General features: G+C 64.3%; 47 protein-coding genes, 1 rRNA gene and 2 pseudogenes (2 of these 50 running past the window's edge). 25 read left to right on the top strand and 25 right to left on the bottom strand.

The window, feature by feature from the left end; translation table 11 throughout:
• A protein-coding gene (locus AB688_RS24815; RefSeq protein WP_063546298.1) for an MATE family efflux transporter crosses the window boundary here: on the bottom strand, positions 1-951 show its 5' portion. Its footprint begins 387 nt before the window's first position; only the first 951 of its 1,338 coding nucleotides appear in the window; the start codon lies at positions 949-951; its stop codon lies off the left edge, out of view.
• Between the two features lie 204 nt (positions 952-1,155).
• Between AB688_RS24815 and AB688_RS24810 the strand changes: the two genes are divergently transcribed.
• Entirely contained in the window at positions 1,156-6,057 is a 4,902-nt protein-coding gene (locus tag AB688_RS24810) for an alpha-2-macroglobulin family protein (protein WP_063546296.1), read from the top strand.
• A 58-nt stretch (positions 6,058-6,115) separates the two neighbouring features.
• On the opposite strand, the gene AB688_RS24805 is transcribed toward AB688_RS24810, so the two are convergent.
• Positions 6,116-6,409, bottom strand: a complete 294-nt coding sequence (locus tag AB688_RS24805) for a hypothetical protein (protein ID WP_063546294.1) — start codon at positions 6,407-6,409, stop codon at positions 6,116-6,118.
• Positions 6,410-6,468: 59 nt separating this feature from the next.
• Here AB688_RS24805 and pbpC point away from each other — a divergent pair, with 59 nt between their 5' ends.
• From pbpC to AB688_RS24780, 5 genes are all read left to right on the top strand, one after another.
• Entirely contained in the window at positions 6,469-8,829 is a 2,361-nt protein-coding gene (gene pbpC, locus AB688_RS24800) for a peptidoglycan glycosyltransferase PbpC (protein WP_063546292.1), read from the top strand.
• Between the two features lie 252 nt (positions 8,830-9,081).
• Positions 9,082-10,668, top strand: a complete 1,587-nt coding sequence (locus AB688_RS24795) for a collagen-like triple helix repeat-containing protein (protein WP_063546290.1) — start codon at positions 9,082-9,084, stop codon at positions 10,666-10,668.
• Between the two features lie 135 nt (positions 10,669-10,803).
• Positions 10,804-12,474, top strand: a complete 1,671-nt coding sequence (locus tag AB688_RS24790; RefSeq protein WP_063546288.1) for a ShlB/FhaC/HecB family hemolysin secretion/activation protein — start codon at positions 10,804-10,806, stop codon at positions 12,472-12,474.
• Positions 12,475-12,652: 178 nt separating this feature from the next.
• Positions 12,653-13,111 (top strand): excisionase family DNA-binding protein, encoded by a 459-nt coding sequence (locus tag AB688_RS24785; RefSeq protein ID WP_063546286.1) that lies wholly within the window; start codon positions 12,653-12,655, stop codon positions 13,109-13,111.
• Positions 13,111-13,686 (top strand): PIN domain-containing protein, encoded by a 576-nt coding sequence (locus AB688_RS24780; protein WP_063546284.1) that lies wholly within the window; start codon positions 13,111-13,113, stop codon positions 13,684-13,686. Before AB688_RS24785 ends, AB688_RS24780 begins: the two co-directional genes overlap by 1 nt.
• A 10-nt stretch (positions 13,687-13,696) precedes the next feature.
• Here AB688_RS24780 and AB688_RS24775 read toward each other — a convergent pair whose 3' ends face one another.
• Positions 13,697-14,107 carry a response regulator gene (locus AB688_RS24775; RefSeq protein ID WP_054894187.1) on the bottom strand — a complete coding sequence of 137 codons (411 nt, stop codon included), beginning with the start codon at positions 14,105-14,107 and terminating at the stop codon, positions 13,697-13,699.
• Between the two features lie 48 nt (positions 14,108-14,155).
• Entirely contained in the window at positions 14,156-14,332 is a 177-nt protein-coding gene (locus AB688_RS24770) for a Flp family type IVb pilin (RefSeq protein ID WP_063546282.1), read from the bottom strand.
• 283 nt (positions 14,333-14,615) lie between these two features.
• On the opposite strand from AB688_RS24770, the gene cpaB reads away from it, so the two are divergent.
• From cpaB to AB688_RS24730, 8 genes are read left to right on the top strand one after another with little or no spacing between them, the layout of a single operon-like run.
• Positions 14,616-15,563 (top strand): Flp pilus assembly protein CpaB, encoded by a 948-nt coding sequence (cpaB, locus tag AB688_RS24765; RefSeq protein WP_063546280.1) that lies wholly within the window; start codon positions 14,616-14,618, stop codon positions 15,561-15,563.
• A gap of 18 nt (positions 15,564-15,581) precedes the next feature.
• Complete coding sequence (locus tag AB688_RS24760; RefSeq protein ID WP_063546278.1) at positions 15,582-16,826, top strand: type II and III secretion system protein family protein; 1,245 nt, start codon at positions 15,582-15,584, stop codon at positions 16,824-16,826.
• Positions 16,823-18,013 (top strand): pilus assembly protein, encoded by a 1,191-nt coding sequence (locus AB688_RS24755; RefSeq protein ID WP_063546276.1) that lies wholly within the window; start codon positions 16,823-16,825, stop codon positions 18,011-18,013. Before AB688_RS24760 ends, AB688_RS24755 begins: the two co-directional genes overlap by 4 nt.
• Positions 18,010-19,266, top strand: coding sequence for a CpaF family protein (locus AB688_RS24750; protein WP_054894182.1), 1,257 nt, complete (start codon positions 18,010-18,012; stop codon positions 19,264-19,266). Before AB688_RS24755 ends, AB688_RS24750 begins: the two co-directional genes overlap by 4 nt.
• A complete protein-coding gene (locus AB688_RS24745; protein WP_063546274.1) occupies positions 19,263-20,144 on the top strand; it encodes a type II secretion system F family protein in 882 nt (293 codons plus the stop codon). Before AB688_RS24750 ends, AB688_RS24745 begins: the two co-directional genes overlap by 4 nt.
• A 1-nt stretch (position 20,145) precedes the next feature.
• Positions 20,146-21,033: a type II secretion system F family protein gene (locus AB688_RS24740; RefSeq protein ID WP_063546272.1), complete on the top strand. Its 888-nt coding sequence runs from the start codon at positions 20,146-20,148 to the stop codon at positions 21,031-21,033.
• Between the two features lie 23 nt (positions 21,034-21,056).
• Positions 21,057-21,758, top strand: a complete 702-nt coding sequence (locus AB688_RS24735) for a tetratricopeptide repeat protein (protein ID WP_063546270.1) — start codon at positions 21,057-21,059, stop codon at positions 21,756-21,758.
• Positions 21,759-21,775: 17 nt separating this feature from the next.
• Positions 21,776-22,036, top strand: coding sequence for a DUF3613 domain-containing protein (locus AB688_RS24730; RefSeq protein WP_063546268.1), 261 nt, complete (start codon positions 21,776-21,778; stop codon positions 22,034-22,036).
• 106 nt (positions 22,037-22,142) lie between these two features.
• Here AB688_RS24730 and AB688_RS24725 read toward each other — a convergent pair whose 3' ends face one another.
• Together AB688_RS24725 and AB688_RS24720 are read right to left on the bottom strand one after the other, a co-directional pair.
• On the bottom strand, positions 22,143-22,919 hold the full coding sequence (locus tag AB688_RS24725) for a response regulator transcription factor (RefSeq protein ID WP_054895205.1): 777 nt from the start codon (positions 22,917-22,919) through the stop codon (positions 22,143-22,145).
• A 122-nt stretch (positions 22,920-23,041) separates the two neighbouring features.
• Positions 23,042-23,512: an A24 family peptidase gene (locus tag AB688_RS24720; protein ID WP_063546266.1), complete on the bottom strand. Its 471-nt coding sequence runs from the start codon at positions 23,510-23,512 to the stop codon at positions 23,042-23,044.
• 76 nt (positions 23,513-23,588) lie between these two features.
• Here AB688_RS24720 and AB688_RS24715 point away from each other — a divergent pair, with 76 nt between their 5' ends.
• Positions 23,589-24,032, top strand: a complete 444-nt coding sequence (locus AB688_RS24715) for a TadE/TadG family type IV pilus assembly protein (protein ID WP_063546264.1) — start codon at positions 23,589-23,591, stop codon at positions 24,030-24,032.
• Positions 24,029-26,668, top strand: coding sequence for a PAS domain-containing sensor histidine kinase (locus AB688_RS24710; RefSeq protein ID WP_063546262.1), 2,640 nt, complete (start codon positions 24,029-24,031; stop codon positions 26,666-26,668). The genes AB688_RS24715 and AB688_RS24710 overlap by 4 nt, the downstream gene beginning before the upstream one ends.
• Here AB688_RS24710 and AB688_RS24705 read toward each other — a convergent pair.
• The 7 genes from AB688_RS24705 to AB688_RS24675 form a co-directional block, all read right to left on the bottom strand.
• A complete protein-coding gene (locus AB688_RS24705; protein WP_231100277.1) occupies positions 26,653-28,617 on the bottom strand; it encodes a pilus assembly protein TadG-related protein in 1,965 nt (654 codons plus the stop codon). The two genes, AB688_RS24710 and AB688_RS24705, sit on opposite strands and share 16 nt — an antisense overlap.
• A gap of 253 nt (positions 28,618-28,870) precedes the next feature.
• The gene (locus tag AB688_RS24700) at positions 28,871-29,431 is read right to left on the bottom strand and encodes a DUF4136 domain-containing protein (protein ID WP_054895201.1); all 561 of its coding nucleotides are present in this window, start codon (positions 29,429-29,431) and stop codon (positions 28,871-28,873) included.
• Between the two features lie 18 nt (positions 29,432-29,449).
• A complete protein-coding gene (locus tag AB688_RS24695) occupies positions 29,450-30,082 on the bottom strand; it encodes a DUF4136 domain-containing protein (RefSeq protein ID WP_063546260.1) in 633 nt (210 codons plus the stop codon).
• A gap of 22 nt (positions 30,083-30,104) precedes the next feature.
• Positions 30,105-30,854, bottom strand: a complete 750-nt coding sequence (locus AB688_RS24690; protein WP_063546258.1) for a methyltransferase domain-containing protein — start codon at positions 30,852-30,854, stop codon at positions 30,105-30,107.
• Positions 30,851-31,156 carry a MazG-like family protein gene (locus AB688_RS24685; RefSeq protein ID WP_054895198.1) on the bottom strand — a complete coding sequence of 102 codons (306 nt, stop codon included), beginning with the start codon at positions 31,154-31,156 and terminating at the stop codon, positions 30,851-30,853. Before AB688_RS24685 ends, AB688_RS24690 begins: the two co-directional genes overlap by 4 nt.
• 109 nt (positions 31,157-31,265) lie before the next feature.
• On the bottom strand, positions 31,266-32,117 hold the full coding sequence (locus tag AB688_RS24680; RefSeq protein WP_063546894.1) for a MaoC family dehydratase: 852 nt from the start codon (positions 32,115-32,117) through the stop codon (positions 31,266-31,268).
• 2 nt (positions 32,118-32,119) lie between these two features.
• Complete coding sequence (locus tag AB688_RS24675; RefSeq protein ID WP_063546256.1) at positions 32,120-33,472, bottom strand: 3-oxoacyl-ACP reductase; 1,353 nt, start codon at positions 33,470-33,472, stop codon at positions 32,120-32,122.
• Positions 33,473-33,634: 162 nt separating this feature from the next.
• Between AB688_RS24675 and AB688_RS24670 the strand changes: the two genes are divergently transcribed.
• The 3 genes from AB688_RS24670 (at position 33,635) to AB688_RS24660 (ending at position 38,026) form a co-directional block, all read left to right on the top strand.
• Positions 33,635-34,912, top strand: coding sequence for an acetyl-CoA C-acetyltransferase (locus AB688_RS24670; protein ID WP_063546254.1), 1,278 nt, complete (start codon positions 33,635-33,637; stop codon positions 34,910-34,912).
• 39 nt (positions 34,913-34,951) lie between these two features.
• Complete coding sequence (locus AB688_RS24665; RefSeq protein WP_054895195.1) at positions 34,952-35,740, top strand: AraC family transcriptional regulator; 789 nt, start codon at positions 34,952-34,954, stop codon at positions 35,738-35,740.
• Between the two features lie 150 nt (positions 35,741-35,890).
• A complete protein-coding gene (locus AB688_RS24660; RefSeq protein ID WP_063546252.1) occupies positions 35,891-38,026 on the top strand; it encodes an autotransporter outer membrane beta-barrel domain-containing protein in 2,136 nt (711 codons plus the stop codon).
• A 43-nt stretch (positions 38,027-38,069) separates the two neighbouring features.
• Here AB688_RS24660 and AB688_RS27630 read toward each other — a convergent pair.
• The 5 genes and pseudogenes from AB688_RS27630 to AB688_RS24640 all read right to left on the bottom strand — a co-directional run.
• A pseudogene (locus tag AB688_RS27630) lies at positions 38,070-38,666 on the bottom strand (methyl-accepting chemotaxis protein); the annotation flags it as partial.
• A gap of 309 nt (positions 38,667-38,975) precedes the next feature.
• Positions 38,976-39,860 (bottom strand): annotated as a pseudogene (locus tag AB688_RS27625) (cache domain-containing protein); the annotation flags it as partial.
• Positions 39,861-40,206: 346 nt separating this feature from the next.
• On the bottom strand, positions 40,207-40,611 hold the full coding sequence (gene cueR, locus AB688_RS24650) for a Cu(I)-responsive transcriptional regulator (protein WP_054895192.1): 405 nt from the start codon (positions 40,609-40,611) through the stop codon (positions 40,207-40,209).
• On the bottom strand, positions 40,608-43,010 hold the full coding sequence (locus AB688_RS24645) for a heavy metal translocating P-type ATPase (protein WP_063546248.1): 2,403 nt from the start codon (positions 43,008-43,010) through the stop codon (positions 40,608-40,610). The genes cueR and AB688_RS24645 overlap by 4 nt, the downstream gene beginning before the upstream one ends.
• 53 nt (positions 43,011-43,063) lie before the next feature.
• Positions 43,064-43,450 carry a hypothetical protein gene (locus AB688_RS24640; RefSeq protein ID WP_054895190.1) on the bottom strand — a complete coding sequence of 129 codons (387 nt, stop codon included), beginning with the start codon at positions 43,448-43,450 and terminating at the stop codon, positions 43,064-43,066.
• Between the two features lie 147 nt (positions 43,451-43,597).
• Here AB688_RS24640 and AB688_RS24635 point away from each other — a divergent pair, with 147 nt between their 5' ends.
• Both AB688_RS24635 and AB688_RS24630 read left to right on the top strand, forming a co-directional pair.
• A complete protein-coding gene (locus AB688_RS24635) occupies positions 43,598-43,795 on the top strand; it encodes a heavy-metal-associated domain-containing protein (protein WP_063546246.1) in 198 nt (65 codons plus the stop codon).
• A 129-nt stretch (positions 43,796-43,924) separates the two neighbouring features.
• Positions 43,925-45,106, top strand: a complete 1,182-nt coding sequence (locus AB688_RS24630) for a multidrug effflux MFS transporter (protein WP_054895188.1) — start codon at positions 43,925-43,927, stop codon at positions 45,104-45,106.
• Here AB688_RS24630 and AB688_RS27315 read toward each other — a convergent pair.
• On the bottom strand, positions 45,057-45,254 hold the full coding sequence (locus AB688_RS27315; protein ID WP_081255318.1) for a hypothetical protein: 198 nt from the start codon (positions 45,252-45,254) through the stop codon (positions 45,057-45,059). The genes AB688_RS24630 and AB688_RS27315 overlap by 50 nt on opposite strands.
• 510 nt (positions 45,255-45,764) lie before the next feature.
• On the opposite strand from AB688_RS27315, the gene AB688_RS24625 reads away from it, so the two are divergent.
• The gene (locus AB688_RS24625) at positions 45,765-46,478 is read left to right on the top strand and encodes an ArsR/SmtB family transcription factor (protein ID WP_063546244.1); all 714 of its coding nucleotides are present in this window, start codon (positions 45,765-45,767) and stop codon (positions 46,476-46,478) included.
• A 33-nt stretch (positions 46,479-46,511) separates the two neighbouring features.
• Here AB688_RS24625 and AB688_RS24620 read toward each other — a convergent pair whose 3' ends face one another.
• The 6 genes from AB688_RS24620 to AB688_RS24595 all read right to left on the bottom strand — a co-directional run bounded on the left by AB688_RS24620 (position 46,512) and on the right by AB688_RS24595 (position 52,328).
• Complete coding sequence (locus tag AB688_RS24620) at positions 46,512-47,459, bottom strand: adenosine deaminase (RefSeq protein ID WP_063546242.1); 948 nt, start codon at positions 47,457-47,459, stop codon at positions 46,512-46,514.
• Between the two features lie 94 nt (positions 47,460-47,553).
• Positions 47,554-48,909: an 8-oxoguanine deaminase gene (locus AB688_RS24615; protein WP_063546240.1), complete on the bottom strand. Its 1,356-nt coding sequence runs from the start codon at positions 48,907-48,909 to the stop codon at positions 47,554-47,556.
• Positions 48,910-49,029: 120 nt separating this feature from the next.
• Entirely contained in the window at positions 49,030-49,716 is a 687-nt protein-coding gene (locus AB688_RS24610) for an SDR family oxidoreductase (RefSeq protein ID WP_063546238.1), read from the bottom strand.
• A 365-nt stretch (positions 49,717-50,081) separates the two neighbouring features.
• Positions 50,082-50,666 carry an IMPACT family protein gene (locus tag AB688_RS24605; protein ID WP_063546236.1) on the bottom strand — a complete coding sequence of 195 codons (585 nt, stop codon included), beginning with the start codon at positions 50,664-50,666 and terminating at the stop codon, positions 50,082-50,084.
• Between the two features lie 9 nt (positions 50,667-50,675).
• Positions 50,676-51,338, bottom strand: a complete 663-nt coding sequence (locus AB688_RS24600) for a TetR/AcrR family transcriptional regulator (protein ID WP_054895183.1) — start codon at positions 51,336-51,338, stop codon at positions 50,676-50,678.
• A gap of 72 nt (positions 51,339-51,410) precedes the next feature.
• Entirely contained in the window at positions 51,411-52,328 is a 918-nt protein-coding gene (locus tag AB688_RS24595; RefSeq protein WP_063546234.1) for a LysR family transcriptional regulator, read from the bottom strand.
• A gap of 118 nt (positions 52,329-52,446) precedes the next feature.
• Between AB688_RS24595 and AB688_RS24590 the strand changes: the two genes are divergently transcribed.
• The 3 genes from AB688_RS24590 to AB688_RS24580 all read left to right on the top strand — a co-directional run.
• On the top strand, positions 52,447-53,793 hold the full coding sequence (locus AB688_RS24590) for an aspartate aminotransferase family protein (protein ID WP_063546232.1): 1,347 nt from the start codon (positions 52,447-52,449) through the stop codon (positions 53,791-53,793).
• A 66-nt stretch (positions 53,794-53,859) separates the two neighbouring features.
• Positions 53,860-55,353: a CoA-acylating methylmalonate-semialdehyde dehydrogenase gene (locus AB688_RS24585; RefSeq protein ID WP_063546230.1), complete on the top strand. Its 1,494-nt coding sequence runs from the start codon at positions 53,860-53,862 to the stop codon at positions 55,351-55,353.
• Positions 55,354-56,285: 932 nt separating this feature from the next.
• Positions 56,286-56,969 (top strand): 16S ribosomal RNA (locus tag AB688_RS24580) (it continues 853 nt past the right edge of the window).

Genomic DNA, 56,969 nt, shown 5'->3' with positions numbered 1-56,969 from the left:
CAGCGAGCGGCGCAGGGTGTCGCGCTCACGTGCGCCGATGGCGTGGCCGCACAGGGCCTCGACCGCATGCGCCAGGCCGTCCAGGGCATAGGCAGTCAGCAGCAGGCCATTGAGCAGCAGCGCGTTGGCCGCGACCGTCGCCTCGCCCAGGCGCGCGCCCTGCACGGTGATCAGCAGGAACACCAGCTGCAAGGCCAGGCTGCGCAGAAAGATATCGCGGTTGACCGCCAGTAGCGGGCGCCAGGCCTGCCAGCGTTTCAGCGCGGCCCAGGCGATGCGCCCAGGATAGGCGCGCAGCGCCGGGCGGGTCAGGGCGAGGCCCAGCAGCGCCCCGCTCCATTCGGCGATCACCGAGGCCCGCGCCGAACCGAGTACGCCCCAGTCCAGTCCGAGCACGAACCACAGGTTGAGGACGATGTTCAGCAGGTTGGTGGTCAGCAGGATCGCCAGCGGTGCGCGGGCGTTCTGGGTGCCGAGGAACCAGCCGACCAGGGCATAGCTGGCCAGTGCCGCTGGCAGGCCGAGCAGGCGGGTATGGAAGAAGTCTTCGGTGGCGCTGTGCAATGCTTCGCCGGGTTGCATCATGTGCAGCGCGAACTGGCTGAACGGCAGGGCAAGCAGGCCGATCAGCACGGCGAACGCCAGCGCCAGCAGCAACCCTTGTACCAGCACCTGGCGCAGCGCGGCGCCGTCGGCGCGACCGGCGGCCTGGGCGGCAAAGCCGGTCGAACCCATGCGCAGGAACCCCATCAGGCCGACCATGAAGGTGAACAGTGTGGCGCCGACGGCGACGGCACCGAGCTGGTGGGCGTGGGGCAGATGGCCGATGACCGTGCTGTCGACCAGTGCCACCAGCGGCACCGAGATGTTCGAAAGGATCATCGGCGCGGCCAGGGCCCAGACCTTGCGGTGGGTGAGGCGGTGCTGCCAGTCGGTGAGCAGTGAGGGCATGCGGGAGCGCTTATCCTGTGGGAGCGGGCTTGCCCGCGAAGGGGCGCACGGCGGCCCCGGTTTTCGGCTGGTGGCCATTGTACCGGCCAGGCAACCAATCCGTGCGAACGCGGTCTCATTTGCCACTGCAGCGCAGGTAGCCTGCCTTAGGTTGCGCTATAGTTCCTGCCCTCACCACCCTGCTGCCGAAGAGTCCTCTCTCCCATGTTCAACAAAGGATTGTTGCTGGCCTGCGCGCTGGCCCTGCTCAGTGCCTGTGATTCCTCCTCCAAGGACGCCCCCGCGCCGGCGGAAAAGCCCGCGGCCAGCGCGCCAGCCGAAGCCAAGCCCGCCAAGCGCGAGGACCCGGCAGCGCTCGCCAAGCGCTACGCCGACCGTGAGCTCAACGTGCTGGACGTCTCGGAGGTCCAGCTCGACGGTGCCAGTACCCTGTCGATCAGCTTCTCGGTGCCGCTCGATGCCAATCAGGACTTCGCCGCCAAGGTGCACCTGGTCGATACCGTCAAGGGCAAGCTCGACGGCGCCTGGGAGTTGTCCGACAATCAGATGGAGTTGCGCCTGCGCCACCTCGAGCCGCAGCGCAAGCTGGTGCTGACCGTCGACAAGGGCCTGCTCGCGGTCAACGGCAAGACGCTTCAGGGCGAGTCGGTCAGCCGCCTGGAAACCCGCGACATGCAGCCGACCGTCGGCTTTGCCAGCCGTGGCTCTCTGTTGCCTACCCGCCTGGCCGAAGGTTTGCCGGTCATCGCCTTGAACGTCGACAAGGTCGATGTCGAGTTCTTCCGGGTCAAACCGGAAATGCTCTCGACCTTCCTGGTCAACTGGGGCCGTAACAGCAGCCTGTACTACTACCAGTCCAAGGAAACCCTGGACATGGCCGAGCTGGTCTACAGCGGCCGCTTCGACCTGAACCCTGCACGCAACACCCGCGAAACCGTGCTGCTGCCGATCGCCGGGATCAAGCCGTTGCAGGAACCGGGCGTATACCTGGCGGTGATGCGCGCCTCCGGTACCTACGACTATTCGCAACCGGCGACCCTGTTCACCCTCAGTGATATCGGCGTGTCCGCCCACCGCTACCGCGACCGCCTCGACGTGTTCGCCCAGGCCCTCGAAGGCGGCAAGGCCCTGAGTGACGTGACCCTCGAACTGCACGACGACAAGGGCAAGCTGCTGGCCCAGGCCAAGACCGATGGCAAGGGCCATGCCGAGCTGCCGATCACGGCCAAGGCCGACACCCTGATCGCCACCCAGGGCGTGCACACCACGCTGCTTCGCCTGAACACCGCCGCACTGGACCTGGCCGAGTTCGACATCACCGGCCCCCAGGCCAACCCGCTGCAGTTCTTCATCTTTGGCCCGCGCGACCTGTATCGCCCCGGCGAAACCGTGCTGCTCAACGGCTTGCTGCGCGACCAGGACGGCAAGCCGGTCAAGGCCCAGCCAGTGACGGTCGAAGTGCGTCGCCCTGATGAGCAGGTCAGCCGCAAGTTCGTCTGGGAGGCTGACCAGAACGGCCTGTTCCAGTACCAGTTGCAACTGGCCAGCGAAGCGCCCACCGGGCGTTGGCAGCTGCTGCTCGACCTGGGCGGCGGCCGCAAGCAGGTTTACGAGTTCCTCGTCGAAGATTTCCTGCCCGAGCGCCTGGCGCTGGAGCTCAAGGGCAGCAAGACACCGCTCAGCCCCGAACAAACCGCGCGCATCCAGGTCAATGGTCGCTACCTCTATGGCGCGCCTGCCGCCGGCAATCGCCTGAGTGGCCAGGCCTACATCCGCCCGCTGCGTGAAGCCGTGCCGGCGCTGCCGGGTTATCAGTTCGGCTCGGTCACCGAGAGCGAGCTGACCCAGGACCTGGAACTCGATGAAGTCACCCTCGACCAGGCCGGCAAGGCCACTGTCGATATCGAGAGCCGCTGGGCCGAGGCCCGCTCGCCGCTACAACTGACTGTGCAGGCCAGCCTGCAGGAGTCTGGCGGTCGACCGATCACCCGCCGCCTGGAGCAGCCGATCTGGCCGGCCGATCGCTTGCCGGGCTTGCGCGGCCTGTTCGATGGCGAAGAGACCGACAGCGATGCCCCGGTGCAGTTCGAGGTGCTGGTCGCCGACCGCGACGGCAACAAGCTCGCCGCCGACGACCTCAAGGTGCGGTTGATCCGTGAGCGGCGCGACTACTACTGGAACTACTCGCAGAGCGATGGCTGGAGCTACAACTACAACGAGAAATTCCTCACCCAGAGCGAAGAAACCGTCAGCATCAAGGCCGGTTCCACCGCCAAGCTGACCTTCCCGGTGGAATGGGGCCCATACCGCGTCGAGGTCGAAGACCCCGAGACTGGGCTGGTATCCAGCGAGCGCTTCTGGGCCGGCTACCGCGCCCAGGACAACGCCGAAGGCGGCGCGGTACGCCCGGACCAGGTCAAGCTGGCATTGGACAAACCGTCCTACGCCGACGGTGCTACCGCCAAGGTCACCGTCACGCCGCCTGCCGCGGGTAGCGGCTACCTGATGATCGAGTCGAGCGACGGCCCGCTGTGGTGGCAGGAAATCGACGTACCTGCCGAGGGCAAGACCTTCGAGGTCGAGCTGGACAAGAAATGGGCCCGTCACGACCTCTATATCAGCGCCCTGGTGATTCGTCCGGGCGAGCGCAAGGTCAATGCCACGCCCAAGCGCGCCGTCGGTGTGCTGCACCTGCCGCTGGACCGTGCCGAGCGCAAGCTGGCGGTCAGCCTGCAGGCGCCGGAGAAGATGCGTCCCAAGCAGCCCCTGACCGTCAAGCTCAAGGCCGTCAATGCTGATGGCAGCGTGCCGAAACAGGTGCATGTGCTGTTGTCTGCGGTGGATGTGGGCATCCTCAACATCACCGACTTCAAGACCCCCGACCCCTTCGCCAGCCTGTTCGGCCGCAAGGCCTACGGCGCCGACCAGTTGGACATCTACGGCCAACTGATCGAAGCCGGCCAGGGGCGTCTGGCGAGCCTGGCCTTTGGTGGCGACGCCGCCATGGCCAAGGGCGGCAAGCGCCCGAATACCACGGTCACCATCGTCGCCCAGCAGAGCCTGCCGGTAACGCTCGATGAGAAAGGCGAAGGCCAGGCCACGGTCGATATTCCTGACTTCAACGGCGAACTGCGCCTGATGGCGCAAGCCTGGACCGACGAGCACTTCGGCATGGCCGAAGGCAAGACGGTCGTAGCGGCACCGCTGATTGCCGAGCTGTCGGCGCCGCGCTTCCTTGCCGGTGGCGACCAGACCCGCCTGGCCCTGGACCTGGCCAACCTGTCTGGCCGCGCCCAGCAGCTCAACGTGCAGGTGACCACCGACGGGCAGCTCGACCTCGCTGGGGCTGCCCAACAGAACATCAACCTCGCCGAGGGCCAGCGCAGCACGTTGATGATCCCGGTCCAGGCCCGTGGTGGCCTGGGGCAGGGCAAGGTACACGTGCGTGTCGATGGCCTGCAGTTGCCGGGCGAGACGGCCACCGGCTTCGAGCGCGAATGGACCCTGGGTGTGCGCCCGGCGTATCCGGCCATGCTCAAGCACTACCGCGTGGCGCTGAAGGACCAGCCTTGGACCCTGCCAGAGAATGAGCTGGCCGAGTTCGAATCGGCAGGCCTTGAAGCCAGCCTGGCGCTGTCGAGTCGCCCGCCGCTGAACCTGGCCGAACAGATCCGCGCTCTGGAAGCCTACCCTTACGGATGCCTGGAGCAGACCACCAGCGGCCTGTACCCCTCGCTCTATGCCGATGCCGACAGTCTCAAGCGCCTGGGTATCAAGGGCGAACCGGCCGATGTGCGCAAGCGCAAGATCGAAATGGGCATCGAGCACCTGCTGGGCATGCAGCGCTACAACGGCAGCTTCGGCCTGTGGAGTTCGGACAGCGAGGAAGAGTACTGGCTGACCGCCTACGTCACCGACTTCCTCCTGCGTGCGCGTGAGCAAGGCTACGGCGTGCCTGCCGATGCCTTGAAGAAGGCCAACGAGCGGCTGCTGCGCTACCTGCAGGAACGCAACCTGATCGAGGTCGACTACAGCCAGGACGCCGAGCACACCCGCTTTGCCGTGCAGGCCTACGCCGCCCTGGTGCTCGCCCGCAGCCAGCAGGCGCCGCTGGGTGCGCTGCGCAGCCTGTTCGAACGCCGCAGCGACGCCCGCTCCGGCCTGCCGCTCGTGCAACTGGCGGTGGCACTGGACAAGATGGGCGACAAGCCGCGTTCGCAGCAGGCGTTGCAGGCCGGTCTTTCCATCGGCCGTGGCAAGGGTTGGCTGGCCGACTACGGCAGCGCGGTGCGTGACCAGGCACTGATCCTGGCCCTGCTGCAGGAGAACAACCTGGCCAGCAACCAGGTCGATCAGCGGCTGTTTGCGCTGTCCGACGAACTGGCCTCCAACCGCTGGCTGTCGACCCAGGAGCGCAACGCGCTGTTCCTCGCCGGTCGTGGCCTGCTGGGCAAGCCCGAAGGCAACTGGCAGGCGCGCCTGGACAGCGCCGGCGAGGTTCGCGAGTTCAACAACGCCGAATCGGGCATGAAGCTCGAAGGCCCGTTGCTGGCATCGCCGCTGAGCATCCAGAACCAGGGCAGCGAGACCCTCTACCAGCAACTGACCCTGTCCGGTTATCCGCGCCAGGCACCTGCGGCCAGCAGCAATGGCATGGAGATCCGTCGCGAATACCTGGGCATGAACGGCCAGGCCCTGGACCTGCGCAACCTGCGCAGTGGCGACCTGGTGCTGGTGCACCTGGCGCTCAAGGCCCAGAGCCAGGTGCCAGATGCGCTGGTGGTCGACCTGCTGCCGGCGGGCCTGGAGCTGGAAAACCAGAACCTGGCGCAGAGCGCGGCCAGCCTCGACAACGCCAGCAGTGCGGTCAAGCAATGGCGCGAATCGATGCAGAACGCCAGCGTGGTTCACCAGGAGTACCGCGACGACCGTTATGTGGCCGCCCTCAAGCTCGACAGCTATGGCACCACGCACCTGTTGTACCTGGCGCGTGCGGTAACGCCGGGCAGCTATCGCATTCCGCCGCCGCAGGTGGAGTCGATGTACCGGCCGAACCTGCAGGCAGTGGGGGATAGCCAGGGCGAGATGGTGGTGCGTAGCCGTTGATGCGACTGTGGGAGCGGGTGAATCCGCTCCCACAGGTTCATGGATGGCGGGCCTTGGGTCAGTGAATGATCCAGCTCAACACCCACAAGCCCAGCACCAGCCAGATGATGCCCATCACGATCGACGCCCGCATGAACGCCCGGATCGCCGAGTACAGCAGCATCAGCCCGACGATCAGCGCAAGGATGCTGACCAGCGAGGTGTCCATGCCCAAGGTGCGCGCCAGCCCGTCGATGAAATTGCCGCCGGCATTGGCCAGCAGATTGAACAGCCCGCTCATGACATCGACGATGAACTTGATCACCGCGCCCAGCGCCTGGCCCAACCACTCGAAAAACCCTTCTACATGCATAGCTGCTTCCTGATGATCATCCCAAGCCTTTGGCCATCGTTCGATGGGGTCGGTTCCCGATGCCAGGCGCAAGCATAGTTCGCCCGCGTACGCGCAGCGCAAGGATCTTGCGTGGTATCGGCATTACTGTGTTGTCGAGCGTCGTCTTGCTGTGGCTGGCGGATCGCCTGTGGCCGTTGCCGATGCCGGGCGACGACCTGGCGCGGGTGGTGCTCGCCGAGGACGGCACGCCGCTGTGGCGCTTCGCCGATGCCGACGGCGTGTGGCGCTATCCGGTCAGCCCCGAGGAGGTATCGCCCTTGTATCTGGAGGCGCTGCTCACCTACGAGGATCGCTGGTTCTACGACCATCCCGGGGTCAACCCGCTGGCCCTGGCGCGCGCGGCCTGGCTGAACCTGCGTGGCGGACGCGTGGTGTCCGGCGGCAGCACGCTGTCGATGCAGGTGGCACGTTTGCTCGACCCCCATGATCGCACCCTGGCCGGCAAGCTGCGTCAGCTGTGGCGTACGGCGCAACTTGAATGGCACCTGTCCAAGCGCGAGATCCTGCAGATCTACCTCGATCGCGCGCCCTTCGGCGGCACCCTGCAGGGCGTCGCTGCCGCCAGTTGGGCCTACCTGGGCAAGTCGCCCAAGCACCTCACGCCTGCCGAGGCGGCATTGCTCGCCGTACTGCCCCAGGCGCCCAGCCGCCTGCGCCCGGATCGCCATCCCGAGCGTGCGCAGCGTGCCCGCGACAAGGTGCTGCAACGCCTGGCCGATTACCAGGTGTGGCCTGAGCAGCGGATTGCCGAGGCGCGCGAGGAGCCTTTGCTGCTCGCCCCACGCCAGGAGCCGGCGCTGGCGCCACTGCTGGCTCGGCGGCTGAACACGGCGGACAGCCCGACGCTGATCCGCACCACGCTCGATGCATCGTTGCAGCGTCGTCTCGAAGACCTGCTGCTCGGTTGGCGTGCACGCTTGCCCGAGCGCACCTCGGCGGCAATCCTGGTGGTCGAGGCGCAGACCATGGCGGTGCGTGCCTACCTGGGCTCCATCGACCTGGGCGATGAGCGCCGCTTCGGCCATGTCGACATGGTGCATGCCCTGCGCTCGCCAGGCTCGACCCTCAAGCCGTTTCTCTATGGCATGGCCCTGGACGATGGACTGATCCACTCCGAATCGCTGTTGCAGGATGTGCCGCGTCGCTATGGCGACTATCGTCCGGGCAACTTCTCGATGGGCTTCAGTGGGCCGGTGTCGGCCAGTTCGGCGCTGGCGTTGTCGCTCAACCTGCCAGCGGTTCAGTTGCTCGAGGCCTATGGGCCCAAACGCTTTGCCGCGCAGATGCGTATCGGTGGGGTGCCGCTGATACTGCCGCCACTGGCCGAGCCGAACCTGTCGCTGATTCTCGGCGGCGCGGGCAGCCGCCTGGAGGACCTGGTGGGTGGCTATGCCGCGCTGGCGCGTGAAGGCAAGAGCGCGAAGATCCGCCTGCAGCCCCAGGACCCGCTGCTGGAGCGGCGCCTGTTGTCGCCGGGTTCGGCGTGGATCGTGCGGCGTATTCTCAGCGGCCAGGCACGTCCGGACCGCGACCCGCACGCCGAGCTGGTGCAGCGCCCGCAACTGGCCTGGAAGACTGGCACCAGCTATGGCTTTCGCGATGCCTGGTCGGTCGGGGTCGGCCCGCGGTACATCATTGGCGTTTGGATAGGCAGGCCCGATGGCACGCCAGTGCCGGGCCAGTTCGGCCTGGCTTCGGCAGCGCCGCTGATGCTGCAGGTGCACGACCTGCTGAGCAATCGCGACAGCCAGCGCGGTGTTGCCGTGCCCGTGGAGAACGTGCCGGGCAGTGTCGGCGTGGCAGCGATCTGCTGGCCGCTGGGGCAGCCGATGAATCGTCAGGACCCGCAATGCCGCCGCCAGCGTTTTGCCTGGACCCTCGACGGCACCACGCCGCCGACCTTGCAGGCTGCCGACCAGCCGCTGGGGTTGGGCCTGCGGGAAACGGTATGGGTCAATGAGCGCGGCTTGCGGGTCGATGCCAGCTGTCCTGGGGCGAAAGCACTGGAAATTGCCCTCTGGCCTGCGCCTCTGGAACCTTGGCTGCCACGGGTAGAGCGGCGTAGTGCGCGGCTGCCGATGGTCGATCCTGCCTGTCCACCGCAGGTGCCGCCCAGCGCGCCGCCGCTGTCGATCGTCGGTGTGCGCGCAGGCGACAACTTGCGCCGGCCGCTCACCAGTCACGAGCCACTGCAACTGCACGTATCGGCACTGGGTGGGGCTGGGCGGCGCTGGTGGTTCCTCAATGGCCGGCCGCTGGGCGAGACCGAAGGGCAGGACAGCCTGCTGGTGCGTTTCGAGCAGTCAGGACGCATCGAGTTGAGTGCGTTGGATGAGAGCGGCGAGACGGCACGGGTCGAGTTCCAGGTGGCGGAGTAGCCGCTCTCAGCCAGCGCTTCCTTGTACTAATGACATGGTATTAAACCTTTCGGTCAGCCATTCGGGCTGCCCTCACAACTCACTGAATTTCATAGGCTTTCCAGCGCCGTCAGCGCCTTATTCCCCCGTATTAATACCAACTTACGACCTACCGCCGGCGAACCGCCAGAGCTTCACTGCTGACTGAAGGCATAACGCTGGCCAGCCTGGCCAGCGCGCCTATCCAACAACAAAGCAGTGCGGGAGTCGCCCATGAAAACTCAGGTTTGGATGAAAGCGAGTACGGCATTGGCGCTGGTCATGGCCCTTGGGCTTGCCGGGTGCAGCAGCGGTGGTGGTGGTCATCACAGCGAGGTTGATGGCTCGTCCACCGATGGTGGCGCTGGTGCAGGTGCAGGCGGCGGCTCCGACGGATCGGGCGGCAGCGGTGGTGATGGCGGCGGTATGGCGGGTGGTGGCAACGGCGCAGGCAACGGTGGCACTGGTGGTGGCACCGGTGGTGGAGGAGATGGTACGGGAGGCGGCGGTACCAATCCTGGTAACGGTGGCGGAACGCCAGGCGGTGGTGATGGTGGTACGGGCGGCGGTAATACGCCGACCCCGCTGGTCACCGGTCAGGTCGTCGGCCAGGTCGGCAATACTGTTTCCGGCTTGGGCGATGGTGTCAGCAACCTGGGTGAGATGATCGGCTCGCTGCCGGTGGCGGGGAACACTTCGCTGACCGGCGGCGTAGGTTCGTTGGTGTCGTCCACGGGTGATGCCGTCAGTAGTGTCGGCTCCGGCTTGAGCGAGGGGCTTGGGCAACTGGGCACCGGAAACAATGCCGTTGGTACGACACTCGGCGTGGTGGGGGCAGCCACCTCCGACCTCGGGACCGGCGTATCCGGCCTGGGACAGGGCATAGGGGCGCTGGCAACGAGCTCACCGGTCGAGCAGGTTCCATTGGTCAACCAAGTGGTGGCAGGCGCCGGGCAAGGCGTCGACCGTGTCGGTCAGGCGGTCACCATGCTGGGCAACACGCTGACCCCTGTCGGTACCAGCGGCCCGCTGGCGGGCGCCACGCAGGGGGTAAGCAATGCGTTGGTGCCGGTGGTGTCGCTGGTGGAAAACACCACTGCCAATGTCACCCGGCAAACCGGGCTCGCTGGCCCGCTGAACCAGACCCTCAACCAGGTCGGCGGGGCGCTCGACCAGGCCGGGCAACAGGTTGCAGGCACCGGCAACGGCAATCCATTGACCAGTACGCTCGGGCAGGTGGTGAGCAATGTGGGTAGCACCGTCAGCACCACCAGCGGTCTGGCCCCGACAACCGGCGGCGCACGCACTGGCCTGCTGGAAACCGTTGGCGGCGTGGTTGCTGGCGCTGGCAGCGGGCTGGCGGCGGGCACTGGTAATCCGGCGGTAGCGTCGGTAGGTGGCAGCACGGGCCAGGTTGGCAACACCGTCGCTGCGCTCGGCACGGTGCTCGGTGGCAATGGCGTCACCAATACGGCAGCAGGTGCTCCGGTGGCCGCGGTGACGCAACAGGTGAGCGCCGGTGTGACGCCGGTCGTCAGTGGCGTGGCCAGTGTCACCCAGCAGGTTGGTGCTGCGACGGGCGTCGGTGCGCCGGTCGCCGGGTTGCTCAATCAGGTGGGCGGTGCGGTGGCCAGTGCAGGCAGCCAGCTTGGCGCGGCCACCGGCAACCCGGTCGTCAGCCAGGTGGGGGCGACGGTCAGCGCAGTCGGTGGCACCGTTGGCCAGGCTGGCACGCTGGTCAATGGCAGCGGTGGCCAGAGTGGCGGGCTCGGCGGCGTACTGGGTGGTGTGACCGGTGCCTTGGGCGGCGCGCAGCGCTGATAAAGTGCCCGGCGGATCTTTTTCGCTGATCCGCCGGGCGCTCGGTTAGACGACAGCGCGCTCAACACCTACGCTTGCATGACAAGGGCGTCCCTACCGGGCGCCCCTGGTTCCACAGGATCATGGAGTGTCCGAATGCGTCCACTGCTGGTGACGATGCTGGCGCTGTCCTGGGCCTGCGTGGCCCGCGCCGAACCCCTCCCGAGTTTTCTCAACAGCAACGAAACCGAACGCCGCCTGCCCACGCCGAATCTACCGGTGGACGCCTATCGTCCGGGCAAGCCTGGGCTGAATGTACCGGCACCAGCGGCACCCCAACAAACGCCATTGCAGATGAACACCCAGGTCCTGGTGCGCAAGGTGCGCTTCGAGGGTGGGACCGTCTACCCCTTGGCAGATCTGCGCGAGCATTACCAACCGATACTCAATCGCAGCGTGACCCTCGCTGAACTGATCGAGGTCACCCGACGCCTGACCCAGCGCTATCAGCAGGACGGCTATCTGTTGTCGTACGCCTATCTTCCGCCGCAAGACTTCGCCGATGGCCGCGTGCGGGTGGTGCTGGTGGAAGGTTATATCCGCGACTACGAGGTTCAGGGCGATATCGGCTCCGCATCGGGCTATGTCGAGCGTCTGGTGAACAAGCTCAAGGCCGAACGGCCGCTGACGCGCAAGACCTTCGAGCGCTACACCAGCCTGATCAGCCGTATCCCCGGTGTCACCTTCCAGGCCCAGGTGCCGCCACCAGGCACCACCGACGGTGCCACGCGCCTGATTGCCCAGGCTTCGCGCAAGCCCTTCACCACCACGCTCAACCTCAGCGACGGCAACCGTGACGACCTGCAAGCGCTGCTGGGCGCCAGCAGCAATGCCCAGACTCGCTTCGCCGAGCAGTTGAGCGCCAGCGTGCTGGTGCCACCGGGCGAGGACAAGGAACACTATTACCGCGTCGACTACAGCCAGTTCCTGGATGACGAGGGTACGCAACTGCTGTTGTCGGCATCGCGCTATCGCAGCGACCCGAAGGCGCGCATTCGCCTGGACAACGGTATCGACCTGACCCAGCACCGCGAGAACGAGCGTTACTCGATCGGGCTCAGCCAGGCGTTGATCGCCTCGCCGACCGAATGGCTGGATGTGGTCGGGCGCTTCTATGCGGTCAATGACCAGATCGACTACCAGGTCGTGGGCTTCCCGCTGAAGCTCGACAGCCACACCGACATTCGCGCGCTGTCGTTCGAGGGTGATTGGCGCAAGGCCGAGGCCAAGCGCCTGCGCATCCTCAGCGCCGGGGTTTACCAGGGCCTCGACCATTTTGGCGCACGCACCAATGCAGGCTACGACCTGGACTTCCTGCGCCTGCGCCTGTCCGGGGTGCAGAGCGACAATTTCCTCGAACACTGGCAAGGGGTCGTGTCCGCTGCCGGTTACTGGAGCAACGACAGTTTGCCCGACAGCGAACGGGCGGTGTTCGGCGGGCAGAACTTCGGTCGTGGCTACCCCAGCGACCAGGCCTCCGGCGACAAGGGTTGGGGCCTGGCCTACGAGCTGAACTACAGCATCCAGCGTGAGGGCCAGTGGCTGAAGGTGCTGCAGCCCTATGTGGTGCTCGATAGCGCGCGGGCCTGGTTCAACGAACTGGAGGTGCAGAAGGCGAAGATGTCGTCGGCGGCGGTAGGGCTGCGGTTTGGCGATGCGCGCTATTACAACATCGCGCTGGAGGTGGCCAAGCCCATGTCGGACATCGCCCTCGACAGCCTGAACCGGCGGCCGCGGTTCACGGTGAGCTTCAGTTATCAACTGTAGGGGGGATGGATCTTCCTAGGAACTGTCTGACCTGATCTGTCGAATAGCGTCTGATTGCCGCTCATGGGGGGCCTGTCTAGTCTTTGCGAGGACGTCAGGGAAGGGAAGTTGGTGATACTTGATTTTTCGTTTATTTCGAATATGTTGAAGTGAACAGAAGTCTTCAGCGAGAAAGTTCATGACTGTGCCTATCCGTACCGAGTTTCCCGAGGCCCGTGAAGTAGCAGCCGCTGTGCAGGGGCAACGAGACCTGGCAGCCGTGCTATGCACCCAGGCTGACATGCAGCGCATCGAGATCTACGACGCCGATAACAAGGCGCATGCCGTCGAACTGCCAACCAGTGCGCTGCGGTTGCTCCTGGATATACTGGGAGAGTTGGCACAGGGCAACTCTGTGCGGGTAGTGCCGGTCCACGCGGAGCTGACCACGCAGGAGGCCGCGGATCTGCTGAGCGTTTCGCGCCCTCATCTGGTGAAACTGCTCGAGGAAGGAGCATTGCCCCATCACACGGCCGGTCGACATCGTCGTGTTCTCTTCTCTGACCTGATGATCTACAAACAGCAGCGGGATCAGGCCAGCCGCAAGGCGATGGACGACTTGACCGCGCTATCGGAAGAGCTTGACCTGGGGTATTGATGCGTCACTCACCGTTCACCACGATTTACGACGCATGCGTTCTTTATCCCGCCCCTTTGCGCGACTTGTTGGTCAGGCTCGCTGGCAAGGGCCTTTACAGAGCCAGATGGAGCGCCCAGATCGATGATGAATGGAAAAGGAATCTATTGCTGAAACGGCGGGATCTTACCCGGGGGCAATTGGACCGTATTTCCACACTGATGGAAGCGGCGATTCCCGATGCACTGGTTGTCGGTCATGAATCCTTGTACCCGGCTCTGAATCTGCCCGACCCCGATGACGTACATGTTCTTGCCGCCGCGATCAGAAGCAACGCGGAAGTCATCGTGACGTTCAACCTGAAAGACTTTCCCCCATCCGCATTGCGCTGTTTCGGTGTAGAGGCACAGCACCCTGACGAATTCATCATGGACTTGTGGGACCTCGATCAGGCTGCCGTTCTGGAGGCTGTGGCTGAAATGCGGCGCAGCTTGGTTCGTATGCCTTACACCGCCGAAGCCCTGCTGGAGTGCTATTCGAGGCAAGGCCTACCGCAGACGGCAGGGGTTTTGCGCGACTTTGCCTTGTTGATCTGAACGCATTGGCCTACCGCCCCACCACCTGCATCACCGACTTGGGAAACAGATTGTCGAGTGTCTCCAGCAAGCGGGCGTGGTAGATCGGTTTGCGGAACAGGTCGAGCACATGCAGGCGCAGCAGGTCGCTGACGTCGTCCATATCGGCATGGCCGGACATGACGATCACCGGCAGATGCTGGCGGGCGGTGTGGTCGCGCAGGCGCTTGATCAGGCCGATGCCGCTTTCTTCGGGCATGCGCAGGTCGGTGATCACCAGGGCCACATCAGGGTAGCGGGTGAGCTGTTGCAGGGCTGTCTTCACCGAGTTGGCGGTGTGGCACTTGAAACCTTCGTTTTCCAGCAATTCAGCCAGCTCTTGCAGTGCCTCTTCCTCGTCGTCCACCAAAAGAATCTGCTGGCGCGAGGAAGAGTTCGGCATGCTTGGCTCCTGTTCGCCTGGCGTTATGCTGCGGCGTGCTGGTCAAGGTCATAGCGCCCCGGAGATGGCGCTGAACATCGTGGTGATCTTGCCGGAGATCGTCGGTACGAATGGCACCAGCACCACCGCGACCATTGCGGCGATCAGCGCGTATTCGATACCGGACGCGCCGTCCTTGCGGGTGATGAAGTTCTTGCAGTGCTGAAGGATCCGTTGCAGTTGCATGGCACATCTCCTTGCGCCGACGGCGCGGGGTAAGGACGTGGCTAAGTAACGTCCATTTGCCATCATAGAATTGCCAAGCTGGCGAAGCCTGCAAATGTAAAAAGGCATTAACCCTAAAGTATTGGAAGCCAAGGCTTTTTCTAAGTACCTGTTTTCCCTGCATGTCCGCGTGCCAGACGAAAAAATCCCGTTTCCGCTCATGGCGAACGGTGAGGTCTGCGCTACCGTTCAATAGCGAAATAGTTTCGTTTTGCCAGCAATCTAATGGCGCAGGGAGGCGGAGATGAGCAGTCGCTTGACCATGGTCCTGGCTGTCCTGTTTCTTCTCGGCGCAGTACTCGCAGGTTACTGGGGGCTGGTGCTCAGCCGCCCGTCCACACCCCCCGTCAGTCCTGCTCCCACAGTCGCCGAAGCGCCTGCCGAAGTGATTGCGCCACCTTCCCAACCGCCCGAACCGGCACGTACATCCATCGTTGTGTTGCGCAGGGCGCTCCCGGCGAACACGCCCCTGACCGAGGACGATGTGCTGCTCGAGCGCCTGCAAGTGGTGCCTGCCGGGGCGTTCCAGCACATCGACCAGGTGCTCGGTCGCTCCAGCGCGCGTGCGCTGTCGGCGGGCAGTTGGCTGGACGAGGCGAGCTTTCAGGCGGGCGGGCCACTGTCGCGGATGATTCGTGCCCACGAGCGCGCGGTGGCCGTGGGCGTCGACGATGTGGTGGGGGCGGCCGGACTGCTGCGCCCAGGCGACTACGTGGATGTGTTGCTGTTTCTGCGCGAGGAGAACAACAACCCGCAGTCTTCAGCCCAGGTGGTGCTGCCGGCCCTGCGCGTGCTGAGTGTTGGCGAGCAGATGGGGCTGGCCAACGATGGCCGGCCGGCGCAAACCGTCGAGGAGGAACAGGCCCGGCGCGAACAGCACGGGAGCCAAGGCAGCGTCGGCGCTACCCGCACCGTCACCTTGGCCGTACCCGAAGCTCTGGCCAGCCGACTGATGCTCGCTGCCCAGGCCGGTACCCTGCGCCTGGCCGTACGCAGCGCCGATGAACAGCGCTTGGCGCGTTACTGGGCCGAACCTGAGGCGCGGCCGCAGGTCGAGAGTGCCGGACGCGAGCTCTATCGCTTCAGCCAGTTGTCCCAGTCTCCCGTGGCCAGCGCTGCTCCCGCCAACGCTGCGCCCAGCATGCAGATCATTCGTGGCGCCAAGGCTGCCGACACCGACAAGACTCCCTGACCAGGCAAGGATGCAGCGATGCGACGTTCCGAGCGTAGTTTCCGACATGCGTGCCGTGCACTGCTCCTGACGGCACTGGTGCCCCACGCCCAGGCGGCGGTGAAGGGGTGCGAGGCTTTCGGCCAGTTGCCCTCGGTGATCGAGATGGACCAGGGCCTGCAGCAGGAACTGCGCCTGCCGCTGGCGATCAGCCGGGCGGCGGTGGGCGAGCCCAAGGTCGCCGACGTACAGGCCAGCGGCGATCGCGCGGTGCTGCTGACCGCCGTGGGGCCGGGCAATACCACCTTGATGCTGTGGACCGCCTGCGCGCCAGCGCCGCATCGGACCATGCTGTTCGTCAAGGGGCGCGCCAGTGCCGACATGGCAGAAGGCAGCCTGCTACCGTCCCAGGATGCGCAGTTGCCAAGCCAGGTGCAGGCCGATATCCGCTTCGTCGAAGTCCGCCGCAGCAAGTACAAGGAGGCAGGTGCGCGGCTGTTCTTCAAAGGCTCGAACAACAGCCTGATCGGCTCGCCGGGAACGGTGCCGAATACTGCTGTCACTCCAGGCTCGGTGCCGATCACCCGCCCCGCGATCCCGCTCGACGACACCGTCTTCAACATCGTCTGGGGCGGTGGCAGCAGCAAGTTCCTGGCGGCGATCAACGCCCTGGAAAACAGCGGCTTCGCCTACACCCTGGCGCGCCCCAGCCTCACCGTGCTCAGCGGCTTGACGGCCAGTTTCCTGGCCGGCGGCGAGATCCCGGTTCCGGTGCCCAGCTCCGGCAGCGACAACGTGTCGATCGAATACAAGGAGTTCGGCGTACGCCTGGCGCTGACCCCGACCGTGGTCAGTCGCGACCGCATCACCCTGAAGGTCGCGCCCGAGGTCAGCGAGCTGGACTACAACAACGCGGTGAACATCGCCGGCACCCTGGTGCCTGGGCTGAGCGTGCGGCGCACCGACACCAGCATTTCCCTGGCCGATGGCGAGAGCTTCATCATCAGCGGCCTGGTCAGCAACAACACCCGCTCCTCAGTGGACAAGCTTCCCGGCCTGGGCAACCTGCCGATCCTCGGCGCGTTCTTCCGCCAGTCGGCGCTGGTGCGCGAAGAGACCGAGTTGCTGATGATCGTCACGCCGCACCTGGTCCAGCCGCTGGCGGCCAATGCGCGCCTGCCGCAGTTGCCGGGCGAAGCGCTACGCACCTACGACCCGAGCTGGGGCCAGCTGTTCTTCATGGAAAACGGCAACTTCGAAGGTCAGGGGGGGTTATCACGATGAGCGACAGCCTCAACCAGACCTACCTGGCCATCACCCGCAACGAAGACGACCTGCAGTGGTTGCAGGACGCCCTGGCCCCGCAGGGGCAGGTGATTGGCGCCAGCGCTGGCACCCTCGACGAATTGCTGGCGCTGTTGGATGTGACGTTCAGCAACCTGGTGTTCATCGGCCTTGACCGCGAGCAGTTGGTCAGCCAGTGCGCGCTGATCGAAGGCGTGCTGGAAGCAAAGCCGATGCTGGCCATCGTCGCGCTGGGCGATGGCATGGACAATCAATTGGTGCTGCATGCCATGCGTGCCGGTGCGCGCGATTTCGTCGCCTACGGCTCGCGTGCCAGCGAGGTGGCCGGGCTGGTGCGCAGGCTTGGCAAGCGCCTGCCGACGGTGACCAACAACCCCAAACTGGGTGGCCTGACCGTGCTCTATGGTGCCCAGCGCGGCGCCGATGGCGCGCTGCTGACCACCCACCTCGCGCGGGTGGTGCAGGAGAGCGGCCAGCAGACCCTGCTGCTCGACCTGGGTCTGCCGCGCGGCGACAGCCTGGCCCTGCTCGGGCTGGAGGCGTCATTCTATTTCGGCGATGCCTTGCGCCACCTGCGCCGGCTCGACACCACGCTGATCGACAGCGCCTTCACCCGCGACAAAGGCGGCCTGCGCTTGCTGAGCTATGCCGAGAACGACGATCCGCTGCGCCAGACCAGCGCCGCCGAGCTGTACATGCTGCTCAGTGCCTTGCGCCAACACTTCCAGCACATCGTCGTGAACCTGACCGGGCATGCCGACAGCGAAGCGCTGCGTACCATCGTCAGCCATTGCGACAAGCTGATCGTCTACACCGACCAGAACATCCTCGACTGCCGGCGCAACCTGGAAGTGCTCGAACAGTGGCGCGACCGCGGCATCAAGCTCGAGCATGCCAGCTTGCTGGTGGACCGCTACCTGCGCAACGTCGCCCCGGATGCCGAGGCGCTCGCCAAGCGCTATGGCCTGCCGCTGCTCAAGGTGATGCCCGACTGCCCAGAGGTGCGCCTGAACGTGAAGAACCAGGGCCTGAGCCTGTTCGAACTGGCCCCGCGCGAAGGCCTGACCCAGGCCCTGCGTGCCCTCGGCGAGCGCCTGGCCCGGCGCTCGGAAAACCTCGCCCCACCGAGCTTCCCCTGGCTGCGTCGGCTGTGGGGTAGCAAATGAGCGGCGACGAACCCTTCGGCGGTCAGCGCCACGCCTCGGGCGACCCGCACGCGCTCAAGCGTGCGCTGCATCGCTTCGCGATCGACGCCATCGAAGACAGCGGGCGCAACCTGCTCGAAGGCGCACGCCCGGCGTTGACCCAGTTCGTCCTCGAACAGGTGGGTGACTATGTCGGGCGCTTGCGTCTGGCGCTGTCGCGCTACGAGATGGAGCGCCTGGCCGAGGAACTGGTCGATGAACTCACCGGCTTCGGCCCGCTGGAAGTGCTGCTGCGCGATGCCAGCGTCACCGAGATCCTGGTCAACGGCCCGCACCGGGTGTTCGTCGAGCGGGCCGGGTTGTTGCAGCAGACCGACCTGCGCTTCATCGATGCGCACCATGTCGAACGGGTCATGCAGCGCATCCTTGCGCCCCTGGGGCGACGCCTGGACGAGTCTTCGCCGATGGTCGATGCGCGTCTGCCCGATGGCAGCCGGGTCAACGCGATCATCCCGCCAGTGGCGCTGGACGGGCCGTGCCTGTCGATCCGCAAGTTCCGCCAGGACATGCTCAAGAGTGCCGACTTGCTGGCCACCCGCGCCATCGATCAACCCATCTTCGATTTCTTCGAGCGCGCCGTGGGCCGTCGTTGCAACATCCTGGTCAGCGGCGGCACTGGTACTGGCAAGACCACGCTGCTCAATATCCTCAGCCAGATGATCGCGCCGCGCGAGCGCCTGGTGACCATCGAGGATGTTGCCGAGCTGCAGCTTCACCACCCCCACGTGGTGCGCCTGGAAACCCGGCCACCGAACGCCGAGGGCCATGGCGAGATCAAGCCCAGCGAGCTGATCCGCAACGCCCTGCGCATGCGCCCTGACCGCATCATTCTTGGCGAGATTCGCGGCGCCGAGGTGCTCGATGTGCTCACCGCGATGAACACCGGCCACGACGGCTCGATGAGCACCGTACACGCCAACACTGCACAGGACGCCCTGCTGCGCCTGGAGACCCTGGTCGGCCTCAGCGGCCGACAGATCGCCGAGAAGACCTTGCGCCAGATGATCTGCGCGGCGCTGGATGTGGTGATCCAGTTGACGCGTTTGCCTGATGGCAGGCGTTGCGTCAGTGAAGTGCTGGAGGTGGTCGGCGTACGTGAGGATGTGTATGTGACCAATACCCTGTTCCGCCTCGACCGGCGCGGCGGCGAGACCTTCCAGCGCGAGGCGCCGAACCCGGCAGGCAGCAAACTGCGTCAGGACGGTGTGTCGTGATCGGGCCTTTGCTGCTGGCGCTGGCGCCACTGCTGCTGGGGGCCGCCATGCTGCTGTTTCGCCTGGGCTTGTACAAGCGCGGCGAGGAGCGCGTCCTGCAGCGTCTGGGGCGCGCCTACCAGACGATTCGAACGGGCAGCGCCCGGCGCGACTGGCTCGACCCATTGCTGCAACGGGCCGGCCTGATCAGCGCTGATGTGCGTCCGCAACGCTGGCTGCTGGCGTGGTGTGGGCTGGTGCTGCTGGCGGTGCTGTTGGCCGGTTGGCTGGCCGGCCTGATGGTGCTGCTCGGTGCGCCGCTGTCGGGCTATCTGTACTTGAGTTGGCGATGCCGTCGGCGCATGCGTCAGCTCGTCGAGCAACTGCCCGGTCTGCTCGACTACAGCGTGCGCAGCCTCAAGGCCGGTCGGACCCTGAGCGATGCGGTGCTCGGCGGCATCGACGGCACGCGTGAACCGTTGCATTCGACCATGGGCCGTGTGCGCCGCAATGTGCAGATGGGCGTGCCATTGGAGGATGCGCTGAGCGAGCTGGCCGAGCTGTACGACCAGGACGAATTGCGCCTGTTCGCCCTGGGCCTGCGCATCAATCAGCGCTATGGCGGCAATGCCAGCGAACTGATGGAAAACCTGATCAAGCTGATCCGCGAACGTGAGCAAGGCGCGCGCCAGCTCAAGGCCATGACCGGCGAAACTCGCGTTACTGCGTGGGTGCTGGGGGCCTTGCCGCTGTTCATGGTCGGCTACTTTCTGACGGTCAACCCCAACTACCTGATGAGCCTTTGGCGCGACAGCAGTGGGCAGTGGCTGCTGCTCCTGGCCTTTGCCCTGCAGGCGGTCGGCTGCCTGGTGTTGTGGCGCATGATGAGGAGTCTTTGACATGGCCCTGCTGATCTGCGCCCTGTGCCTGCTCGTCGTCGCCCTGATGCTGGGGCTGCAGGCCTCGCGCCAGTTGCGTGCGCGCTACCTGGTTACACGGCGCCTGCAAGGGCGCCTGGCTCGCGAGGAACGCTTGGGCGACATGCTCCACTGGCTCGGCAGCAGCCCGCTGGGGCAGCGCTTGCAGACGCTCGATGGGGAAACCCAGGGCCTGCTCGAACGGATCGGCTGGCGTCGCAGTCGCCAACGCGCGCTGTTCGCCGCCGTGCAACTGGGATTGCCGTTGCTGGCCATGGGGCTGGCGTTGCTGCTGCAGCACGCCTTCATCGGCGTCGATGCCCTGCATTGGCTGGTGCTGCCAGTGTGCGCGCTGGTGATCGGCTACCTGTTGCCCAAGCGCCTGTTGGCGCTGGCTGCCACGCGCCGACAACAGCGTATCGCCCAGGAAGTCAGCCTGATGATTCCGCTGCTGCGTATTCTCTTCGAGACGGGGCTGGCCGTGGAGCAGGCGTTGCGTGTGCTCAGCCAGGAGGGGCGGACGCTGGTGCCCGAGATCAGTGAAGAACTGCGCCAGGTGTTGCAACGGGTGGATTCGGGGCTGTCGCTTGGCCCGGAGCTGGAGAAGACTGCGCGGGTGCTGGCAGTGGATGAGTTCGTCGACACCTGCGTGATCCTTCAGCAACTGCTGGTGCAGGGCAGTGGCGGGATGAAGTCGCTGCTGGCGCTCAAGGCGCTGCTCGACGATCGACGCCTCACGCACCTGCAGGAGCGAGTGTCGAAGATGTCGGCAAAGATGTCGGCGGTGATGATGGTATTCCTGTTCCCGGCCTTGCTCATCGTCCTGGCCGGGCCAGGTTTTTCTGCGTTGGCACGGGCCTTGGGGGTCTAGGGTCTGAGTCTAGGGAGAGATGGATGAAAACGATCCTGTTGTTCACCGGCATGCTGCTGCTGGGCGGTTGTGCCGGGCAGTCGGCGCAGGGGCTGGGTGCATTGTTCGGCGGCCCGGGCTGTGGCAAGCCGGATGCCGATCAGCAACTGGCGTTGAACCTGGCGGACGAGATGCTCAATGAGGGGCGCCCGCATGCCAGCCTGGCGCACCTCGAGCAGTTGCCGAACACCCTCGACCAGGTGCGCCTGCGCAAGGCCAGGGTTTCGCGCCTGCTGGGGCGCAGCGAGGCCGAGCCCCTGTACCGCAGTCTGCTGGGTGGCTGCCTGGCGGCCGAGGGCGAGCATGGTCTGGGCCAGCTCGCCTCGGCGCGTGGCGACGATGCCCAGGCCTTGCAGAGCCTGCAGCGCGCCGTGCGCCTCGCGCCCACGGACGAGCGCGTGCGCAACGACCTGGGCGTGGTGTTGATGAACCTGGGGCGTTACGAGCAGGCCCGCTTCGAGTTCCTCACGGCCATCGAGCTGAAGGACGACAACGCTTTGGCGGCGGTAAACCTGGTGACCCTGTCGTTGGTACAGGACAACTGGCAGCAGGCGACCGATCTGGTCGGTCGCCTGCATTTGCGCCCTGAGCAGTTCGCCGATGCCCAGGCCCGGGCCAGGCAGGTGAAATCCACCGGGCGTGGTCCCATTGCGTTGGCCAATGGTGCCGAGGCGGTGGTCAATTGAGCAGGAGGAGGGTGGTCATGTTCAGGTATTTGATGGTGCTTGCCGGGTGTGCTTGCGTTTCAATGGCGATGGCCCAGGAGCCACCTCGCCGGGCAGAGGTGCAGACGGCCACCGAGGCGTTGCTGCGGGTGCAGTCCAGTGGTGAGCAGGCGTCGAACCGGTTGCAGGTGCAAACGGCGCAGGAGCGCGACCAGTCGATGCAGCGCTGGCTGGACACCTACAAGTATGTGATCCCGGATTTCTATCGTTGGACCAAGATGACGTCTTCGAACGACTGAGTGCGATAGCTGCTGGAGCGGCGGTTCGGCGCTCCGACATGTCCCGCGAGCACGGGCGGTGTCTTTTTCGCGGGCAAGTCGGGGCGCCGAACCGCCGCTCCTGCACCTAGTGGGTAGTGAACCGCTGATGCACAGGCGAGGAGCGCGGCGTCAGAGCCAGGGCCAACTGGGTGCGGTTGTGCATATGGGTCAGGCGCAGCACCTGCGACACATAGAGTTTTACCGTGTTCTCGGTGATCCCCAGCTCACAGGCAATCTGGTAGTTGGTCTTGCCCTTGCTGACCAGCTTGGCCACTTCGAGTTGGCGCGGCGAGAGCTTTTCGAACACCGGTGGCAGTTCGCTCTCGAGCTCTTCCCCGTCACCGGCCCGGCGATGGGCACCCTGGCCACGGGCCTTTTCCAGGTCGTGGTAGAGGTCGTCGATGGATTCGGCCAGCTCCTGCAGGCGCTGGTTCAGGCTACCCAGCTCGCGGAAGTTGCGGCGCCGCTCCATCAGCGCAGCTTCCTGGCGGCGCAGGCCTTCGAGCAGCTCTGCCAGGTCCATGGGCTTCTGGTAGTAATCGGAAAACCCTTCGCGCAGCGCGCGAATGACATCCTGCTTGTCGGCGCGGCCGGTCAGCATGATCGCCTCGAACAGCCGCTGCTGCCCGGCGATGTCCTTCAGCGCGCGCATCAACGCGATGCCGTCCTGTTCGGGCATGTGCAGGTCGCACAGCACCAGGCCAATGGACTCGTCCGCGCCGTAGCGCTCGATGGCCTGCGCAGTGGAGTGCGCCGGCACACAGTGATAGCCCGCGCTTTCGAGATATTCGCAAAGCTCTTCGACGATCAACGGCTGATCGTCCACAACCAGTACTTTCACCTCACTAGCAGACTTGTTCACGTTCAACTCCCTGTTCGTACGTGCCCCGCTCCGTTGGCCAGACAGCCTGGCCCTTAAGAAAAGTAGTCGCACTTTGCAATTATGTACAAGGTCTATACACGCCGAATCGACCCACTGGTCATTCATTGGATCCAGATGGCGGTCAGGAGAAACCCGGCCAGCACGTAGGGTGCGAACGGTTGCTTGTCGCCCACCTGTTCGGCCAGGCGCTGCAGGCGCTTCTTCACCTTGGGGTTGGCCAGGGTCCACAGGCGGCGTCGGCCAAGCATCCACACCAGCACTGTCACGCCTGCACCGATGAAGGTGCCGAGCACGTACTGGTGGCTGGTGGCCAGGGCCAGGGCGCCGAGCAGTTTCACATCGCCGGCGCCGAAGCGGCCGAGCATGTAGCCGGGAAGGGTCAACAGCATGACGATGGCCAAGGCCCAGCCCGCATCGCTGGCATCGGCACCTATCCAGCTGTGCCCGGTGGCGAACAGCCAGGCCAGGGCGCAGGCGGCGACACCCAGGGTCAGGGTGTTGGAGATCTGCCGTTCACGGACATCTTGTTCGGTGCACAAGGCAAGCCACATCAGGAGAACAATGCTTTGCATTGGCAATTGGCCATCCCTATTCGTTGAACGGGTTCTATGCTGTCACTCAGGACTTCTAGTCAGGGTAGACGTGAACATGCGAGCAAGCTTGGCAGTACGGCAAAAAGGCGCGGCAGCCATCGAGTTTGTCGCAGTCTTCATGATCTTTTTCGCGGTGTTCTACGGATTGGTCAGCTACAGCCTGCCGATGCTCATGCTGCAGTCGTTCAATCAGGCCAGCAGCGAGGCGGTACGGCGCTGCGTGGCGCTGGACCCGAACAGCGCGACCTATGCCAGCGATGTGCAGAACCTGGCGCGCCAGGTGATCGCCCAGCAACTGAGCTGGATGCCCGCTGCGCTGGACTTTCAGCCCGCCACCGATGCACGGATCGTACTGGCCCCCGGCAACCTGCTGACCGTGACCATCGACTACCCGAAAAACAAACTGACCAATGTCATGCCGGTACTGGTGCTGCCGTTGATCGGCGAAGTGCCGCGGCTGCCCCAGCGCTTGCAGGCCCAAGCGAGCCTGCAACTGTGAGCGGCGTTTTCGATCGCTGGTTGGGTGGCCAGACATCGGTGGCCGAGGCGCCGTTGGCGGTCGGTCTGCAGGTGTGGCTCGACGAGCAGGGTGAGGTGCTGCGCTTGTCTGGCCCGCTGCGTACCCTGTTGGCCATGCCGCCCCAGCATGCCAGACGGGTGCAGGATTACCTGCAGCACCATAGCTGGCTGGTGCTCGAAGGTGATCCCGCCGATTGGCAGGGACAGCCGCTGGATCTGGATTTTCGTACCGTGCACGGCCATGCACTGCACACCCGTGGCTGGCTGCAACGCCAGGCCGAGGGCTGGCTGCTGCAGTTGTTCGATATCGGCGACCTGGTGCGCGCGCACGACTACGAGGGGCAGCGCTTGAGCCTGCAGCGCCTGGCTGGCGACATCGGCCGAGCGGTACGCGACTGCGGCGAGGAGCGCCTGGCGCAGGTGACCGGCGAGCAGTTGCAGCGCCTGGTCGAGTACTGGCAGGCCGATTCGATGCGGCTGATGCTGCTGGAGGCCGGCGTCTGGCGCAGCCATGCCGACAGTGGCGATGACTGGCCCTGGGCCGATGACGGGCAACTGCAGCCGTGGCTTGAAAAGTATGCGCTACGGGGCGAGCTCGATGCGTGCGAGCGTTACGAATTGCAGGTCTTGTGCGGCGGCTTGCCGGTGTCGCTGCTGCCCTATCGGCTGGGGCCTGACATCCAGGCCTGTCTGCTGTGCGTGGCGAGCGGGGCGCCGCCTGTGCACGAGCCGGGAGAGCGGCTCTTGCAGGCGTTGCTGGACCCGTTGCTGGCGCGTCTTCGACAGCGCCAGTTGCAGCGCAGCGACCAGCACCTCGACGCGCTGCAGCGGCAGTTGGGCGCCGGTTGGTGGGAGTGGCCATTGCAGGGGCCGCTGCAGTTGGACCCAGCGTTGGCGGCGAGTTTCGACCTGCCGCGTGAAATCACCGTCGAGCAATGGCTGGCGCGAGTGCACCCGGCGGATCGCGAGGCCGCGCAGCTGGCGCTCGAGCAACTGCGTGAAGGTCGTGCCCTGAGTCTCAGCCTGCGCCTGCAGGAGCACGCCCCGCAGATCAGTCCGCGTTGGCTGCACTGGGTGGGGCAGATGCAGGGTCGCCAGGTCCGCGGTTTTTTACTCGACATCAGTGCGCTCAAGGCTCAGGAGCTGCAGGCTGGCGCCGCCCGTGCACGGCTGGAGAACCTGATCGCCAGCTCGCCGGCCGTGATCTATATCCAGCGCTATGCCGAGGGCGCGCTGCACAGCGAGTTCTTCAGCGCCAGCCTGGCCCCGATGCTGGGCTGGCACAGCGACAGCGAACAGGCTCGTCAGCCGGGGCTGGCAGTGCACCCTGACGACCGCAGCCTGTGGCTGGAGCGCACGCGCACACTGCTGCGCGATGGCCAGGCGCGCTGCCGCTACCGCCTGCGCGACCAGTCGGGTGGCTATCACTGGGTACTCGATGAAGCCCGTCTGCTGCGCGACGACCTCGGCCAGCCCGTGGAGGTGGTCGGGCTGTGGCTGGACGTCAGCGAGGCGACCGAGGCTGCCGAGCGCGTGCGCCACAGCGAGGAGCGTTATCGAGTGCTGGTGGAGGATTCGCCGGCGATGATCTGCCGCTATCGTCCAGATCTCGAACTCCTGTTCGGTAATCGTCCGCTGGCTGACCAGCTGGAGTGTGCGCCGGAGCAACTTGCCGGCATGAACCTTGGCCAGTGGATGTCCGACGCGCAACGCGGTGCGTTCCAGCAGCGCCTGGCAACGTTGACTCCTGAGCAGCCCTTGAGCAGCGCGGAGATCTGTCTGCAACTGCCGGGGCGGGAAAACGCCTGGTGGGTGTGGGCTGACCGCGGCCTGTTCGACGCGCAGGGGCGGCTCCAGGAGATCCAGGCGGTGGGGCGTGACAACACCGAGGTACGACGCAGCCAGCGCCAGTTGCTGCAGGGCGCGAAGATGGCGACGCTCGGTGAGCTGGCGACCGGGCTGGTGCATGAGATCAATCAGCCGCTGAACGTGATGCGCATGGCCGTGGCCAATACCTTGAAGCGTCTGGAGAACGGCGCGGCGGATACCGATTACCTGACCGACAAGCTGCACCGCATCGAGGCCCAGGTAGAGCGGGCGGCGCGGCTGGTGGAGCACATGCGCGTTTATGGCCGTCGCTCTGAACCGGAGCGTCAGGCATTCGTGGCCTGGGACGCGGTGGAAGGTGCGGCCGCGTTGCTGGCCGAGGGGCTTCGGGGCAAGGGTGTTGCCTTGCATATCGTGGCGCCCGAGTCGGCGTTGACGGTGCTGGGGCATCAGGACCAGCTCGAGCAGGTGTTGATCAACCTGATGATCAATGCCCGCGACGCGTTGCTCGAACGCCAAGCCCTGGCGCCGGCCATACGGGTCAGCCAACAGCGGGTCGAGGGGCGCGTCTGCCTGCAGGTCGAGGACAACGCGGGTGGCATCGACCCGCGCCTGCTCGGGCGCATCTTCGAGCCCTTCTTCACCACCAAGCCCGCGGGTGTCGGCACGGGGCTCGGGCTTTCGGTGAGTCATGGCATCGTCGAGGCCATGGGCGGCAGCCTCGAGGTGCGCAACGGCCCGGACGGCGCGTGCTTCTGCATACTGCTGCCGCTCTACAGTGCCAGTTGAGCGCGGCCTGTCGAGCAACTGAGGTTGGCGCCGACTTCGGCGTTGACCAGGTCGACGCCCAGCACTTTCAGCAGCACGTTCAGCAAGGGGTCGAGCAGCGGGCTGAGCAGGCCTTTGATCAGCGGCTCGAGTATCGCCTTGACGCCATCGAGCACCCCACCCACGAGCACCAGCACCTGGCCCAGGCCGCTGTTGTTGGCGGTCGGCCGGTAGGCCTCCAACTGAATGCCCAGCAGGGTGTCGCTGAGGCTGCCGACCACGTTGTCGTTGGCGCTTCTCATGGGTAGATAGGCAGGTTTGAGACCGATGTTCGGCGGTACGCTGTCGGGGGCCTGGAAGGTCAGCGCGCGCTCCTGGGCGCCGCTGCCCAGCACCTTGCTGTCCACCCGCAGGCCGATGCCGCCGCCGACGAAGGGGATGCGCTCCTCGCACTGGCCGAGCGGCAGGATCAACAGCCGGGTGCAGCGCTTGGTGCCGATGTCGATCAGGGGCAGCGCCTTCACCGCAGTGGTGCCGTTGGTGAAGAACTCATCCGGTGAGGCGAACTGGCCCACCGCGATCTTGACCGCCGAGCTCTGGTTGCGGGTGGTCAGGCGCTTGGGTGAGCAACTGAAGGTATCGGGGGCAGCAGGATTGAGGCGGGTACTGGCTTCGGCGACTTCCAGGCCGATGTCCAGGTGCAGCTTGCCGGGCACCAGGACGATATCGCTGACCGTACAGGGCACGCCGAGCAGGCAGAGCACCGATTGCACGGTGGCGGCGAGGTTCAGGCTGAGCAGGTTGTTGATCACGTTGGTCAGCGGTGCGGCGAGGTCGAGCACGGCGTTGACCAGGCCGAAGATGCCATCGAGCAAGGGCAGGTCGAGGGAGATCATCGCCCGCACCTGGGCAGTGTGCACACGCAGTTCGTCGGTACGCGGGTCTCCGACAGAGGAGATCTGCTGCGGCTCGATGACCTTCAGGCGAACCCGTCCGTTGACCAGGCCGAGCACGTTGAGCGGCAGGTCGACGTTGGCGGCGCTTTCGCTGGCGGCCAGTTGGATCACCCCTTGCACCAGTTGCAGCAACTGGATGCTGGCATCCAGGCCGGCCTGGGCGGTGCCGTTCTGGATGTCGAGGATATCGCCCAGGCGCACCAGCGTGCTGTTGCCGGCCCCCAGGGCGACCTTGCCCAGGTTGGTCACCACCTCCAGCGCCGCACCGCTTTGTTGCAACACCTTGACCGCTGCCTGCAGCAGTTGGGTGGCGGTGGCGTTGGCGTTGAGCAACTGCTTGTAGTCGCCGGCCGTGAGATTGAGGTCGACTGCCAGTTGATCGAGATAGCTGAGCAACTTGATGTCGGTGGCGGCGATGCCTTTCCAGCCGGCGAGGTCCAGCTGCACACCACCACCGAGGGCGCCGAGCAGGGCGTTGAGCAGTGCCGACTGGCGCGAATCAACCGTGGCCAGGGTGGTGCGGATGCTGAGCATCGCCTGCGGCGGCAGTGGCGCCGAGGCGACAGCGTGGGCCTGCAGGGTGGTGGTCAGCGGCACGCTGTTGCCCTGGACCAGGGCATACACCCCCGCCGCGACGCTGGTGGTGACGGTGTTGCTGACATCGACCCGGATCGCTTCGTTGCGGTTGTCGTCGCGGGTAAAGCTGCGCAGGCTGTTGGCGCCGGTCTGCATGTAGCCGCAACTGGCCTGCAGCGGGTTGCCGGGGGCGTGCCCGTTGCGGGTGGCGGCATTGCGGGCGATGGCATTGGCCTGTGGGCCGGTGCCGATGCACACGGCGAACTGCCCGGCGGCTTCCAGTGCAGCCATGTCGGCGATGCGCTGCAGCTTGCGTTGTTCGAGGTAGAGCCGCCCACTGTCGATTGCCAGCAACAGGAACAGCAGGGCCATACCGAGGGTGATCACGGCCATCAGGCCGATCGCGCCGCGTTGGCGCGCAGCGGAAGAGGAAACCACGGGCACTCCTTTGCAGGCCGAAGGCCAGGCATCGCGATTGCGATTACAGGAGTGTAGTCAGGGTGATGGCATCTTGCCTTTTCTCAGCCTTCACGCCGCCCGGTTGTAGGAGCGGGCTTGCCTGCGAAAAAAACACCGCGCTGCCTGGCACGGGCTACGCCCGTGTTCGCGGGACCAGCCCGGTCCCACAGGGATTGGGCTGTTTTTTAGATTTTGAGCAAGACAGTTGCTCCTACAGATAGGGCGTCGGGTCTCAACGCGGTGGGTAGTTGCTCATCACCTGGGTCACTGTCTTCTGGATCGCGGCATTGCGCTCCTGCGGGCTTGGCGGGTAACTGTTCATGATCTGCTCGGCACTGCCGCGCCAGACCAACTTGCCGTCACGGCCATCGAACAGGTCGACCTGGATGGTCGCCACCTTGTAGTCGACGCTACGGGTCTCGTTGTACATCGGCCCACCCCAGTAACCGCCCCAGTAGCCACCCCAGGCCCCGCCATAGTTGGTGGTGACCTGCTGCTGGCGGTCTTCGACGATCAGGTAGGCGCGCACTTTCACATCGGGCCGGGCGCTGCCTTGTGCCGGACGCAGGCCGCGCTGGTCGAGCTGGTCGGCCACGGCCTGGCGGATGCGCTGCTCGGTGAGATCGCTCTTGATCCGCGGATCGTCCGGGCGGTATTGCAGGGCCGGCTCCTGCCAGGCCCAGCTGCGGTAGGCGGCGAAGTCACGGCTGGCATCGAAATCCTGGGTGACGTTGTTGCTGGAGCAGGCGGCGACCAGCAGCGCGAAGGACAGCAGAACGAGGCGGCGCAACATGATGATTCTCCTGACGCGTTAACTGGGAGGGTAGCCACTGAGGGCCTTGCGCACCGACTCGCGCAAGGCGTTTTCACGGTCGCGCGGCGAGCCTTTTTCGCTGCCGCTTTCGGCGCTGGCACTCCACACCGGCTGGCCGTTGCGGGCATCGAACAGGTCGATGCGCACCACCATCACCTCGACTTCGTAGGTGCGCACGATCGGTACGCTGCCGTAGGCACCATAGCCGTTGCGGTAGCCGCCATAGCCGATGCCGCCGTAGGGGGCGGGGCCGTAGTAGGGATCGTAGTCGTAATCGCGGACCTGGCGCAGGCGACGTTCCAGACGCAGGTTCGCGCTGACCAGCAGATCGCCGCTGGCGCCGCGTGCCGGGCGCAGGCCATGCTGGTCGAGCGCACCGCTGATGGCATCGGCCAGTTGTGCGGGATCGGCATTGGCACTGCCGCTGGGTAACTGGCCGTTGCGCCAGCTCCAGCTGCGATAGCGCCCATAGTCGCGTGGCGCGGCCGGGTAGGCGCTGGCATCGAAGGTGGTCGCAGCCTGGGGCGGTGCCGGTGGCAGTGGCCGGGAACTGGCGACATAGGGATTGCTGCTCTGGCACGCCGCCAGGGCGAAGGGAAGCAAGGCCAGGCACAACAGACGGTACGGCATGTATTCCTCCCGGCAGACGAGATCAGCGTGGGCGACAGGTCCAGTGCAGGTAACGGCCGAGCCCGGCGAAGCTCGGATGACGGCGGTGGGCCAATTCCATTTCCAGCAGGTCGAGCAGCTCGGCCTTGTCCTGGAATTCCTTGGGCATGTAATCGTGGAAAACCCTGACCCCACTCTCGCTTTCGACCTGCCACATGGGTTCAAGTTGCGCGCGCAGTTCTCGCGGATCAAGAGGTTTTTGCGGGGTGAGACTCTGTTTTTCGCCGGCCAGGCGGTCGCTGCGCAGCTTGCGGAAGTGACCCTTGAGTAAGTTGCGGTAGACCAGCGCATCGCGGTTGTAGAACGCCAGCGACAGCCAGCCGCCCGGTGTGGTCAGCTGGTGCAGCACCGGCAGGATACTGTGTGGTTCGGCCAGCCATTCGAGCACGGCGTGGCACAGCACCACATCGAAGGGCTCGGTGAGCTGACCGAGCAGGTCCTGCCAGGGCGCCTGGATGAAGGTGGCGGGTTGGTTGGCCTCGGCGAAGCGCGCGCGGGCGCCGTCGAGCATCGGCGCGGCGGGCTCGGCCAGGGTCACCTGGTGCCCCCGCTGTGCCAGCCACAGCGCCATGTGGCCCAGGCCCGCGCCGATGTCGAGGATGCGCAGGGGGCGGTCGGGCAGGCTTCCGGCGAGGTCCGCCTGCAGCACCGCCAGGCGGATCGCGCCTTTGGCACCGCCGTAGATCTTCTCGGCGAAGCGGCTGGCCAGCTCATCGAAATGACGGTCGTTCATCGGGCGAAGCGCCTCTCGCTGTCGGCGAGCTTGGCCCGCACCACGGTTTCCATGTCCAGCCCCAGCTCGCTGCACAGCAGCAACAGATAGAGCACCACATCGCCGACTTCCTGGCCGGCGTGGGCGAGCTGCTCGGGAGCGAGCTGGCGTGACTGGTCTTCACTCAGCCACTGGAAGATTTCCACCAGCTCGGCCATCTCGACGCTGGCGGCCATGGCCAGGTTCTTCGGGCTGTGGAAGCCGCGCCAGTCGTTGTTGTCGCGGATCCGGTGCAGGCGGTCGGTCAGTTCTTGCAGGTTCATCGAGGGCTCTCCTTCTGGCGCATAGCTTCGGGGGCGCCAGGGAGCAAATCAAGTGAATTGCAGGCCATTGTTGGAGCCGAGGGAGCGGCCCTGGCGCGCGCTTGATCGGTTACAGGGCGCTCCATTTGCCGGTCATGTGCAGCAGGCCCCCGTGCCCGGTCAGATTCAGTTGCCCTTGCGGCCCAGCGGTAGTCGCGCCGAGCACCACCTCCGAGGGCAGGCGCACCGGCTTGTGGAAGTCCACCGCGAACTCATAGCCCGCCACCGGCAGGTGCCCGCGCAGTGCCGCCAGCGCCATGGCCTTGTTCCACATGCCGTGGGCGATGGCCTTGGGGAAACCGAACAGCCGGGCACTCGCCGCGCTCAGGTGGATGGGGTTGTAGTCGCCGCACACCTTGGCGTAGCGGCGGCCGATATCGCTGTCGGCATACCAGCGCGTCACTTCCGGCGTTTCGATGGCTGGCTCGTCGTTGTCCTCGTGCGTTTCGCCTTCGAGCTTCAGCCCCCGCACCAGCATGCGGCTGGTTTCGCGCCAGAGCAGACCCAGCCCGTCCTGGGCCTCGGTGACCAGGTCGAAGGTGCCACCCTTGGGATGTGCCTGCAGGTTGTCGGCATGCACGGCAAAACGCAGGCCTTCGATGGCGCCCAACGGGCGCAGCACCTGGATCTCGTTGTGCAGGTGCACCAGCCCGAGCAGGGGGAAGGGAAAGTCGCTGGCGGTCAGCAGTTGCAACTGCAGGTTGAACGCGATCACGTGCGGATAGGTGGGCGGCAGGCGACCATCGTCGCTGAAGTGGCACAGGCGACGATAAGCCGCAAGGTTTGTCGGGTCGACCCGCAAAAAACAACGCAGGCCACCTGTGGGCAGGCGGTCGCCACTGATCTTGCGCTTGCCGAGCGCTCGCAGGTAAAGCCGGGTGCGAGTATCGGGGGTGTGCAGGTCCTGCCATGTCCGGTTCATGTTCATGCCCCCATCAGTGCTTGCCCGCAGACGCGCAGGTACTGGCCGCTGACCGCACCAGTGCCGGGCTGGGCGAGCCAGGCGACAGCCTCGGCGACGTCTTGTGGGCGTCCGCCCTGGCCCAGCGAACTCAGGCGACGGCCAGCCTCGCGCAGACCCATGGGCATGGCGGCGGTCATGTGGGTTTCGATGAAGCCGGGTGCCACTGCGTTGATGCTGATGCCGTGCGCACCGAGTTCAGGCGCCCATGCCTGGGCGAAACCGATCAGGCCGGCCTTGCTCGCGGCGTAGTTGGCCTGGCCCCGGTTACCGGCGATGCCACTGACCGAGGCGAGCAGCACGATGCGCGCGTTGTCGTGCAACTGGCCGGCGTCAAGCAGGGCCTGGGTCAGCACCTGGGGAGCCTTGAGGTTCACTGCCATGACCGCGTCCCAGTATTCCGGGGTCATGTTGGCGAGGGTCTTGTCGCGGGTAATGCCGGCGTTGTGCACCACGATGTCGATGCCCTCAGGTAACCCTTCGAGCAGTTTGGCCGAGGCATCGCTGGCGCAAATGTCCAGGGCCAGGGCGTGGCCGCCGATACGTGCGGCGAGGGCATCGAGGTCCTTCTGCGCGGGCGGCACGTCCAGCAGGATCACCTCGGCGCCGTCACGGGCGAGGGTTTCGGCGATGGATGCACCAATGCCGCGGGCAGCCCCGGTGACCAATGCGCGTTTGCCTGCCAGCGGTCGCGTCCAGTCCTGCACCTGGCTTGCACAGGCTTCAAGACGTAGCACCTGGCCGGAAATGAACGCGCTCTTGGGTGAAAGGAAGAACCGCAGCGCGCCTTCGAGCTGATCCTCCGCGCCGGACGCGACATATAGCAGTTGCGCCGTTGCGCCGTTGCGCAGCTCCTTGGCCAGCGAGCGGCTGAAGCCTTCGAGGGCGCGCTGGGCGACGCTGGCCTGGGGCGCTTCGACCTGCTCAGGGGGGCGCCCGAGGATCACCACGTGGGCACAGGGTGCCAGGCTGCGCAGCAGCGGCTGGAAGAATTCGCGCAACTGCCGAAGCTCATCGCTGTCGGACAGATGACTGGCATCGAACACCACTGCCTTGAGTTTCGGGCCGAGCCCGGCGACCCAGGCGGGAGCCTTGAGGTCTTCGCCGGCGAAGCTGTAGCGCTCGTCGGTGAGTGCCGGGGCGATGGCTTCGACCTTGCGCACCAGCGGCCCGCCGCCCAGCACCAGCGCGCCTTCGATCGGGCGCAGGCGTCCGGCCTGCCAGCGCTCCAGCGGCGCCGGGCGCGGCAGGCCGAGGGCGTCGACCAGGCGGCGGCCGAGGTTGGAGTTGGCAAAGCCGAGATAGCGGTCACTCATGGTGCGGGTCTCCCTGAAGGCAAGCATGCAAGTGTGGACCATGTTTGTGGCAAGGTCGTTCGAATGCGGCAAAAACGCCTAGGCTGTAGCCAACCTAGCCGAAGTGACAGGACTTGAGCCCGTCATCCAATCGGATCAAATTGTTTCAGGAGGAATCAGCGCATGCATTCACCTCGACGGGTCGCGATCCTGGGGGGCAACCGTATTCCCTTCGCCCGCTCCAATGGCGCCTACGCCACTGCCAGCAACCAGGCGATGCTGACTGCCACTCTCGAAGGCCTGGTGGAGCGTTACCGCCTGCATGGCCAGCGCCTGGGCGAGGTGGTGGCGGGGGCGGTGCTCAAGCATTCGCGGGACATGAACCTGACCCGCGAGTGTGTGCTCGGTTCACGCCTGTCGCCGCAAACCCCTGCCTACGATATCCAGCAAGCCTGTGGCACGGGCCTTGAGGCGGCGCTGCTGGTGGCCAACAAGATCGCTCTAGGGCAGATCGACAGTGGTATTGCTGGCGGCGTGGATACCACCTCGGACGCGCCGATCGCCATCAATGAAGGGCTGCGCCGAGTCTTGCTGCAGGCGAACCGGGGCAAGCAGTTGAGCGAGCGCCTGAAGCCCTTCCTGAAGGTGCGTCCGAGCTTCCTGAAACCTGAGTTTCCACGCAACGGCGAGCCACGCACTGGGCTGTCGATGGGCGAGCACTGCGAGCGCATGGCGCAGACCTGGCAGATCGGCCGTGCCGAACAGGACGAACTGGCACTGCTCAGTCATCGCCATCTGGCTGCGTCCTACACCGAAGGCTGGCACGACGACCTGCTCACGCCCTACCTCGGCCTGACCCGCGACAATAACCTGCGCCCGGACCTCACCCCTGAGCAGTTGACCAAGCTCAGACCGGTGTTCGACAAGGGCGCTCAAGGCACCCTGACTGCCGGAAACTCCACGCCGCTGACCGATGGCGCCTCGCTGGTGTTGCTTAGCAGCGAGGCCTGGGCCGAGGCGCGCGGGTTGCCCGTACTCGCCTATCTAGTCGATGGCGAGACCGCGGCGGTGGACTTCGTCAAAGGCCAGGAGGGGCTGCTGATGGCGCCGGTTCATGCCGTGCCGCGGCTGCTGGCGCGCAATGGCCTGAGCCTGCAGGACTTCGACTACTACGAAATCCACGAGGCCTTCGCGGCCCAGGTGCTGTGCACGCTCAAGGCCTGGGAGGACGAGCGCTACTGTCGCGAGACACTGGGGCTGGAGGGCGCGCTAGGCTCGATTGATCGCAGCAAACTCAACGTCAAGGGCAGCTCGCTTGCGGCAGGGCACCCGTTCGCCGCCACCGGCGGGCGCATTCTGGCCAACATGGCCAAGCTGCTGGCCACGGCGGGCAAGGGGCGCGGTTTGATCTCGATCTGCGCGGCGAGCGGGCAGGGGGTGACCGCGATCGTCGAGCGTTGAGGTGTTAACCTTGTCGGACCCACGACAATAAACAGTGCCATGCAGACCCTCGGACAGATTTCCGCCCCCCGCGCCATCCCCGACCTCGAGCAACTGCCCAGGCCACTCTACGCCCGTGCCGAAAGCCTCGGCGCGGGTTCCTGGACCACCCGCCACCGGCACGATTGGGTGCAGTTTTCCTACGCGATCAGCGGTGTGCTGGGGGTCTACACCAGCGGTGGCAGCTACTTCGCGCCACCGCAGTGGGGGGTATGGATCCCGGCCGGTCTCGAACACGAAGTGGTGACCTCGATGCAGGCCGAGATGCGCAGCCTGTATGTGCGTCGCGATGCCTGTACCTGGGCTGCCGACGAATGCCGGGTACTCGAAGTGACTCCGCTGGCGCGGGAGCTGATCAAGCAGTTCTGCCAGATGCCCGCGTCGTATCCCGAAGGCGACAGCGCCGAGGCGCGCCTGGTAGCCGTCTTGCTCGACCAGTTGCAGGCGTTGCCGCAGGTGGGGTTTTCGCTGCCGCTGCCGCGCCATGCCGGGTTGCTCGCACTGTGCAATCAGTTGATTGCCGCGCCAGACCAGGCACAGACCCTGCAGCAATGGGCGCTGCAGTTGGGCTGCTCGGAGAAGACCCTGATGCGCCTGTTCCAGCGCGAAACGGGGCTGAGCTTCCGTAACTGGCGCCAGCGCATGCGGCTGTTGTCATCGCTGGCGTTGCTGGAGGCGGGGGAGAGCGTGACCGATGCAGCACTAGGCTGCGGGTATGACTCGACATCGGCCTATATCGCGGCGTTCAAGCAACTGTTCGGTGCGACGCCTGGGGAGCTTCGTTTCTAGCGACGACCGACCAAGTCTTACCCGGCGTTACTTCGAACGGTTAATGCGAACAACTCGCTTCTCACGTTCAATACGGAACTGTCTGACCGATCTTCCTTTTGCTCCAACGTAACGTCCGCCTCTCGAGCCAATATCCTGAGAGGCATTTCCATGACTGGATCACTGATTTTACTGCGGCGCCATCCGCTGGCGGCAACCCTGACGTTCACCTTGGGCGCAAGTCTGGCTGCCAATGCCGCGGACTTGGGGCCTGGCGAGTTTGCGCTGGTCTCCCCTGGAGACCCTGTCGAGGATTGGCACCTGGGCAGCGGAGCGCGTCTTGACGTGCGCCCGGGCGCCGAGACCGGGCGTATCACTGGATTCGACGGCGGTCAGGTCAACGTCGAGGGAGCCAAGGTGAGTTCGACCGACAGGGCTGCAATCAGCATCGTGGACGGTGCGGTCAACCTGACCAATGCCACGGTAGTCAGCACCGGCTCCATCGGTATGGCCCTTGGAACGATGGGCGATGACACTTTGACGTCTACGGCAATCTTGAGCGGCAGCAGTGTGCGCGGTGCCACCACTGGGGTGGAGTTGGACTCGGCTGATCTGCACGCGCGCAGTTCGCGCATCCACGGTGACAGAGCAGGTGTGGTACTCAAGGGCGGAACACTTGCGTTGCATGAAGGGACCGTGGTGTCGGGGGGCGTCGGCATGGAAGTCGGTACACCGGAGTTCTGGCAAAAGGATCTGCCCAATCAGGTCGTTGTTCAAGCCAGTCTGATCGAGGGGCAGCAGGGTAGTGCGGTAGTGGTTCGTGACGCACAGGTGGACATCCGGGTGGCCGACGGAGGCCAACTCAAAGGCGCCAACGGCGTGCTGCTTGAGGTCATCAAGGGCGGCGAGGCCTTGCTTCACGTGAGCAACAGTCGCCTGGAAGGCGACATCCGCGTCGAGCAGGGTGCCAGTGCTGATATCACCCTGGACAATGCGGCGCAGTTACGAGGCCAGCTACATAATGTCCAGCAGTTGCAGATTGGCGCGCAGTCCAGGTGGGAGACGGTAGCGGACGCTCAGGTCGGCGCTCTCGACTTGCGCCAGGGTTCGGTAGTCGTGCAGTCAGGCAGTATTTTGCGAGCCGACACCTTGCAAGGAGAGGGTACGTTCTGGCTCGACCATAGCCGCTTGCAGATAGACAGTCATGCCAGCGGCAGCTTTGCCTTGCACCTGGCAAGTTCTGGCCATGAGCCACAGGGGCCGGTGGTCGGAATCGGCAGTGGTGATGCGACGTTCGATCTGGCATCCGGCCCGGTCGATGCAGGGGCCTTTGCTCACGAGTTGGTCCGCGAAGGTGACCAGTGGAGTTTACGGCCACAGGTCGACATGCGGGGCAAGGCGAGACTGAGCAATGCCGGTGAGACGGCGATGGCGTTCGACAGTTCGCTTGAAGCCGCGTCGCAGGTCGAGTCCCGATGGGTTGTCGGACGCATCGAAAAACTGCGGACCAATGGTGGTTCAGCCGGGTTGTGGATGCATACCGGCACGACCGGCTTTGATGTCGACAGTGCAGTCGGCACCCGCTACACCCAGCGCGTTGGTGGCTTTGCCCTGGGCGCTGATACTTTGCTCGATGATACTTGGCGGGTCGGTGCGGCAGTGGGGCTCAGTCATTCGGCGATTGGCCTGCAGCGCGGCTCATCTGCAACACTGAACAGTTACTTCTCCGCGTTGTATGCCGGTTGGGGCGACAACTCCGGTTACTACGCCGATGCTGCGCTCAAGCTCAACCTGTTCGATGGCACCCTCGATGCCCGGGCTCACGATGGACGCAGGGTGTCCGGCAATCGCCGTCAGGGGGGGTATGGGCTCACGCTGGAGACTGGTCGTCGCTTGAGCCTTGATCAAGGTTGGTATGTGCAGCCTTTTGTACAACTGAGTGCCGCGATCGTGCAGGGACAGCGCAGCAGCTTGAGTAATGGGCTTGAGGTCGAGTCATCCAACCAACACCTGAACATGGGGGCGCTCGGTATCAAGGGGGGGCGCGTCATCGTCTTGAACAATGGTCTGGAACTGTCGACTCATGGCCGCATCTCGGTGATGGACAACCTGGGTGGCACGCGCAGGGTCAGCCTCAACGGTCATGAACTCGACAACAGGTTCAGCAGCGGGCGCACCGAGATGGCATTGGGCGTATCGTCCGAGGTGCTGTCAGGCTGGACAATCAGCACGGAGGTTGAGGCGGCCCGCGGGCGCAATGTTGATCAGCGTTATGGGATCAACCTCGGCCTGAGCCACTCGTTCTGAGTGAGGCGCGCCACACCGAGGGTTGCGGTGTGGCGCGTGAACGTCAGGTCCTGAACCGCCGCACCAACGCATCCAGCTCGTTGGACAACCCTTCCAGGCTCTGGGAGTCCTGCCGCGCCGCTTGCGCAAGCTCGGCCACCAACTGCGCATCGCCGTGAATCTGGCTGATATGCCGATTGATGTCCTCGGCCACCTGGTGCTGCTCTTCGGCGGCGGTGGCGATCTGGGTGTTCATGTCACGGATGATGTCTACCGACTCGCGGATCTGCCCGAAGCTGTCGCGCGCCAGGCCGATGCGGTTGACCGACTGCTGCGACACCTCAAGGCTGGCATGCATCTGCTCGGCCACTTCGGCGGTACGGTTGGCGAGGTTGCCCAGCAGCCCGTCGATCTCGGCGGTGGAGTCGGCGGTGCGCTTGGCCAGGGCGCGGACTTCGTCGGCTACCACGGCAAAGCCACGGCCCTGCTCTCCGGCGCGGGCCGCTTCGATGGCGGCGTTGAGGGCCAGAAGGTTGGTCTGCTCGGCGATCGAGCGGATGGTGCCGAGAATCGACTGGATCGCGTTGCTGTCGCGCTCCAGTTGCTGGATCGACTGCGCCGATTGCTCGATCTCCTGGCTCAGGCGGTCGACGCTCTGTACGGCCGCATCTATCTGCTGTTGCCCTTCGCGTGCCTGTTGCTGACCGCTGTCGGCCGACTGCGCAGCCTGGCTGCAGGAGCGCGCCACTTCGTTGGCGGTGGCGACCATTTCATGGAAGGCGGTGGACACCATGTCCACCGCCTCGCGCTGACGGCCGGCGGCTTCGGCCATGTCGCCGGACACCCGGGTGGAGCTGGCCGAGGTGCTGAGGATCTTGCCGGCGGCGCCGCCGATATGCTGGATCAGGCTGCGAATCGCCCCCAGGAACTGGTTGAACCAGTTGGCCAGTTGCGCGGTTTCGTCGCTGCCTCGCACTTCGAGATTACGGGTCAGGTCGCCTTCGCCCTGGGCGATGTCTTCCAGGCCGCTGGTGACGCTGTTGATCGGCCGGACGATGAGCTTGGCGAAGGCAGCGCCAGCCACGGCGAAGACTGCCGCCAGCACCAGTGCGAGGGTGCCGATCAGCCAGGTCAGGCGGGTGGTGGTCTGCATCACCTCGTCCTGGCGGATCAGGCCGATGAAAGTCCAGCCCAGGCGCTCGTCGGGGTAGATGTTGGCCATGTAGCGCTCGCCGTCGAGTGTCACTTCGGCCAGGCCCTTGCCGGCCTTGGCCAGCTCGGCGTAGCCGCCGCCGAAGCTGTCCAGCTGCTTGAAGTTGTGGCTGGCGTCTCGCGGGTCGACCATGACGTTGCCGTTGTTCTCCATCAGGATCAGGTAGCCGCTGTCACCCAGCTTGATCTGCTTGACGATCTCGGTCAGCCCCTTGAGCGAGACGTCGATGTTGACCACGCCGCCCGGGCTACCGAGCTGGTTGGCCACGGTGCGCACGGTGCTGACCAGCACGGCGTCGTCGCCGGCCCAGTAGTAGGGCGCGGTGCGCAGGGTCTTGCCGGGGCTGGCCATGGCGGCCTGGTACCAGGGGCGGGTGCGTGGGTCGTAGCTGGCCATCTTCGGATCGCCCGGCCAGAACGCGTAGCCGCCGTCTTTCACGCCGTATGACACGTACGCGTAGTCGGGGTGGCTCTGGGCCAGGCGGGTGAACTGGTCGTACAGCGCCTTGTCCTGCTCGCCCAGGGGAATCTGCGCGGCGTCGGCGGCAATGTACTTCTTGAGATTGTCGGCGCTGGCGGTGACCAAGGGCTGGCTGGCGAGGTACTCGACGTTCTGTGCAATGCCCTGGAAGAAGATGTTCATCGCGTTGCCGACCTGGCGGATCTCCCGGCTGCTGCCATCCAGGAAGTCGTCCTGCGCTTCTTCACGCAGGTTCAGTACCACTACGGTGGCGACCAGAACGATGGGCAGGCCGGCAATGACGGCGAAGGCCCAGGTCAATTTTTGCTTGATGTTCATCCACGCTCCCGGATTTTTTCTTGTCGACGCATGAAACTGGTATACAGGGCATCGGCAGGGCGCAGGAATTTCTGAGTGAAACTCCCGTATTTATTGGATGAAACTTGAAATTGAGGTCGGTTCGGCCAGGGATGGCTAATATGGCATACCAAAATACTGCCGCGGGCCGTCAGGCAGCCCCCGGCAGCGCTCAGTGGCAGCATTCACCTTCGTTCGCCAGGTCCCTGAGAATCGGGCAGTCGGGGCGATCATCGCCCTGGCAGTGGGCGACCAGCTCGCTCAAGGTATCGCGCAGGCTCACCATCTCCTCGATCCGCCGGTTCAGTTCGTCGATATGCTGTGTCGCCAGCGCCTTGACGTCGGCGCTGGCGCGCTGGCGGTCCTGCCAGAGTGTCAGCAGCCGGGACACTTCTTCCAGGGAAAACCCCAGGTCGCGCGAGCGCTTGATGAACGCCAGGCTGTGCAGGTCTTCCTGCTGGTACAGCCGATAGCCGCTGTCGCTGCGCAGCGCCGGCTTGAGCAGTCCGATGGACTCGTAGTAGCGGATCATCTTGGCGCTGAGCCCGCTGCGCCGGGCGGCTTGGCCGATGTTCATGGCGTCTCCTTCGAAGCGATGCCGGTGGGCTTCCAGGTCTTGAGCCACAAGGCGTTGCTCACCACGCTGACGCTGGAGAGCGCCATGGCCGCGCCAGCCAGAACCGGGTTGAGGAAGCCAAAGGCGGCAAGCGGGATACCGATCAGGTTGTAGATGAACGCCCAGAACAGATTCTGACGGATCTTGGCGTAGGTCTTGTTGCTGATTTCCAGGGCTGCAGGTACCAGGCGAGGGTCGCCGCGCATCAGGGTGATGCCGGCGGCTTGCATTGCTACGTCCGTGCCGCCTCCCATGGCGATGCCGATATCGGCGGCGGCCAGGGCCGGGGCATCGTTGATGCCGTCGCCGACCATGGCCACCACGGCGTTCTGCTTGAGTGCGTTGACGGTGGCCGCTTTGTCGGCTGGCAAGACTTCGGCGTGCACATCGTCGATGCCCAGCGCCTCGGCGACCACCTTGGCGCTGCCGCGGTTGTCGCCGGTCAACAGGTGACTGCTGATGCCCTGTGAGCGCAGTGCCGCGATCGCCTGCTCGGCGCCGGGCTTGAGGCTGTCACCAAAGGCGAACAACCCGAGCACGCGGGCATGCGGTGCGCGCTCGATCAACCACGACAACGTGCGACCTTCGGCTTCCCAGGCCTGGGCCTTATCGAGCAGGGCGCCGGGCTCGAGGCCGCTTTCGTCGAGCAGGCGTCGGTTGCCCAGGGCCAATACCCGGCCTTCGACCGTACCGGCGATGCCGCGCCCGGTGAGCGACTGGCTATCGCTTACCAGGGGAATCTCCAGCCCTTGCTCAGCGCCACCATCCAGCACGGCCTTGGCCAGCGGATGCTCGCTGCCGCGTTGCAGGGCTCCGGCCAGGCGCAGCAGGTCGTGTGTATCGCCGACGGCGGCTTCGCTGTGGACGATGCGGGGGCTGCCGGAGGTCAGGGTGCCGGTCTTGTCGAAGACCACGCGATTGACCGCATGGGCTCGCTCCAATGCTTCGGCGTCCTTGATCAGGATGCCATGGCTGGCTGCCACACCGGTGCCGGCCATGATCGCCGCTGGTGTGGCCAGGCCCAGAGCGCAAGGGCAGGCGATCACCAGCACCGCCACGGCGTTGATCAGTGCGCTTTCCAGCGGTGCGCCGGCCAGCCACCAGGCGACCAGGGTGATCAAAGCCAGCACCAGCACTGCCGGGACGAACACTTGGCTGACCCGGTCGACCAGCTTCTGGATCGGTGCCTTGGCGGCCTGGGCGTCTTCGACCAGGCGAATGATCCGCGCAAGTACGGTTTCGGTGCCCAGGGCCAGGGTGCGCACCAGCAGGCGTCCTTCACCGTTGATCGCACCGCCGGTGACCTTGTCGCCGGGCTGTTTGGGCACTGGCAGGCTTTCGCCGCTGATCAGCGCTTCGTCGGCGTGACTGCTGCCTTCGATCACCTCGCCGTCGACCGGGAAGCGCTCGCCGGGCTTGACCAGCACCAGATCGTCCAGGCGCAACTGGCTGATCGCTACGTCTTCTTCGCGGCCTTCGACCACGCGCAATGCGCGTTCGGGGCGCAGGGCTTCCAGGGCGCGAATGGCACTGGCGGTCTGGCGCTTGGCACGGCTTTCCAGGTATTTGCCCAGCAATACCAGGGCGATTACCACGGCCGAGGCTTCGAAATAGAGGTGAGGCTCCATGCCCACATGGGCCTGCGACCATTCATACAGGCTCAGGCCATAGCCAGCGCTGGTGCCGAGCGCCACCAGCAGGTCCATGTTGCCTGCGCCGGCACGCACGGCTTTCCAGGCGGCCTTGTAGAAGCGTGCGCCGAGGATGAACTGCACCGGTGTCGCCAGTACGAACTGAGCCCAGGCCGGCAGCATCCAATGCAAGCCGAACGGCTGCACCAGCATTGGCAGTACCAGGGGCAAGGCCAGCAGCAGGGCGGCGATCACCGCGAGGCGTTCGTTGCGCAGGCGTCGCTGCGCGTCATGGCGATCGTCCTGGGCGGTACGTGGCAGGCTGGCGCTGTAGCCGGCCTTTTCCACGGCGCCGATCAAGGCGTCGTCGCTGACGCCCTCGAGTACCCTGAGGTGGGCGCGTTCGCTCGCCAGGTTCACGCTGACCTGCTCGACGCCGGACACCTTGCCCAGGGCGCGCTCTACGCGGCCGACACAGCTGGCGCAGGTCATGCCGCCCACCTGAAGTTCAAGGGTGCGGCTCGGCACGCTGTAGCCGGCCTTGCGCACGGCCTCGAGCAGGTCCGGCAGGCTTTCGGCCGGAGCCTGGACCCTGGCCTGTTCGGTGGCAAGGTTGACGCTGACCTGTTCGGCGCCGTTGACCTTACGCAGCGCGCGCTCGACGCGGCCGACGCAACTGGCGCAGGTCATGCCGCTGATCGGCAGGTCGAAGGTAGTTGATGCGGACATGGGCTTTCCTCCGTGATCGAGCCTGCAGCATCAAGCTTGCCATGTTGGTAAGGTCAATACCCCAGGCCGGCTCGCTTCAATTCCAGTCCATTCTGGCCCACGGCGATCCGGTATTTGTTGATCTGGCCCGCTTGCAGGTTGAGGCGGGTGCTGCGCTGGTCTTCGACGCCGGGTGCACAACCGGGCACCTGCCCGGGCAGCAGGCGCAGGCGCACGTCCACCGGTCCAGGCGGCAGGTTGAACGAGGTCGATTGTTCCTGGAACACACGGCCGGAAAGCTGGTCGTTGAGATACACACCGATTTCGCAGCTGGTGGCCACTTCCAGGCGTTCCCGGGAAATGATCAGCACGCTGTAGTCCGAATTGCCCTCGGCGCTGACCGGTGGCACGACGGCCACGGCACTCAGCAGCCCGACGAGGCCCAATGCTGCCCTGATCATGAAACTTCTCCTGGTTGGCGAGTCGTCAAAAGCGCAGCTTGGCCGAGCCGCTCGCGGATTTCCAGCCCGGCCGTTTTGTGCAGAACTTGACCTTGCCATGATGGCAAGCTTGAAACTCTCCGCAAAACCCAGATGGAGGTAGTTCCAATGCAAGTCTTCAATGTGCAGGGCATGAGCTGCGGTCATTGCGTCAAGGCAGTGACCCGTGCGGTTCAGGAGCAGGATGCGACGGCGCAGGTGGAGGTCGACCTGGGCGCCAGACAGGTGCGGGTGCAGAGCCAGCTCGGGGCGCAGCAGATCCTGGAGGCGATCCGTGAAGAGGGTTATCAGGTCGAGCCGGCCTGACGACGATGAACGGTGGTACCTGCTGCGGGTATCACCGTTTTCGGGCGTAACTGTTACAAAGCTTTTCATACCAGGCCGACCCCCAGTGCAGTTAGACTAGCCCGTTGCTTAGCCTGCTATGGATTTCCGATGAACCTGCGCATCCTGTTGATCCTCGGCGCTCTCTCGGCCTTCGCGCCATTGGCGATCGATTTCTATCTCCCCGCGTTCCCTGCCATGGCCCAGGCCTTCGGCACCGATGAACAGCACGTCCAGACGACCCTGGCTGCCTATTTCCTTGGTTTGTCGCTTGGCCAACTGGCCTATGGTCCGATCGCCGACCGTTTCGGCCGACGCAAGCCACTGTTGTTCGGTATCAGCCTTTTCACCCTGGCGTCGCTCGCCTGCGCCTACGCCCCGGACCTCGACACTCTTGTGGTGGCGCGGTTCATCCAGGCATTGGGTGGGTGTGCGGGCATGGTGTTGTCGCGTGCCATCGTCGTCGACAAATGTGACGCGGTGGGGGCAGCCAAAGCGTTCTCGCAATTGATGCTGGTGATGGGGCTCGCGCCGATTCTCGCGCCAATGCTCGGTGGCGTGCTGATCAATGTGTCTGGCTGGCAGTCGATCTTCCTGGTGCTCAGCCTGTTCAGCGCCGCCTGCCTGCTGGCCGTGAGCCTGGGGCTGCCGGAAAGCCTGCCAGCCCATGTGCCCCGCCAGCCGCTGTCGGGTGCCTTGCGTCAGTACCTGCGGCTGCTGGGCGATCGGGTGTTCCTGGGGCATGCGCTGACGGGCGGCATCGCCATCGCCGGCATGTTCGCCTATATCGCCGGTTCCCCGTTCGTGTTCATCAAGCTCTATGGTGTACCGGCCGAGCATTACGGCTGGCTGTTTGGCACCAATGCTGCCGGTTTCATCCTCTGCGCCCAGGTCAACGCCCGACTGCTGGCCAAGCGCGGCCCTGCCTTCCTGCTGGCCCGAGCGGTATGGCTCTACCTGGCTGCCGGGTTGGTACTGCTGGGGGTGGCGCTGCTGCGTCCGACGCAGTTGTGGCCATTGCTGGTGCCGCTGTTCGTTTGCATCGCCAGCCTGGGCTGCATCATTCCCAACGCCTCGGCCTGTGCCATGAACGGGCAGGGGGCCAGGGCCGGCAGCGCATCGGCATTGATGGGCAGCCTGCAGTTCAGCGTCGCCGCAGGCGCGGCAGCGCTGGTGGGGGTTCTGCACGATGGCAGCGCAGTGCCGATGGCCTTGGTGATCAGCTTGTGCGGTGTGCTGGTGGTCAATGTCGCGATGCTGACTCGACGCCTCCAGTCCAGGCAGGCTGCATGAGGGGGTGAGGGGCCTTCAGGCGTGTCTCCAGAACGGCGACGAATGCCCGGGCCTCCGCCTCGCTGCGAAAACTCACCACATGTTGATCGAGCTGTACCTGCCAGGGGCAGTTGGGGTGGCGGTTCGATGTACTGACGACAATCTTCATCGCGGCATCCTCCAGTCGGGGTGAGAGCGAAATCAGTGTAGCGCCGTCCCTATTGCCCGCCACATGCCGGGGTGACGTCCTGACTGACGGTCACCCGAGGGACGAAAGGCTGATTCAACCAAGATGCGAACCTTCGCTTTTTCTTGCCCTACTTGTGGAACTCGACTGTCGGCATTGTTCCTCTGCTGTGGCCTTTATCTGGCAAGGAATCTGGCTAGGTCCGGGATGTTAGAGGGGATGCTGATAGCGCTCGTCATTTACGGGCTTTTTTCGATCTCGTGAAGGGTGCTACTACCCTCGGTCTTGTGTCGCGAAACGTTGGCCAAACCCAGCTAGTACAGGGCTTTCGGCGGCTTATACTTGCCCCCAAGAGCGGTTTCCCCACCAGGCGGTGTTTCCCACACTGCCTGACAGGCTGCAACCCACACTATCTGCTGCAACCTCTGGCCAGTCCCACTGCCATGATGGCCATTGGATAAAAAACGGATCTTGCAATGGAGTTGATAGAGTATGAAAGCAGTCAGCAGTATCAGTCAGATCGCCGGTCTGATGGCCGAGCCCAAGCGCAGTGCCATGCTCTGGGCCCTGATCGATGGATCTTCTCGGCACGCTGACGAGTTGGCACTCATGATTGGCGTTACGCCGTCATCGGCCTGCGCGCACTTGTCCTTGTTGTCTGCTGCCGGCCTGCTGCGCCTCGAGGCACGTGGGCGCAAGCGCTATTTTCGACTGGCCACCCCCGAGGTGATCGCCGCGGTCGAGGCACTGGCCAGCGTGCAGCTTGGCGGTCGTGGCGAATGCCAGGGATCGGTCAGGCCGTTGCAGGTGCCGCTGTCGTTGCGCAGGGCGCGACGTTGTGGCGATCACCTGGGTGGCGAAATTGCGGTAGACCTGTATCGGCGCATGGTGTCCGCTGGTTGGTTGGAGGGCAATGACCTGCACCCTACCGTGAGCCTGGAAGGGCGTGTGCAACTGGCCGCGATTGGCGTCTACATCGATGCGCTGGCGCCGCGCCAACGCGGTGCCTGTGTGGTCTGCCACAGCAGCGAGTGGAGTGACAACGGCCCCCACCTGGGCGGTGGTGTTGGGCAAGCGATGCTCAGGTTGTTCATGCAGTCTGGCTGGATACGCGAGCAGGAGGGGTCCCGCGTGATGCAGATTTCTTCCCTGGGTATTCAAGAGATCAACCGTATCGCGCGGGTGCCGGCATTGCAGGTGGGTTGAAGTGCCCCTTTAATGCCGGCTGTGCTCGTCCACTCAAACCAGACGTGCATCCAGGCTGTTCTGTGCCAGGCGCATTGCCTGCTCTTGGGACATGCCCAGATGCTGGTACAAGGCGTGGAAGTTTTCCGTGACATATCCGCCGAAGTAGGCCGGATCATCGGAGTTCACCGTGACTTTGACCCCACGCTCGAGCATGTCGAGGATGTTGTGCTGGCTCATATGATCGAACACGCAGAGCTTGGTGTTCGACAGCGGGCAGACGGTCAGCGGAATCTGCTCGTCGATGATGCGTTGCATCAGCCGCTCATCTTCGATAGCTCGCACGCCGTGGTCAATGCGCTTGATTTTCAGCAGGTCGAGGGCTTCCCAGATGTACTCGGGCGGCCCTTCCTCGCCGGCGTGGGCAACGGCGACCAGGCCTTCGTTGCGGGCTCGGTCGAAGACGCGCTGGAACTTGCTTGGTGGATGGCCTTTCTCCGAGCTGTCCAGGCCCACGGCAATGAAGGCATCGCGGAATGGCAGGGCCTGGTCGAGGGTCTTCTCGGCCTCCGCCTCGCTGAGGTGGCGCAGGAAGCTCAGGATCAGGCCGCTGCTGATACCCAACTGCTCGCGACCATCCTTGAGCGCCTGGTTGATGCCGCCGAGCACCACCTCGAAGGGGATACCCCTGTCGGTATGGGTCTGTGGGTCGAAAAAGGGTTCGGTGTGAATGACGTTCTGCGCCTTGCAGCGTTGCAGGTAGGCCCAGGTCAGGTCGTAGAAGTCCTGCTCGGTGCGCAGTACATCAGCGCCCTGGTAGTAGAGGTCGAGAAACTCCTGCAGGTTGTTGAACGCGTAGGCGCTGCGCAGCGTCTCCACGTCGGCCCAGGGCAGGGCGACCTTGTTGCGTTCGGCCAGGGCGAACAGCAGTTCCGGCTCCAGCGAACCTTCCAGGTGCATATGCAGTTCGGCCTTGGGCAAGGCATTGAGCCAGTCATACATAGGGTGTGTTCTCGAATCAGGTACGGTTGGCCGACATTCTACAGGGCTATGCGCTATTCGGTAGGGCGGGGCTGACCGACAGCCCCGCTGTGCTTCAACCGGCGATCAGTGCGGCTGCCGCCTGACGATGGTCGGCGATCAGGCCCTGGACATCGAGTCCCTCGATCTGGCCATCGATCACGCGCCAGTGTCCGCCGACCATGACTCGGTCAGCCCGGTCCGCCGCGCACAGCAGCAGCGCCGACAGCGGATCGTGGCTTCCGGAGAAACGCAGTTCGTCGAGCTTGAACAACGCCAGGTCCGCCTGCTTGCCCACCGCCAGCTCCCCAATGTCGCTACGGCCCAGCAGTTGCGCCGAGCCACGGGTTGCCCAGCCCAGCGCGCGCTCGGGCGTGATCTGCTCGGCGCCGTAGCGCAGGCGTTGCAGGTAGAGGGCCTGGCGCGCTTCGAGGATCATGTTCGAGGCATCGTTGGACGCCGAGCCGTCTACACCCAGGCCGACTGCGGCCCCGGCCGCTTCGAGCTCGATGGTCGGGCAGATTCCCGAGGCCAGGCGCATGTTCGAGCTCGGGCAATGGCAGATGCCGGTGCCGGCAGCGCCCAGGCGCGTGATTTCGTCGGGGTTGAAATGGATACCATGGGCCAGCCAGGTGCGTGGGCCGAGCCAGCCGACACTGTCCAGATAGTCCACGGTGCGCAGGCCGAAGCGCTGCAGGCAGAAGTCTTCCTCATCGAGTGTTTCGGCCAGGTGGGTATGCAGGCGCACGTCCAGCTCTTCGGCCAGGCTGGCGCTGGCGCGCATGATCTCAGGCGTGACCGAGAAGGGTGAGCAGGGCGCCAAGGCTATCTGGATGCGCGCACCTTCGCCACGCTCATGATAACTGTGGATAAGTCGCTGACTGTCGGCCAGGATCACTTCGCCTTGTTGCACTGTCTGCTGCGGGGGCAAGCCGCCGTCCGCTTCACCCAGGCTCATCGAGCCGCGGGTCAGCATGGCGCGCATGCCGAGCTTGCGTACGACCTCTACCTGTACGTCGATGGCGTGGTCCAGACCTTCCGGGAACAGGTAATGGTGATCGGCGGCGGTGGTGCAACCCGACAGCAGCAGTTCGGCCAGTGCAACCTCGCTGGCGAGCGCCAGTTTGGCCGGGGTTAGCCGTGCCCACACCGGGTAGAGGGTCTTGAGCCAGGGAAACAGTGGTTGGTTGACCACAGGAGCCCATGCGCGGGTGAGGGTCTGGTAGAAGTGGTGGTGAGTGTTGATCAGACCTGGCAGCACAACGTGCTCACGGGCATCGAACACTTGGTCACAGGCGGTGTCGGGCTGTTCGCCGAGGGCGAGCAGTTGGCTGATGCGGCCGTTTTCAATGACCAGGCCACCGCGGGCATCGGTACCGTTGGCAGTGAAGATGGCAAGGGGGGATTTCAACCAGATACGGGTCGCAGGCATGGTGCCGGCTCCTCTGAAAGTGGGTTCAGGGTTAGCCAGCTCAGTGTTGCCCTGTCTGCTGATCCAGGTCCGCCGCGAGGCGAGGCATCGAGTCTACTGCCTCGCCACGTGGCTTTCAATTCACCAGGTCAGGGCGTCACCCTTGTAGTTGATAAAGCGCAGGCCGCCCTGGCCGCTTTGCTCGTTGATCCGGTCGAGCATGCCGCGTGTGCTGGTGAACACGTCGATTTCCGCGTTCTCGCCGCCCATGTCGGTCTTCACCCAGCCTGGGTGCATGGCCAGCACGCTCAGGTCGGAACGCTGCAACTCAACCACGAAGCTGTTGATCATCGAGTTGAGCGCGGCCTTGCTGGCCTTGTACAGGCAGATCTCGTTGCCATCAGGGCTGGTCACGCTACCCAGGCCCGAGCTCATGAACGCCAGCACCCCGGTGTTTTCGCGGATCTGCCCGACCAGGCGACGCGCCACACGGATGGGCGCAACGGCATTGGTCATGAACAGGTCGCCGATCTGCGTGTCTTGCACGGTTTCCAGGTCTTGTGGCAACGGTCCCATGACTCCGGCATTGACGAAGACCAGGTCGAAAATCTCGCCTTGCACACGCTGCTTGAGGTCGTCGAGCAAGGCGGTATCGTTCATTTCCAGGGATTCGATGCGCACACCTGCGACATCTTTTAGGGCACCCGGCTTGCTTGCATCGCGCACGGTGGCTGTCACGTTCCAGCCGTCTTCACGCAGACGTTGTGCCAAGCCCAGTCCCAATCCGCGGGAGGCGCCGATGATGAGGGCGTTTTTGCTTGTGGACATGTGGATGCTCCGAGGTCGCTTGAAGAAGGGTATCGAGGATACTCCAGGCGGGGGCGACTCGCCTGCGTTGCGTTTGTACAAAAAATGATCAGACGCGCCGCGCCGTGTGCTGGTGGGCGCCCTGCCTGTTGGCGCACGGGTTATCCACAGGCTGTTCCACAGTTATTGTGTGCAAGCACGTGGGCGGCGGGAAAGCTCGTGAAAGCCGGGCGATGGGGATAACTCTCCGGGTTTCAGTCGTTTGCGGGTGTCATCAAACAGTGATCAAAATATGCTCAATCGGCTGAAAGCCATACGTGGCAAGGCTTGCCAAAGAATGCCCCAAGCTTATCCACAGGCAGGCCCACAGCAGTTGTGGGCACCTTTCAGCGAGGCTCCAGACGAATCCGGCCACGGCTGAGGTCGGACAATTGCTGCTGGAAGGTCTGTACGTGCTCTTCGCCCAGCGCCAGGAGTAGATCGACGCCGTTTGCCGTGAACTGTTCGTCCAGCACCAGCCCGTCGGCCTCGGCCAGGCGCAGCTTGAGCAAGGCCAGTTCGCTGAACGTGCAACTGCAGGTGAATTCGCTGCGCTGTACCAGCAGCCGTTTCGGCGCCTGTTGCAAGCACTTGTTGGCACCCCCGCCATAGGCACGGGCCAGGCCTCCGGTGCCGAGCTGGATACCGCCATACCAGCGGATGACCAGCACCACCACCTGATCGCAGTCCTGGGCTTCGATCGCCGCAAGAATTGGACGTCCGGCGGTGCCGCCCGGCTCGCCATCATCGCTGCTGCGGTATTGCGCGCCTATTTTCCAGGCCCAGCAATTGTGGGTAGCGCCCAGGTCGCTGTGACGTTCGATGAAGCTCATCGCCTCGGCGGCACTGCTGACAGGGCCGGCGAGGGTGATGAAGCGGCTCTTGCGGATGTCTTCGCGGAACTCGCAGAGCTCAAGCAGGGTAGAGGGCATAGGTCCGGGTCACGCGGGCGGGGTGATGCCGCAGCCTTTGAGAATGATGTGGATAAGGTTGTTGCTGGCGTCTTCCATGTCCTGCTTGGTCAGGCGGCTGCGGCCGGTGACCTGGCAGATCTGGGTGGCGAAGTCGGCGTAGTGCTGGGTACTGCCCCAGAGCAGGAAGATCAGGTGCACAGGGTCTACCCGGTCCATCTTGCCGGCCTCGATCCAGGCCTGGAACACTGCGGCGCGCCCGCGGAACCACTCGCGGTAGTCGGCGCTGAAGTATTCGCTCAGGCACTGGCCGCCGCTGATCACTTCCATGGCGAAGATCCGAGATGCCTGCGGGTTGCGCCGGGAGAACTCCATCTTGGTGCGAATGTACTGGCTCAACGCCACGGCTGGGTCGTCCTCGACGCTCAAGGCGTTGAAGGTGCTGTCCCACAATTCGATGATGTTACTGAGCACGGCAATATAAAGGCCGAGCTTGTTGGTGAAGTAGTAGTGCAGGTTGGCTTTGGGCAGGTTGGCCTTCAGCGCGATGGTGTTCATGCTGGTGCCCTTGAAGCCATGACGGGCGAATTCGTCCTCGGCGGCCTGGATGATGGCCTGTTCGTTCTTTTGGCGAATGCGGCCGGCGGGCTTGCCCGAGGCGGAGAGGCGATGCGCAGGGACTTCAAAGGTCATGGACGTTTCCGTACGGGGTCTGTGGGCAACGGATGTCGGACAGATTACCTGCCTGTGCCGAAGTGACAAGCATTAGCGCGTTGCCGCAAGGCTTTCGAGAAAACTTTCCAGCACCAGATTCGGACGCCGTCCCTTGCGCGTCACCCAGCTCAGGCTCAGGTCATAGAAGCGTTGCGTCGGTTTCAGTGCCCGCAGGCGGCCCTGCTGGACCCAGAACATGGCGTAGTGATCGGGCAGGTAGCCGATGTAGCGCCCGGTGAGGATGAGAAAGGCCATGCCCTCGCGGTCCGAGGCGCTGGCAGTGCAGTTCAGTGCCTGGTAGTGCGCCTGGATGTCGGCTGGCAAACGGAAGGTCGGAGCGATGGCTTCCTGGCTGTTGAGGCGCTGATCGTCGATTTTCTGATCCTCGGCATAGAACAGGGGGTGGCCGACTGCGCAGTAGAGCAATGAACGTTCGCTGTACAAGGGCTGGTATTCCAGGCCCGAGAGCGGACTGGTCTGCGGCACCACGCCGACATGCAGGCTGCCGTCCAGCACCCCTTGTTCGACCTGGCTCGGGGCGATCATGCGAATCTGGATGCGCACATCCGGCCCACGATCCTTGAGCTCAGCCAGCGCGTGGGTGATGCGCATGTGAGGCAAGGTAACCAGATTGTCGGTCAGGCCGATATTGAGTTCGCCACGCAGGTGCTGGTGCAGTCCGTTGACCTCGGTGCGAAAGCTCTCAAGGGCGCTGAGCAGTTGCAGCGCCGATTGGTAGACCTCGCGGCCTTCTTCGGTGAGCGAAAAGCCTGCCCGGCCACGCTGGCACAAGCGCAAGCCCAGGCGCTGTTCCAGGTCGTTCATCTGCTGGCTGATGGCCGAGCGTCCGATACCCAGTACGTTTTCCGCCGCCGAAAAGCCGCCGCACTCGACGACACTGCGGTAAATCTTCAGCAGACGAATATCGAAATCGCTGACTTGCGCGAGAGGATCGGGGCGACGACTCATAAGTTTAGTCCGCTGCTAACTGAAGATTAGAAATGTTGGCTTTTTCAGACTTTATCCCCGTGACAATTTAGCTGCAACAACAGCCATCGTTGCCTAGTCGTCTTCCGAGGAACCGCCGATGAACATGCCCGAAACCGCCCCGTCCGGCCTGGCCAGCCAGCTCAAGCTGGATGCTCACTGGATGCCCTACACCGCCAACCGCAACTTCCAGCGTGATCCACGCCTGATCGTGGCCGCCGAAGGCAATCACCTGGTTGACGACAAGGGGCGCAAGATCTTCGACGCACTGTCGGGCCTGTGGACCTGCGGCGCTGGGCATACCCGCAAGGAAATCACCGACGCGGTGACGCGCCAGCTGAGCACACTGGATTATTCGCCGGCCTTCCAGTTCGGCCATCCGCTGTCGTTCCAGCTGGCCGAGAAGATCGCCGAGCTGACGCCGGGCGACCTCAACCATGTCTTCTATACCAACTCCGGCTCCGAGTGCGCCGACACCGCGCTGAAGATGGTGCGTGCCTACTGGCGCCTGAAAGGCCAGGCAACCAAGACCAAGATCATCGGTCGTGCCCGTGGTTACCACGGCGTGAACATCGCTGGCACCAGCCTGGGTGGGGTCAATGGCAACCGCAAGATGTTCGGCCAACTGCTGGATGTCGACCATCTGCCTCACACCGTGCTTCCGGTGAACGCTTTCTCCCGCGGCATGCCGGAAGAGGGCGGTATCGCCCTGGCCGACGAGATGCTCAAGCTGATCGAATTGCATGACGCTTCGAACATCGCCGCTGTGATCGTCGAGCCGCTGGCCGGCTCCGCTGGCGTGCTGCCTCCGCCGAAGGGTTATCTGAAGCGTCTGCGTGAAATCTGCACCCAGCACAACATCCTGCTGATCTTCGACGAAGTGATCACAGGCTTCGGTCGTATGGGTGCGATGACCGGCTCCGAAGCCTTCGGCGTCACTCCGGATCTGATGTGCATCGCCAAGCAGGTGACCAACGGTGCCATCCCGATGGGGGCGGTGATCGCCAGCAGCGAGATCTACCAGACCTTCATGAACCAACCGACGCCGGAGTACGCCGTGGAATTCCCCCATGGCTACACCTATTCGGCTCACCCTGTGGCCTGCGCTGCCGGTATCGCTGCGCTGGACCTGCTGCAGAAGGAAAACCTGGTGCAATCCGCCGCCGAACTGGCGCCGCACTTCGAGAACCTGCTGCACGGCGTCAAGGGCACCAAGAATGTCATCGACATCCGTAACTACGGCCTGGCTGGCGCGATCCAGATCGCAGCGCGCGATGGCGATGCGATCGTGCGTCCATACGAGGCGGCCATGAAACTGTGGAAGGCCGGCTTCTATGTCCGCTTCGGGGGTGACACCCTGCAGTTCGGCCCAACCTTCAACACCAAGCCGCAGGAACTGGATCGCCTGTTCGACGCGGTAGGCGAAGCCCTGAACCAGATCGACTGATCTTTCCGACGCTGACGACAGGCGCCTGAGCGCGCCTGTTCCAACCTTCTTTATCTGGAGTTCTGCATGAGCATCGTTCAGCACCTGATCAATGGTGAGCTGGTTTCCAAGGGCGGTCGCACCGCCGATGTCTTCAACCCGTCGACCGGCCAGGCTACGCGCAAGGTCGAACTCGCCAGCCGCGCCACCATCCAGGAAGCCATCGACTCGGCCAAGGCCGCATTCCCGGCCTGGCGCAACACGCCCCCGGCCAAGCGCGCCCAGGTGATGTTCCGCTTCAAGCAATTGCTGGAGCAGAACGAGGCGCGCATTTCGCAGATGATCAGCGAAGAGCACGGCAAGACCCTCGAGGATGCCGCCGGCGAACTGAAGCGTGGTATCGAGAACGTCGAGTTCGCCTGTGCTGCGCCCGAAATTCTCAAGGGCGAGTACAGCCGCAACGTCGGCCCAAACATCGATGCCTGGTCCGACTTCCAGCCGCTGGGCGTGGTGGCTGGCATTACCCCGTTCAACTTCCCGGCGATGGTGCCGCTGTGGATGTACCCACTGGCGATCGTCTGTGGCAATGCGTTCATCCTCAAACCGTCGGAGCGTGACCCGAGCTCGACCCTGTTCATTGCCCAACTTCTGCTGGAGGCCGGCCTGCCCAAGGGCATCCTCAATGTGGTGCACGGCGACAAGGAAGCGGTGGATGCGCTGATCGAAGCACCGGAAGTCAAGGCTCTGAGCTTCGTGGGTTCGACACCGATCGCAGAATACATCTATGCCGAAGGCACCAAGCGCGGCAAGCGTGTGCAGGCGTTGGGTGGTGCGAAGAACCATGCGGTGCTGATGCCCGATGCCGAGCTGGACAATGCGGTGAGCGCCCTGATGGGTGCGGCCTATGGTTCGTGCGGCGAGCGCTGCATGGCGATCTCGGTGGCGGTGTGCGTGGGCGACCAGGTTGCCGATGCGCTGATCGCCAAGCTGGAGCCACAGATCAAGGCGCTGAAGATTGGTGCCGGCACTTCTTGCGGGCTGGACATGGGGCCGTTGGTCACTGCCGCTGCACGTGACAAGGTCGTAGGCTATATCGACGATGGCGTGGCTGCGGGTGCCAAGCTGGTGGTGGATGGCCGTGGTTTCCGCGTTGCGGGCAATGAAGACGGTTACTTCGTTGGGGGGACGCTGTTCGACAACGTCACTCCGGAGATGCGCATCTATAAAGAGGAGATCTTCGGGCCGGTGCTGTGTGTGGTACGAGTGCAGAGCCTGGAAGAGGCGATGCAGCTCATCAACGATCACGAATACGGCAACGGCACTTGCATCTTCACCCGTGACGGTGAAGCGGCGCGTTTGTTCTGTGATGAGATTGAAGTGGGCATGGTAGGGGTGAACGTGCCGCTGCCAGTGCCGGTGAGCTATCACAGCTTTGGCGGCTGGAAGCGTTCGCTGTTTGGTGACCTGCACGCCTATGGGCCGGATGGGGTGCGCTTCTATACCCGTCGTAAGGCGATTACCCAGCGTTGGCCGCAGCGCAAGAGCCATGAAGCGTCGCAGTTTGCGTTCCCGAGCTTGTAAGCTTGTGGTGATGTGAGAAGCGGGGAGGCCGACAGGCCTCCCCGTTTTGGTTTGTGGGGTGGGTGAGGCCTGGTTTGGATTAATGGGTGACTGCAAGGTGCCTGCCTTGGGGTTTCTGGCACCCTTAAAATCGAGCGCCGCCCGCGCGGCGCTTCGCGGGCAAGTCGGAGCGCCGAACCGCCGCCCCTACATTTGTTTCGGGCCAGTTATGCCTGTGCCACAGGCGCGCGACCGCCTGGTGTGTACGACTCGGTACCGCGCCGTGCGCCAAAGGGGGCGCGCGAAAATGCCACAGGACTCACTGGCCAGAAACAAACTGTGGGAGCGGGCTTGCCCGCGAAGCGCCGCGCGGGCAGCGCTCGATCTTGTAGGCGCAGCAGAGTTTGAGGCAGGCACTTGGTGGCCTATATAAGGTCTGCGCCGAGGATCTTTCAAATAACTGAAATAAAAGGTTGACGCCCTCTCAGATCCCCTTATAATGCGCCCCACTTCCGCAGCAAACGGAACGCAAAACTTCTTGTTAATCAATGAGTTAAGCGATTTCGGCAAGGCGTGAAGGGCTTCGGTCACCTGATCGGCAGCGGTGAAAAAGGCAGTTGACAGCATCTTCGAGTGCTGTATGATTCGCCTCCCGCTACGAGAGATCGCAGCGAGTCAAGTGTTTGAAGCTAAACGAGTTTCTCGCGAAAAACTTCAAAATAAACGCTTGACAGCCAATGAGGAAAGCGTAGAATGCGCGCCTCGGTTGAGACGAAAAGCTCTTAACCAACCGCTCTTTAACAAATCGAATCAAGCAATTCGTGTGGGTGCTTGTGAGTACGGACTGATAGTCGCCAAGATTATCAGCATCACAAGTGGCCATGCGAGAAATCACATAGTCATTTGAGATTGCTGAGCCAAGTTTAGGGTTTCTTAAAAACCCAAGCAGTATTGAACTGAAGAGTTTGATCATGGCTCAGATTGAACGCTGGCGGCAGGCCTAACACATGCAAGTCGAGCGGATGACGGGAGCTTGCTCCTTGATTCAGCGGCGGACGGGTGAGTAATGCCTAGGAATCTGCCTGGTAGTGGGGGACAACGTTTCGAAAGGAACGCTAATACCGCATACGTCCTACGGGAGAAAGCAGGGGACCTTCGGGCCTTGCGCTATCAGATGAGCCTAGGTCGGATTAGCTAGTTGGTGAGGTAATGGCTCACCAAGGCGACGATCCGTAACTGGTCTGAGAGGATGATCAGTCACACTGGAACTGAGACACGGTCCAGACTCCTACGGGAGGCAGCAGTGGGGAATATTGGACAATGGGCGAAAGCCTGATCCAGCCATGCCGCGTGTGTGAAGAAGGTCTTCGGATTGTAAAGCACTTTAAGTTGGGAGGAAGGGCAGTAAGTTAATACCTTGCTGTTTTGACGTTACCGACAGAATAAGCACCGGCTAACTCTGTGCCAGCAGCCGCGGTAATACAGAGGGTGCAAGCGTTAATCGGAATTACTGGGCGTAAAGCGCGCGTAGGTGGTTCGTTAAGTTGGATGTGAAAGCCCCGGGCTCAACCTGGGAACTGCATCCAAAACTGGCGAGCTAGAGTATGGTAGAGGGTGGTGGAATTTCCTGTGTAGCG

This window comes from Pseudomonas putida (assembly GCF_001636055.1).
Lineage (GTDB): Bacteria > Pseudomonadota > Gammaproteobacteria > Pseudomonadales > Pseudomonadaceae > Aquipseudomonas > Aquipseudomonas machongensis.
Note: the sequence above shows the minus strand (reverse complement) of the source record. Positions and strands in the feature narration are given on the sequence as shown.

What these genes read in the sequence shown, in the direction of transcription:
- AB688_RS24810 (WP_063546296.1), top strand. Translation starts at nt 1,156, where the DNA reads ATGTTCAACAAAGGATTGTTGCTGGCCTGCGCGCTGGCCCTGCTCAGT.
- AB688_RS24805 (WP_063546294.1), bottom strand. Translation starts at nt 6,409, where the DNA reads ATGCATGTAGAAGGGTTTTTCGAGTGGTTGGGCCAGGCGCTGGGCGCG.
- pbpC (WP_063546292.1), top strand. Translation starts at nt 6,469, where the DNA reads ATGCCAGGCGCAAGCATAGTTCGCCCGCGTACGCGCAGCGCAAGGATC.
- AB688_RS24795 (WP_063546290.1), top strand. Translation starts at nt 9,082, where the DNA reads ATGAAAACTCAGGTTTGGATGAAAGCGAGTACGGCATTGGCGCTGGTC.
- AB688_RS24790 (WP_063546288.1), top strand. Translation starts at nt 10,804, where the DNA reads ATGCGTCCACTGCTGGTGACGATGCTGGCGCTGTCCTGGGCCTGCGTG.
- AB688_RS24785 (WP_063546286.1), top strand. Translation starts at nt 12,653, where the DNA reads ATGACTGTGCCTATCCGTACCGAGTTTCCCGAGGCCCGTGAAGTAGCA.
- AB688_RS24780 (WP_063546284.1), top strand. Translation starts at nt 13,111, where the DNA reads ATGCGTCACTCACCGTTCACCACGATTTACGACGCATGCGTTCTTTAT.
- AB688_RS24775 (WP_054894187.1), bottom strand. Translation starts at nt 14,107, where the DNA reads ATGCCGAACTCTTCCTCGCGCCAGCAGATTCTTTTGGTGGACGACGAG.
- AB688_RS24770 (WP_063546282.1), bottom strand. Translation starts at nt 14,332, where the DNA reads ATGCAACTGCAACGGATCCTTCAGCACTGCAAGAACTTCATCACCCGC.
- cpaB (WP_063546280.1), top strand. Translation starts at nt 14,616, where the DNA reads ATGAGCAGTCGCTTGACCATGGTCCTGGCTGTCCTGTTTCTTCTCGGC.
- AB688_RS24760 (WP_063546278.1), top strand. Translation starts at nt 15,582, where the DNA reads ATGCGACGTTCCGAGCGTAGTTTCCGACATGCGTGCCGTGCACTGCTC.
- AB688_RS24755 (WP_063546276.1), top strand. Translation starts at nt 16,823, where the DNA reads ATGAGCGACAGCCTCAACCAGACCTACCTGGCCATCACCCGCAACGAA.
- AB688_RS24750 (WP_054894182.1), top strand. Translation starts at nt 18,010, where the DNA reads ATGAGCGGCGACGAACCCTTCGGCGGTCAGCGCCACGCCTCGGGCGAC.
- AB688_RS24740 (WP_063546272.1), top strand. Translation starts at nt 20,146, where the DNA reads ATGGCCCTGCTGATCTGCGCCCTGTGCCTGCTCGTCGTCGCCCTGATG.
- AB688_RS24735 (WP_063546270.1), top strand. Translation starts at nt 21,057, where the DNA reads ATGAAAACGATCCTGTTGTTCACCGGCATGCTGCTGCTGGGCGGTTGT.
- AB688_RS24730 (WP_063546268.1), top strand. Translation starts at nt 21,776, where the DNA reads ATGTTCAGGTATTTGATGGTGCTTGCCGGGTGTGCTTGCGTTTCAATG.
- AB688_RS24720 (WP_063546266.1), bottom strand. Translation starts at nt 23,512, where the DNA reads ATGCAAAGCATTGTTCTCCTGATGTGGCTTGCCTTGTGCACCGAACAA.
- AB688_RS24715 (WP_063546264.1), top strand. Translation starts at nt 23,589, where the DNA reads ATGCGAGCAAGCTTGGCAGTACGGCAAAAAGGCGCGGCAGCCATCGAG.
- AB688_RS24700 (WP_054895201.1), bottom strand. Translation starts at nt 29,431, where the DNA reads ATGTTGCGCCGCCTCGTTCTGCTGTCCTTCGCGCTGCTGGTCGCCGCC.
- AB688_RS24695 (WP_063546260.1), bottom strand. Translation starts at nt 30,082, where the DNA reads ATGCCGTACCGTCTGTTGTGCCTGGCCTTGCTTCCCTTCGCCCTGGCG.
- AB688_RS24690 (WP_063546258.1), bottom strand. Translation starts at nt 30,854, where the DNA reads ATGAACGACCGTCATTTCGATGAGCTGGCCAGCCGCTTCGCCGAGAAG.
- AB688_RS24685 (WP_054895198.1), bottom strand. Translation starts at nt 31,156, where the DNA reads ATGAACCTGCAAGAACTGACCGACCGCCTGCACCGGATCCGCGACAAC.
- AB688_RS24680 (WP_063546894.1), bottom strand. Translation starts at nt 32,117, where the DNA reads ATGAACCGGACATGGCAGGACCTGCACACCCCCGATACTCGCACCCGG.
- AB688_RS24675 (WP_063546256.1), bottom strand. Translation starts at nt 33,472, where the DNA reads ATGAGTGACCGCTATCTCGGCTTTGCCAACTCCAACCTCGGCCGCCGC.
- AB688_RS24670 (WP_063546254.1), top strand. Translation starts at nt 33,635, where the DNA reads ATGCATTCACCTCGACGGGTCGCGATCCTGGGGGGCAACCGTATTCCC.
- AB688_RS24665 (WP_054895195.1), top strand. Translation starts at nt 34,952, where the DNA reads ATGCAGACCCTCGGACAGATTTCCGCCCCCCGCGCCATCCCCGACCTC.
- AB688_RS24660 (WP_063546252.1), top strand. Translation starts at nt 35,891, where the DNA reads ATGACTGGATCACTGATTTTACTGCGGCGCCATCCGCTGGCGGCAACC.
- cueR (WP_054895192.1), bottom strand. Translation starts at nt 40,611, where the DNA reads ATGAACATCGGCCAAGCCGCCCGGCGCAGCGGGCTCAGCGCCAAGATG.
- AB688_RS24645 (WP_063546248.1), bottom strand. Translation starts at nt 43,010, where the DNA reads ATGTCCGCATCAACTACCTTCGACCTGCCGATCAGCGGCATGACCTGC.
- AB688_RS24640 (WP_054895190.1), bottom strand. Translation starts at nt 43,450, where the DNA reads ATGATCAGGGCAGCATTGGGCCTCGTCGGGCTGCTGAGTGCCGTGGCC.
- AB688_RS24635 (WP_063546246.1), top strand. Translation starts at nt 43,598, where the DNA reads ATGCAAGTCTTCAATGTGCAGGGCATGAGCTGCGGTCATTGCGTCAAG.
- AB688_RS24630 (WP_054895188.1), top strand. Translation starts at nt 43,925, where the DNA reads ATGAACCTGCGCATCCTGTTGATCCTCGGCGCTCTCTCGGCCTTCGCG.
- AB688_RS27315 (WP_081255318.1), bottom strand. Translation starts at nt 45,254, where the DNA reads ATGAAGATTGTCGTCAGTACATCGAACCGCCACCCCAACTGCCCCTGG.
- AB688_RS24625 (WP_063546244.1), top strand. Translation starts at nt 45,765, where the DNA reads ATGAAAGCAGTCAGCAGTATCAGTCAGATCGCCGGTCTGATGGCCGAG.
- AB688_RS24620 (WP_063546242.1), bottom strand. Translation starts at nt 47,459, where the DNA reads ATGTATGACTGGCTCAATGCCTTGCCCAAGGCCGAACTGCATATGCAC.
- AB688_RS24615 (WP_063546240.1), bottom strand. Translation starts at nt 48,909, where the DNA reads ATGCCTGCGACCCGTATCTGGTTGAAATCCCCCCTTGCCATCTTCACT.
- AB688_RS24610 (WP_063546238.1), bottom strand. Translation starts at nt 49,716, where the DNA reads ATGTCCACAAGCAAAAACGCCCTCATCATCGGCGCCTCCCGCGGATTG.
- AB688_RS24605 (WP_063546236.1), bottom strand. Translation starts at nt 50,666, where the DNA reads ATGCCCTCTACCCTGCTTGAGCTCTGCGAGTTCCGCGAAGACATCCGC.
- AB688_RS24600 (WP_054895183.1), bottom strand. Translation starts at nt 51,338, where the DNA reads ATGACCTTTGAAGTCCCTGCGCATCGCCTCTCCGCCTCGGGCAAGCCC.
- AB688_RS24595 (WP_063546234.1), bottom strand. Translation starts at nt 52,328, where the DNA reads ATGAGTCGTCGCCCCGATCCTCTCGCGCAAGTCAGCGATTTCGATATT.
- AB688_RS24590 (WP_063546232.1), top strand. Translation starts at nt 52,447, where the DNA reads ATGAACATGCCCGAAACCGCCCCGTCCGGCCTGGCCAGCCAGCTCAAG.
- AB688_RS24585 (WP_063546230.1), top strand. Translation starts at nt 53,860, where the DNA reads ATGAGCATCGTTCAGCACCTGATCAATGGTGAGCTGGTTTCCAAGGGC.